Genomic DNA, 57671 nt, shown 5'->3' on the forward strand with positions numbered 1-57671 from the left:
CAAAGCAATCACCCCGAAGGGATCAAGCAAAGCGCTTCGTTCGACTTGCATGTGTTAAGCACGCCGCCAGCGTTCATCCTGAGCCAGGATCAAACTCTCATGTTTAAAAGTTGATTCTTCCAGAATTTAGCTTGGCTAAATTTCCGTATCCAGTCCCGAAGGACCGTTACTGTTTTTGGGTGCGTTTTCTTTTGAAAACGCTGCGATTCTGCATTCGAATCGCGTTCTTTGAATTATTCTCTTACGAATCTTTCAAGGTTATTTCACTGTTCAGTTTTCAATGTCCTTTGTCTTTTCGACAGCTCATTCATTTTATCAAAATGTTTTCGCCGTGTCAAGAACTTTTTTAACTTTTCTATTTTTTGTTGCTCCGTCATTAGCGGAGCGATATTTATATTATCACGCTGTCCATGGTTTGTCAACGCTTTTTTTCATCTTTTTTAACTTTTTTGTTCTATCGAAATATAATAGCAGATATGGTAGGTTTCATTTTATTTTTCTACCATATCTGCCTTTTTATAAGAACCACATGAGAAGCCCCAGTAACGGATTATTGTTATACAGCCATGTCAGCAGACTGCTCTGATCGATGTACCGGTTCATTTGTATTCCAAAACTGCTGGTACAACAGATCGCGATCAGATAAAAGAACAACCATATGTAGAGCATTCCCTGTATAAAACCGGCGGCAACTCCAAGCATTTTGTTCACTCCATAGATCACCGGAAGCCGTGATACCAGATTTAACAGTCTGGATATGACTTTTAACAGCACTACCGCGATCACATACGCAAGAAAGAACGCGATCCCGGATATGATATAATGTGCAAGGATCTCCGCGATCTGGGTGTAGACTCCGCTGTTTTCCAGGAACTGATCCGCCACTCCGATCCCATGATCGATCAGCTGCTGTTCCCACGCCTTCGGAAGCACGATCCCCGCCATTTCGAGGCTGCTCTTCGGTTCATTTCCTTCTTCTGCGTTCGGATCCGCACCTGTATCTTCGCCCGTATTCTCTACATCCTGCGATGCCTGTTCTTTTTCTTCCGCATTTGCGCCGTTTTCCACAGATTTTTTCAGCTGCTCTTCACATTTTTCCTGTATCGCCGTATAGATTCCGGTATTGTTTTCCAGATAATCGCTGATGTATGGTTCTGCCCACGTTACAAACGCGATGACCAAAAAGAATGACACCAGCGAAAACGCTACGCGGATAAATCCCTTCTGATATCCTTTTATCGTACAAAATGCCAGCGTAAATAATACGCCTACTAATAACCAATTCACTTTAATCTTACCTTTTCTGTCGTTCCATCTAATATAAATGTGTAATTCATCTGTGTTGCGCCCGACATGACACGGTACAGTTTGCGGTCAAACGTATACCGGAACCGCTCAACGCCGTACAGACTGTATATTCTGCACTCCACGTCACTGGTCACGCATATCTCATTGTTATCCAGAAAGCTGATCCTGCTGTAATCCATGTCAAAATCCTTGGAAAGCACCTGTTTTCCCTTCATATCATAGACTTCTACATGTCTTGTATTGCCGCTGTCTTCATTATTATATACAACTCCGATATACTCCGTATTGTAAAACACGCTTTTGATCTGCTTGTCAAGCGCTGTCTTTTTCGTCACCTTTGGCTTCTGCGTTCCCTCAAACAGCAGGATGCTGCTGTCTCCAAACGCCACCATGCGATTGCTGTTTAGAAATTCCATCTGCGGGAACACTTCATCGGAATAGGTATAGGATGCCACGATATTATCGATCTCATTTTGTCCCACCGAACCGAAATTATAAAACGCGATCGTTGTCTGAAGCTTTCCTTCTCCGATATCAAGCATGGACACCGCCAGTTTTTTTGCATCATCCGAAAGTGCGATCGTGAGCGGATATCCGCTGTTTTCCTGATGCAGTTCTCCGGACGCAAGCAGCTCCCCTTCTTTATTATAAAGCTGGAGATAGCTGGTAGTATCCTCCCGCATCAGAACTGCGATCGTCCCCTGGGATGCCACGCATACGCGGGATATCGGCATAGTCGTCTTGATATTGCCCTGCATACCGTCTTTGGTGAGGATATAGACTGCCGTCCCTCCTCCGTCAAAGATCGCGAGGTATCCCTGACAGATATCTACTTTTGGATTTTGCATTTCGTATGTCTGATTCCAGATCATATGATCTGACTTATCTGTATAAAACGCTCCATCATTACTGTATTTTAATATGTTTCCGTCAAATTCCTCAAACTGCGCCGCCGCGGTATCCGACCGTTCCACCGTATTAAGCGCTGTGTAATCCGTAAATGTCCGGGTCGCGAGATATAAATAAAAGCCGAAAAACAACGCCAGGATTACAACGATCACGATCAGCGTTCTTCGCATAATCTTTCTGCGATGTGCCCGCAGTTTCTGCTCAAGCTCACGCTCGTCCGTTTCTACCATGCGAAATTTTTTCTTCTTTTCTTTTATCACAATATTATTCTTATCATCCTGGTCAACGCCCATTTTGCTTTCTGCTCCTCATTACTGCCTTTTCATCTGCATGTACCATATTATAACTTATCCCCGTTTGTCCTGCACTATTTTTTCAAAATTTTCATAAAAGCATAAGATTTTCTTATGGCAGCAACAGTTTTTGCCCGATATAGATCGTATTTTCATCGGCAATCCCGTTTTTGGCACAGATCTGTGGTACCATATCTTTATTCTGATATATTTTCTGGCTGATCACCGCAAGGCTGTCCCCTTTTTCTACAATATAATAGCCCTGAAGTTTATAAGTCTCCGCTTCGCTCAGCATCGGCTGCGCGCCGTCCACCGAAACCGGTGCCGGATCTCCGGTGGTTTCCGGCTGCGGCGCCTGGACTTCCACACTTTCTGATGTGACCTGCGCAGTCTGCGGTGTCTGGGATGTTTGCGCTGCCTGCGCGGAAACTGCCACCGGATCTGCCTGTTCCTCGAGCGGTTTTATGCTGCTTTGCATATCTTCCACCTCGAAATTCGCCACTTCTTTTTCTGTAGTTCCGGCCGCCGATTGGGATAATACCTGGATCGCATCCTGCATCCCCGCCATTTTTTCATAGTTGTTGATCGTTGTGATCCCGATCACACACGCCGCCATCGCCGTAAGCACGCCCGCCGCACAAAGTATGGAATGTTCTGCTTTTGGTCTTATCTGCCTTTGCTTTTCCTGCATACGCGCGCGGTAACCCGCAACCGTCTTTTCCTCTTCCTGTACCCGCTGCTCCGTCCCCGGCTCTTTCTGATGCTGACGCACCATAAAATTCTGCATTGCCTCATTTTTCTCATAATATATGTAGTAACCCGACTGGCCCGAAAGATTTCCTCCCGCAAGCCGGTAAAAGTGTTCCTCCTGCTCTTCCGGATCCATTAAAAACATCACCTTGTCCGCCCCTTCAAAATACCGGCGGTGAAGATTTTCAAATTCCGGCAATAGATGTAACGGCCAGAACGATGTCATAACGCTCCATCCCACGATCTCGAAGTCACTGAAATATTCTTTTGCCTGCTGGTAAACGTATTCCCACGCCTCCTCGGTAAACTCGGGGAGTCCAACCGTTTTTAAAATCGGTTCCACCGCGACCGCACCGCTGATAAAAATATAATTTTTTTCCGCGCGATGCACTTTTCCAAACAGCACACACACTTTCTTTTCCGCGCGTTCCTGTTCTGCCGCCGGATGCAGATAAGTGTATACATAGTCTTCCACATATATTTTCCAGTTGCTTGCCGGATTTCCTATCTGTCGTATGTTTTTGGGAAGCTTGATCGTATCTTCGGTCTGTCGAATCATTTCTATCATGAAATCTTCACCCCTTATGTCATTTTTATGCCTCTACTCTAACACAGCAGCTGCGCTGTTTTTGCCGATTTAGGGAAAAGATTCCAAAAACTTTTTGACAGCATCCACCATTTTTTCTGCCGCCATCACAAAAAGAAAACCGCCCGGTCTCTGCCAGGCGGTCTTGTCTTTCTTCTTTTTTTAGTTTTCTTTTACAAATGTTTTGATCTTGCCATAAACGCCTTCTGCGTCCAGTCCGTATTTATGAACCAGTTCTACTGCAGGACCGGACTCACCAAATACATCCTGAATGCCGACACGAAGCACTTTGGTCGGTGCTTTTTCGCTTAACACTTCGCAAACCGCGCTTCCAAGTCCGCCGATGACGGAATGTTCTTCTACGGTAACGACTTTTCCGGTCTCTTTTGCCGCTTTTACGACCAGTTCTTCATCTAACGGTTTGATGGTATGGATATTGACCACTTTTGCGCTGATGCCGTCTTTTTCAAGCATTTCTGCTGCTTCCAGCGCAGAACTTACGCAAAGTCCGGTTGCGAATACCGTTACGTCGGTTCCTTCTTTTAAGACGATACCTTTTCCAATTTCAAATTTGTAATCCGGGGTATCATTGATCACCGGGAGCGCAAGACGTCCAAAACGCAGATATACCGGTCCAACGTGCTCATACGCTGCCTTTACTGCTGCTCTCGCCTCTACATCATCTGACGGATTGATCACTACCATGCCCGGAATTTCACGCATGAGCGCAAGATCTTCCAGACACTGATGGGTTGCTCCGTCTTCTCCAACCGAGATTCCTGCATGGGTTGCTCCGATCTTTACATTCAGATGTGGGTAACCAATGGAATTTCTCACCTGCTCGTAAGCACGTCCTGCCGCGAACATGGCAAAGGTACTGATGAACGGTACTTTTCCACAGGTGGAAAGTCCTGCCGCGATGCCCGCCATATTTGCCTCTGCGATACCGCAGTCCAGATGTCTTTCCGGAAATGCTTTTTTGAAGATTCCGGTTTTGGTAGCGCCTGCAAGGTCAGCATCCAGAACGATCAGATCGTCATGCTCTTTTCCAAGGTCTACCAGTGCGTTTCCGTAACTCTCTCTTGTTGCGATCTTCTTTACTTCTGACATAATGCTTCACCTGCTTTCTCTAAATCTGCCATGGCAACGGCATACTGCTCATCGTTTGGTGCGGAGCCATGCCAGCTTGCCTCATTTTCCATGAAGGATACACCTTTGCCCTTGATCGTCTTTGCAATAATGGCAGTCGGCATTCCCTTTGTCTCTTTTGCTTCTTTAAATGCCGCACGGATCTCATCGAAGTTGTGTCCGTCAATGTTGATCACATGGAAATTGAATGCTTCAAATTTCTTGTCGATCGGATACGGGGAACACACATCCGCGATGTTTCCATCGATCTGAAGTCCGTTGTTGTCCACTACAAGCACCAGGTTGTCCAGTTTCCGGAAGCCTGCCCACATAGCCGCCTCCCAGATCTGTCCCTCCTGGATCTCGCCGTCTCCGGCAAGCGCGTATACACGATAATCTTTGTTATCCAGTTTAGCTGCCATTGCCATTCCTGCTGCCGCTGAAAAGCCCTGTCCCAGGGAACCGCTCGACATGTCGATACCCGGTGTATGTTTCATATCCGGATGTCCCTGCAGGTAAGAACCTGTATGACGTAACGTCTTTAAATCCTCCGCCGGAATAAATCCTTTCTGCGCGAGTACCGAATATAATGCCGGTGCGACATGTCCTTTCGATAATACAAAACGGTCGCGGTCTGCCATCTTTGGATTTTTCGGATCTACATTCATCTCCTCAAAATACAGATAGGTCAGGATGTCTGCCGCAGACAATGATCCGCCCGGATGACCGGACTTTGCGCTGTGTACCGCAGTCACAATACCTTTACGAACTTCGTTTGCGATTTTTTCAAGTTCTAAATTTTCCATTTTCTTACCCTTTCTGTGTCGCCTCCCGGCGGCTTTATATTCAGCCGGGCATCTGACTCGCATCAGATCCCGCATCTGTTGCATGATTATAATTCGACTCTGCCCTCAAGCGCCCGAAGAAGCGTCACTTCATCGATGTATTCAAGATCTCCGCCCACCGGCACTCCGCTTGCGATCCGCGTAACCCTGATTCCGGTCGGCTTGATCAGTTTGCTGATATACATCGCGGTCGTTTCGCCTTCCAGACTGGAATTTGTGGCGATGATCACCTCATCTACGTCTCCCTGCAAGCGCTGCATCAGTTCTTTTAATTTGATATCGTTCGGCCCGATACCAAGCATCGGCGATATCGCCCCGTGCAGCACATGATACACGCCCTCGTATTTTCCGGTTTTTTCGTACGCGGTCAGATCACGCGTGTTTTCCACGACCATGATCTCACGGTGGTTGCGCTTTGGATCTTTACAGATCGGACAAATTTCATCATCCGTCAGCGTAAAACACTGCTTACAGTAACGGACATTTTTTCTGGCATTTATGATGGCATCTGAAAGGCTCTGCACATGATCCACCGGCATATTTAAAATATGAAATGCCAGACGCTGTGCTGTTTTGTGCCCGATTCCCGGAAGCGCCGCCAGTTCTTCTATCAGTTTTGAAATCTGTTTACTGTAGTATTCCATAATTTTCGTCCTTTTCCCTACCTATATTACTTGATAAAACGTAATTTTACAAGATGGTTTTCAAAATGCTATAATTATTTTACACGAAATTTTATGACCTATATTTTCAGGAAGGATTTTTAATATGAAAGAAAACATTTCTACCATACCGTTAATGGACGCATTCCACGCAGATGACGAGTGTCCGTTCTGCTATCTGGAGCGGGAAGCGGAACAGCACGCAGTGTCATTCATTTTGGGTTCTGCCTATATGGAGGATGATATCCGCGCGAAAACCGACGCGACCGGATTTTGCCGCCACCACTATAAAATGATGTATGATTACGGAAACCGGCTTGGAAGCGCATGGATCCTAAGCACACATTTAAAGAAAATCAACGAAGAACTCCACAAAGAGATCTCAAATTTTACCCCCGGAAAATCTTCTTTTGCCAACCGCTTTAAAAAGACAGACTCATCCGCAAAAGCAAATACTTCGCTTGGCGCATGGCTGGAAAAACGTGAGTCCTCCTGCTATGTATGCGACCATTTCCGATCTATTTATGACCGGTATCTGGACACTTTTTTTGATCTGTATAAAAAGAATGATGAATTTAGAGAACTTTTCCGGAAAAGCAAAGGCTTTTGCCTGCCGCATTTCCGTGATCTGATCGAAGCTGCCGAGATCCGGCTTGGTGATGAACAGAAAAAAGATTTCTACCCGGTGGTATTTTCCATGATGGAAGAAAATATGAAACGCCTTCAGGAAGAAGTCACCTGGTTTGTCGATAAGAATGACTACCGCAACAAGGATAAAGACTGGGGCAATTCCCAGGATTCCATTCAGCGGTGTATGCAAAAATGTGCCGGCGGTTATCCCGCCGATCCGGTATTCAAGATGAAACCATAAAAAACAGCGTGCTATTTTTTCTGACACACGCGGATGTATTCTTCCGCCTGATCTTTTTCCAACCCAAAGCGTATCTGCAGTTTTTCGCAGATACGCTCTTTGGATATTCCTTCTTCAAGATTATCCAAAATCAAAGCTTCAATACCTACATCAATCCCATGCTGGTAAGCCGACGCCATGTCGTGCTCTATCTGTTCTCTGGCTTCGCACCGCATCTGAATCCGCTCATCTGCATTCAATTTGCGCATCACGGTTTCTGCCTCTTTGATCGTTTCGTTTTTTTCTGCTAACATGGCTATCTCCTCCCAACTTGCAGCCTGAAAAAGTTTTGCCCAATAATACAGATCCGTTTCTTTTTCTTTCTCCGGCACATTTTCCAGTTGAGTTAAGTCTAACACACGCAAAATAAATTTACTATTAAAAATTTTATGGTTTTGGGTATTCATCAGAAGATTTTCAGAATAGAATTCCGGCGCATCCGGAAATAATGTGAAATCAAGAATTCCAATGTGAATCGTTGTTTTTAATTCAGAATATTTCTCGCCCTTCGCCAGATCATCAAAGGCTCTGCACAAATATAACAGTCCACGATCCTGCCAGTCCCCGTAATTGGTTGTCTGCAATTCTATATTTAAACGCTTACTGTTGTTAAGCAGTATCTTCACGTCCAAAATACAGGTTTTTTCATCAATGTCTTCTCCCAGTATAATCGGATTTTCAATCAGACATTCTTTTATCTCTACAGGCTTTAAATCCAGTAACGCACTCACCAGCCCTCGCAGCATTCTCTCACTGCTTTGCATTGCGGCACGAAACATATAATCATTTTTTAATCCATACTTTAATTTTTCTTCGTTCAAATTGATCCTCCTGTTATATTATATTTACCTGAATTTTATGCTGAAAATCTGGCGAAACGCCTGAATGACCCAGAGTGGCAGGATAGATACTCCCGCCTGATAAATATAATATAACACAGAGAATACAAAAGAACTAATTAACATTTTATAAAATGCCGCGTCCTAAAACGGCAGTCCGCCGCCCATTCCGCCAAGTCCTCCGGTGATCCTGGACATGGATGCCTGCGAAAACTCTTCAATCTGGCGCAGTGCCTCGTTGGTTGCTGCCATAATAAGATCTTCTAACATCTCTACATCATCCGGATCTACGGCTTCCGGATCGATCTTTACTTTTGTCACTTCTTTTTTACCGGAAACAGTTACTTCTACGGCTCCGCCGCCTGCTGCTGCCGTCACTTCTTTTTCCTCTAATTCTTTACTGGCCTCTTCCATCTGGCGCTGCATCTTCTGCGCCTGCTTCATGAGATTTCCCATGTTTCCCGGCATACCGCCCGGAAATCCGCCTCGTTTTGCCATTCCTAATTCCTCCTAAAACGCTTTTATTGTTTATAGTAACACAGATAAAGATTTCTTTTCAACTGTTTATTCGTCTTCCTCAATCTCGATATCCATGTTGATCACCTGCGACAGATCCACATAACTCTCCGCGATCGGCCGGTTTGTCTGATTCTGCTCGATCTTGATCTCCACGCTCTTTCCGATCCGCTCCGCGATCGTATCTGATATCTCGGTGCGGTGTTCCGGCGTATTTAAAATATCCGCCGCCACCGGATCATCCGTAACCATTAACAGGATGTTGTCTCCGCCAAGGGAAAGTGTCACCTGGCGCAGATAACCGCGGATCAGCCCGGACATATCCTGAACCAGCGATTTCCAGTTCCGGACAACCTGTTCTACATCCTCCGGGATCGCCTTTGGCACTTCAAGTTTTTTCTTTGGTGCTTCCGGCTCCTGCGTCACCACCGCTCCTGTCTGCGTCACTGCTGCCACCGGGATCCCCTCTGCCATTTTCTGCTCAAGCCTTGCGATCCGGTCCACCAGCGCATCTCCGGTCGATTCCATTTCCGGTTTACATAACTTTATCAATGCGATCTCGATCAGGATCCGTTTCTGCGAGGAATACTTCACCTGATTGGCAAGATCTGAAAAAATACGGATATAACGCATCAGCACTTCCGGCTCGATCATCTGCGCCTCTTCTTTTAAGAGTGCAAGATTTTCACTTGACATATCGAGCACATCCTCCATGTCATCCGAACTTTTTACCAGAAGCAGATTGCGCAGATACCAGGTAAATTCGTTGACAAACTGACTTAATTCCTTGCCCTCAATCACGAGCCGTTCCAAAAGCGAAAGTGTATTTAAGATATTGCCGGCAATGATCTCCCGCAGCATATGCGAAAAGACCTCGGTATCTACCGCGCCGAGCACCTCGAGCACTTTATCGTACGTCAGCTCCTGCCCCAGATAAAACGCGATACACTGATCCAGGAGACTTAAGGAGTCACGCATCGAACCATCGCCTGCTTTTGCCACATAGCGGACTGCTTTTTCTTCCGCCTGCACGCCTTCCGCTTTTAAGATATCCGAGAGCCGTGCCGTGATCGTATCGATGGAAATCCGATGAAAATCATAGCGCTGACAGCGGGATAAGATCGTGATCGGAATCTTGTATACTTCCGTCGTTGCCAGAATAAATATGACATAGGAAGGCGGTTCCTCTAACGTCTTTAAGAGCGCATTGAACGCGCCTGCCGAAAGCATATGCACCTCGTCAATGATGTAGACCTTGTATTTTCCCTCGGTCGGACGATACGCGACTTCCTCCCGGATCTCACGGATATTGTCAACACCATTATTGGATGCCGCATCAATCTCTATCACGTTCATGGAAGTTCCTGCCGCGATCGCCCTGCAGGTCGGACACTCGCCACAGGGGCTTCCGTCTACCGGATGTTCACAGTTGACCGCTTTCGCAAATATTTTCGCAATGGTCGTCTTACCGGTTCCTCTGGTTCCGCAAAACAGATAGGCATGTCCGATCCTGTCGTACTTGATCTGATTTTTTAATGTGGTAACAATATGATCCTGCCCTTTTACATCCTCAAACTCCTGCGGGCGGAACTTTCGATATAATGCCGTATACGACATGAATAACTTCCTCGTTTCTATTTAAAAATGTTTTCGATCAGTCTCCGAAACTGATACCGATATATTTTGCTTCTTTTATCATCTGGCAATTCGGATCTACCGTCTTTAACTTGCCTGCAACTTCTCCAAGCGGGACACGTTTTGTCTCGTTGTTGATCATTGCGATCATGCAGCCGTAATCTTCCTCTACGATCGCCCTTGCCGCTGCGGATCCAAGCCGCGTACAAAGCGCACGGTCATACGGACATGGACTTCCACCGCGCTGTGTATGTCCCGGAACGGTCACGCGGACTTCTGTGCCGCTGATCTCACGGATCCGGTCCGCAAGTTCATAGGAAACGGACGGATATTTGGACTGTTCCATTTTCTTTTTGTATTCTTTTTTGGAAAGTGCGGCATCTTCTTTGGAAATTGCCCCTTCGGCAACCGCAAGGATCGTAAATCCTTTTCCCTCGCGCGTACGCTTGTTGATCGCTTCGATCACTTTATTGATATCATATGGGATTTCCGGAAGCAGAATGATATCCGCACCACTTGCAACGCCCGCATACAGGGTCAGCCAGCCGACTTTGTGTCCCATGACCTCCACGATAAACACGCGGTTATGGGATGCCGCCGTTGTATGAATGCAGTCGATCGCCTGTGATGCCACATTGATCGCACTCTGGAAACCAAATGTCACATCTGTGCCATAAATATCGTTATCGATCGTCTTTGGCAGATGGATGACGTTTAAGCCTTCTTCGCGAAGCAGGTTCGCGGTCTTCTGCGTGCCATTTCCGCCAAGTATCACAAGGCAGTCCAGGTTCAGCTTGTGGTAGGTGTGCTTCATCGCCTCCACCTTGTCCAGCCCGTTTTCATCCGGTGTACGCATCAGTTTGAACGGCTGACGGGAGGAGCCGAGTATCGTTCCGCCTCTGGTCAGTATTCCCGCGAAATCCGCATGTGAAAGCAGACGGTAATTTCCGTAGATCAGTCCCTTATAACCATCAAAAAAGCCATAAATCTCAAGTTCATCAATATTTTCCCTCAAACCTTTTTCCACGCCGCGCATTGCCGCGTTCAACGCCTGGCAGTCCCCGCCGCTGGTCAGTATTCCAACTCTTTTCATAATGACACGCCCTTTCCTCTCGCATTCTATCTCATTCACATGTGACTAGACACATTTACATTTATTATATTATATTTTCGGAACAAGATAAAGATTTTTTCTGTACAAAAGCAATCCGCAATCTTGCAATTCTCTGTTTTTATGATATAATGACAGAGTTAGTTTATTTTTTAACGATCTGCAGACGTATCGAAGTGGTCATAACGGGGCTGACTCGAAATCAGTTTGCCGGGCAACCGGCACGCGGGTTCGAATCCCGCCGTCTGCGCTCTGAAAAGAAATGCCGGAAAGCATCCATCCTCGATGTTTCCCGGCATTTTCCATATCTACCTTTTCACCACCAGCCATTTTCCCTTCCATGTATACAATATCATGAGCACCGTGCCAAACGCCCACGAAACCGGATACAGCACAAAAACGCCATCGATCGTGGAAAACAGCGGAAGTACAAACTGGATCCAGATGATCCGAAACAGGCAGAGGGAGGTCAGAAGGATCACCATCGGCGGCACACTTTTTCCTGTTCCGCGAACCGTTCCCGCCAGTCCGTGCATAATGCTGAGCAGGAAGTAGAACGGACAGAAATAGCGCATTGCCTGTTTTCCGAACGCGATCACCGCCGCGTCTTTCGTAAACATCCGCATGAGCGGATCCGCAAAAGTAAGCAGCAGCACTCCCGTCAGTATCGTGTATACAAAACCCATCGCAAGCGTGACCCACATGCCCTTCTTCACGCGGTCGATCTTTCCTGCGCCGTAATTCTGCCCGGTAAATGTTGTCACTGCCATGCTGAAGCTCATGACCGGCAGGATGTTGAATCCGTCAATCTTCATATATGCCCCGAATCCCGCCATCGCCGCAGCACCAAAGCCATTTACACTGGACTGCACGAGCACATTGGAAAACGAGATGACCATATTCTGGATCCCGGTCGGCAGTCCGACTGTGATGATCCGGGCCGCCATCTTTTTCTGTACCCGGATCTTTCCGAGGCTGACCTGATAATCCGCCGGCACGCGCATCAGAAAAAGCAGGGACAGCACGCAGGAAACAAGCTGGCTGATGTCCGTTGCGACCGCCGCTCCCGCGACACCCATATGAAGCCCTGCGATCAGCACCAGATCCAATACGATATTCGTAACCGACGCAACCGCCAGATAGAGCAGGGAACGCCTGGAATTTCCTGCCGCATTTAAGATTCCTGCCGCCATATTATAAAGTACGCTAAAGATCACACCGCCAAAATAGAGTTTCAGATACAGTGCGGATTCGTCAAACACCTCTGCCGGTGTATGCATCCACCGCAGCAGCTGACTGCTAAAGCAGATTCCGCCCACTGTGATGATCACGCCAAGGATCGCCGAGAGCGCGATCGCCGTGTGAACCGCATCCTGTACTCCCTGTTTTTCTTTCGCGCCAAGATACTGCGACACGATCACGCCGGCTCCGACCGCCAGCCCCTGGCTGAACGCGATCAGAAGGCAGATGATCGAAGTACTCGACCCGACTGCCGCAAGCGCGTTGCTTCCCACAAAATTTCCCACGATAATGGAGTCCACGGTATTGTACAACTGCTGCAGCAGATTACCCAAAATCAGCGGCACCGAAAAGAAAAATATTTTCTTCGCGATGCCGCCTTCTGTCATAAGTTCCGTCTTATTGTTATTTTCCACTTTCTATCACCTTAATTTCTATCCTCAGACTGTCTGTTATTATAGCACAGTGGAAAATATTTTTTAATATCAATTTTTAAATGTCTGCCATTTTAGTCCTGCGGTTTGAAATCCCGGATCAGATTCCAGGTTGGCAGTGCGTTTCCTTCGTAGTCGAACAATGCCTGGTTTGCCCATTCATTTCCGCACGGTCCTTTATCGTTCATGTATTTTAAAGATGCAGGAGTCGCCCATCCGGAACCGGCAACCGGGATCCACGCCGGCTCCCAGTAGAAAAAGCCTTTTCCCTTGTTTCCTTTGATGTGGCTGATGCGGTTTAAGAAATCTTCCATAAAATCGTACTGTCCCTGCACCGTCATCGGATACTCGATCTTCTCCACCAGCTCCGGTTTAGTCGCGTAGCCTTTTCTCTCATCATCCGAAAGCTTTTCGTAGGTCTTATAATCCTCCATCGTATAGCCCATTGAAACTTCCGCGATCACAAGATCCTTTCCGTAACGCTCCGCAATATCATTCATATTGTCTGTCAGCATATCCAGCGTTCCATGCCAGAACGGATAATAGGACAGACCGATGATCTGGAAATCTTCGCCGCGTTTTGTGAATTCATCAAACCACTCGCGGTAAAGCGTGTTGTTTCCACCATTGTCGAGATGGATCATGACCGGCACATCCTTCTCCACCGCGCGCACGCCACGGATACCGGCATTGACGAATTTCGCAATGTTATCATAATTCGGCACCTTTCCTTCCGGCCAGAGCAGCCCGTTGGAAAGCTCGTTTCCGACCTGCACCATCGTTGTGTTGATGCCGTTTTCTTTGAATACTTTCATCGTGTCTGCAGTAAAATCATAAACTGCCTGTTCCAGCTCTTCTACGCTGTAACCTTCCCACGCCTTTGGCTTGATCTGTTTTCCGGGATCTGCCCAGAAATCACTGTAATGGAAATTTAACAGCACACCAAGTCCCGCATCTGTCACTTTTTTTGCGATCGCAAGCGTGTTCTTTAAGTCATTTTCTCCTGCGCCGTAAGATTCTCCGTTTTCCGACCACGGATCATTCCACAGACGGATACGGATCGTGTCCACATCATATTTTTTCATGATGTCCAAAATATCCGTTTCCGTTCCATCGACATAATACTTCGCGCCACATTTTTCCAGTTCCAGCAAAGTTGATAAATCCATTCCCTTGACAAATTTCATATCGTTCTCCTTCTTCGTTTTTCTATGTGAAAATCTCCATTTTTCCTTTCCTATTCGAAAACAGCTGCCGCACATTTGTACGGCAGCTTCTGTTTTCAGTCAAAATCAAACTTTGTAATTCTCTCGTGCATCGCTTTGTAGCGGAAACGGATCATTTCGTTTTTCTCTAATACGTCCTCTTCCGTTCCTCTGTACTGGCAGCGGATGCAGCTGTAAATACCGGTATCCTTGTTATAAAACATATCAATGTCCAGATCTCTTAAAAAACAGGATGGGCATCTATAATTTAATTTGCCTTTGCCAAGTTGAGCCATGTCGCAAATACCTCCTTATCTGAGATTGTTTTTCTGTAACCCAATGTGAACATCGGGGAGAATGCATATCCTTCTTTTACATAACCTTCCGCTTCCGCGTCAGATGCTGTCATGGATACCTGTGTCTCAATTTCAGGAATGACTGCGGAAACCTCTGTGGCACCCTTTACGCCTTCTTCACGGCATTTGTATTCGTAATTGATGGTCTTTTCTTCCGGTCCGTCAATCTTTAATGTGATATGGGACATATCTTCGGAATATTCCGTTGTGCCGTAGCATGCAACCATGTATTCGTTTAAGGTTACTTCTGCGTTCGGATCGCTCATCTCAAGGATCGTTCTCTCGATCTTGATATTGGAAGATCCTTCCTCGAAGTATTCTTTGGTCTGTAATTTCACAGTCAGATCACGGAACTCGATCGTAACCGGATCCAGTGTAAGGATTCTGGTCTTGCCTTCCTGTGAGAAGTGTGCGTGTGTCGGGCAGAGGCAAAGATCTACTTCCTCTCCTTTGTAAGAAAGCTTCGCGCTTCTTACGGTTCCTTCTCCTGCGTAGTGTGTGAAATAACCTGCGCGGTATTTTTCCTGGATCAGGAATGGGTAGGACGCATCCTGCACATGCTTGGTTCCGATACCAACCGGCCACTCCAGTTTTGCTGCGTAAGGACGAAGATCCACGATCGCGCCGCCCTGATCCATATTGACACATGCTCTCATGTACGGATCGCAGTACCAGAATAACTGTTTGTCAGATCCATATAAGATATCTCTCCACAGTGCGCATTCCGGCTCATTGTAATTGTTCTGGTTCACGCCCTTCTTCTCACGATAGTAGTCTGCGAACTCAGACATGGTCATATCGATCAGCTGACCTTCTTTTTTCAGCTTGCCATAGTAAGCGCATCCATCGCTGTAGGATTTGTAGAGAAGTTCATACGGCTGCTCCCAGCGTCCCATCTTGTTCATCCAGCCCGGTCCGACGAACATCATGTTGTAGGAATATCCGTTGTTGTATTTCTCCAGAGAACGATACTGGTCGATCAGGTTGTACAGATATGGATATTCCCATGTCTTGGTATCATAGATCATACCACGGAGTACGTTCTGCGGATGTGTTCCGAAGTTGGAGCCGTTTCCGTCGTAGCATGCGATCAGGTCGCGGGAAAGATGCGGGATCGCTACGATACCACTGTCTTCCTCTTTGTTTGCTGCCGGTGCGTGTGTGTTCTGTTTGGACGGGATCCACGGTGCCCATGGGCCGCCATCAAACAAGGTGTACCAGGAGTTGTTGCAGGTATGGTATGCTTTCGGGCCTTCCTCCCAGCAGGTTGCAACCGCACATTTTACGGTCGGATAAGTTGCCTTGATGTAATTGGTCAGATCCGCATCCATATAGTAGGAACCTGTGGATTCCGGATAGAAGCCAAATCTGTCATGGAATTTTTCAAATACGTCATTTACGATCGCTTTCTTGTCTTCCATGGAAAACATCCAGATACAGAAATCTTTTGTTTTGTATTTTTCACGGAATTCCTCGCACGGCAGACCAAGTAAGGATAATGCGATCTCGTCGCCGTATACTTCATGATCGTGTTTTGCGATCTCTACCGCTTCATCATTGAAAAGAGAAGCGTAGGTCATCTGAATCGTTACCTTTAAGCCATTCTCATGCGCAAGTCTCTGCTGTGTCTTGAAAATATCAAGAGATTCTGTAAGCAGTGCCTTATCTCCGATATCTTCTTCTTTTCCCTGTCCTGTCACAGTCGCAGAATATTCTGGAACCATTTCCGGACGATGAATAAGATTTAATACGAATTTATCCATTTTTCTTTTCTCCTTATTATAAATGTGATTAACCTTTTACTGCTCCACCTGTAACGCCCTCTACATAGAACTTCTGCATTACTACAAAGAGGATCGAGATCGGTATTGCGATCATTACACCGCCGGCACAGAAAATCGAGAAGTAGTCGCCGATCAGGGTCTTCTGAAGCAGGTTGTAAAGTCCGATCGCTACAGTCCAGTCCGCGGAATCTTTGGATTTGATCATGATACGTGCCATAACGAAATCCATCCACGGGTTTAAGAACGCATTGATGATGGTATACACGATCATCGGTTTGGAAAGCGGAATGATGATCTTTGTAAAAATCGTTGCCTCGGATGCTCCTTCTAAGCGCGCCGCCTCACGCAGGGAAACCGGGATCGTATCGAAGAATCCCTTCAATACCAGAAATCCGAGTCCGGAACCTGCCGAATAGACAATGACCAGTCCTGCAAGTGAATCGGTAAGTCCGAGCATTTTTAATACGAAGTAAACCGCGATCATGGAAAGTACGCCAGGGAACATTCCAAGGATGATCGAAAAGCTCATGAGCGGTTTTCTCGCTTTAAATCTCATACAGCTGAATGCGTAGGAAACCATCAGTACAAATGCGGATGAAACAATACAGGTAAAAAATGCTATGATAAACGTATTTTTAAACCATGCCGGGAAGTTCGCCGCGGTATCTGTTTCAAAGAACAGCTGGTTATAATTTCCAAGTGTCCAGTGTGACGGGAAAAAGTGCTGGTAGCTTACGCCCTTTGTTGTGGAGAGTGAAGTAACAACCAGCCACACGATCGGGATCAGCCAGATAAATGCGAGGAAAGCAAGTACCAGGTGTCTTACAATTATTTTCCAAGTTTTTTTTCTCATTATTGATATACCTCCTCTTTGTCGCCACTGATCATTCTGGTGTAACTAAGCAGTGTAAGAAGGGCACAGATAGCGAAGGAAATAATACCGATTACGGACGCCATCTTGTAGTTTGAGTTATCGTTTGTCAATGTGAACAGCCAGGTAATAAGAAGGTCTGTCTCCTTGGCGTTGGAATTCGCAAACGCCATATTTGCCGTGGCAGTTGTACTGGTGAGCAGGTAAATAACGTTAAAGTTGTTGATGTTTGCGATCACGCCCTGTACCAGTGACGGTCCACAGATAAACAGGATATACGGCATTGTGATCTTCCAGAAGATCTGCCATTTGTTTGCGCCGTCGATGCGGGCGCTTTCCAGCTGGTCCGTCGGAATATTCATAAGGATTCCGGTTGCCGATAACATCTGATACGGAACGCCGACCCAGATGTTGATCAAAATGATCATCACATGTGCCCAGCCCGGCTTTGACAGAAACGGAATATAACTTCCGGAAACAAGTCCGATGTCGTTGAGCCAGCCGGTCAGTCCGATGTTGGAGCAGAGGGTGTTCACGATACCGTGATCGCTGAACATTTTACTTACCAGAAGTAAGGTTACGAACTGCGGAATCGCGATCGTTACTACAAAGAGTGATCTCCACATCTTCTTGAAGTAGGTATGCTCATGGTTGATGAGCTTTGCGAGTAAAATACCGCCGATGAATGTCGTAAATGTCGCGAGCACCGCCCAGATCAGTGTCCATGCCAGGATCCGGATGAACGCGTATGAAAATGTGATGGTCGTGCCGCCGCTTAACATATCCTTAAAGTTCTGAAGTCCTACCCAGGTAAACAGGTAGTTTGGAGGCATATGATTGATATCATAGTTTGTAAATGCCACACATGACATGAACAGGATCGGTATGATATTCATCATGATAACGCCGATACTCGGCAGTGTAAGTAAGGTAATGTAAAATTTTCCGTTGAACAGGGATTTCACATCTTCCCCAAAAGTATTGATGTGTTCTCCTTCTTCCTTCATAAGCTGGAGGCGATATACCGCTTTCATGTTGCTTATGTATAAAAATATGAACGCCACGATTACCAGAAGACCCACGATGCCATACAAAAGGATGAGCAGTGAGTTGTCGTAATCATTAACTGTGTTTTTCATGGTCAGCGGATCAAATGTGGCTTCATACTGTACCGTACCAAGCGTATTCAGATCTTTAATATAATTGATAGAAAAAAGTCCGGTAAACAGGATCACGATCACCTCGATGGCGGTCATTAGAATTCCCTTTACGATCTGTTTCCGTCCCCAGTATCCGGCACCCAGCACCAACAGGGAAAGCTTGCACCAGATATCGCCCTTTGCCACGGCTTTTCCGAAATCAGCAAAGTATTTTTTGACTGAATTTAAAAAGGTCTTCATAGATTCACTCCCTATGCGCGTGAATTGAGAATCCACATGCCCGCCCGCACAGGGCAGGCATATGGAAGCAATGTTCGTCTTACTATATTTTTATGATGTCATTATTCAGCTACCGGCTGTGTGATACCTGCTACTGCGTCATCTAATACACCCTGAAGGTCTGTTGCGCCGTCAACCAGGTTCTGTCCAAGCGCTTTTGCCGGATCCCAGTAGTTCTGTCCTACTACCTGCTGATCTGCGAATTCAGACTGTGCGGAAAGTGCCGCAAGTGCCGGAGAAGAGATCTGCTCAGCTGCCTTTGTGTTAGCCGGACCTTCTGCTGTTGCATTTCCGATCGTAAGCTGGCTTTCTTCATTGGTAAGGTACTCAGCAAGAAGCATCGACCATCCAGCATTCTTTGCGTGTGAGTTTACACCAACAAATTTGTAACCTGCGTAAGATCTCATCTGAGTAGCGGTTCCGTTTACATCGAAGGTAGGCAGTTTGCATGCCGCATAACCATCGCCGTATTTTTCTTCAAAGGAACCTGTATTCCATGTACCGGAAACATATGCGCCAAGTGTACCATCATTTAACATGGTGATCGCATCCTGATCTGATACGCTCACAAATGCCGGTGAAGATGTAATGTTTTCAATGCTCTGTGCTACCGCAAGACCCGTCGCGGAGTTCCAGTCACAGTTATTGGAGTTGTCATCGTTCATGGAAAGTTTGCATCCTGCTCCAGTGAAGAATCCGTACAGATACCAGCCATCTGCTACATTCATACCTACTTTCGTGCCTGCTTGTTCTGCTTTTGCAGTAAGTGCTTCCCAGGAAGCTACATCTTCATCTGAGAAGATGTTTGAATCATAATAAAGGAAATATCCATTGGAAGCGGTAAGCGGGTAAGCGTAAAGCTTTCCATCTTTGGTAGCTGCCGCAACTGTTGCCGCTGAGTTCGTCTCTTTCGGATCATAGGTATAGGTAGCTGCAACTTCCTGAAGCGCGCCTGCGTTTACCAGATCATTGACCTGATCGTCCGCGAATACGAATACGTCTGCTGCCGCATCGATATCTTCCAGGATCTTATCCTTTGCGTCTGCCTCGGATACTGCTCCGATCGTGATATTAAAATCTACATCTGAGTACTGCTCCTGGAATTTGTCTGTCAGTTCTTTCATAACTGTCTGATAAGCTTCCAGTTCTGAGCACCAGAGCTGGATGTCTACGGTTCCGTCTGTTGCAGCGATCAGGTTTGCGATCGCATCATCAGATGCCTTGGTATCGCTTGCTGCTGTCTCTGTTGCTGCCGCAGTATCGTTGCTGCTGTTGTCTGTTGTTGTTTCTGTCGCATTGCTGCTTCCGCATGCAGTTAAAGAAATTACCATGCTTGCTGTAAGTAATGCACTTAATACTTTTTTCTTCATAGAAAAATCCTCCCTGTATTTCTTTTTCGTTCAACCCGTTCCGCTCTTGCGCAATCGGTTGTTCTATGGTCAAAGTATAATACCTCATCTTTTTTGTGTCAATGTACATGATTTATAATATGTTTTTGTTGTTTTTGTGCAATTTGCCATTGTTTATCGTTATTTTTTTAGTGATCTGCTTTTTATCCGGTTGCTTGTGCAACCGATAAACCCTTGTAATACCGGCTTTTTCACGCTTTTAATCCGATATCCGGTTTAATGTAAAATCATCGATCGTTCCCCAGCTGTTCGCATTGCATTTCATGCGCACCCCGATCGTAAGGGTATCTCCGTCCCCGATCCGGATATTATCCACCTTCGGCTGTTTCCAGTCCGTCCAGGTGGTCAGCATGAAAGCATCCGACCCGATCTCTTCCCCGTTTATCACCGCGTACAGTTCCAGATCCGAGGTACTCTCCATATCTCCGTCATGCGCGTCATCCGCTTTTTCCTGATAGTCGGTCGGATCGTTTTCCCCTGCGTAGAAAATTTCCCACATGGAGCGGTCCACCTCTTCAAATCCCGGATTCTTCACATAATTTACCATCTCTACATCAACATCTGCAGTAACCGCCGTACCAACCGAAAGCATTCCGTCCACCGTATAGGTGCCTGCCTTTTTGGTATCGATCGCCGCGACCTGTGACGCGTCCCACGAAACCGGCACCTGCGTATTGGCCGAGCGGTCATTGTATACCACTTCCACCGTTTCCGGAAGCGTCAGCGCCTCGCCCACATCACGGGAAACTGTCGTCTGCGGGATGAAATCCACTGCGAGCGGCACGGTATGCCCGTCCTTTAAATACCGAAATACGTTTAAAGACGGGAGCGGATGTCCGGTAAAGTCAAACATTGCCTGATTATCCCAGGAGCAGCCGCCATAATATAACCCGGCGTCGTCCGGATCATATTCTGCCGAATAACTGCTTGCCCAGCCGCTTCCGTATTTTTCCCAGAGTGCGGAATTATCCTGATCTGCGCTTCCGACCGGGATCCAGGTTCCCTCCCAGTAAAATACGCCGAGCACGCCAACTTCATTTGCCGCCGCGCAGATATCACGGATCATGGTTGCCTGGCTCTGCACGGTCGGTGCGTATCCGTCTACCGCGTCTTCGATCCCGTCAAAGCTGTTTCCAAATCCGTCCCCGTCCTTTTCGGTATAGCAGTAGGATGTTTCCGCGATCACAACCTTCTTTCCGTAACGGTCCATGATGTTTTTCGCTACATTCTGCATATTTTCATTTGTGCCGTCCCAGAACGGATAATAGGAAAGTCCGAAAATATCGTAGTCCACTCCGTATTCTTTTAAGTTCGCCGCCATCGTATCCACTTCCTCATTGTCCTCGATGTTGGTGTAATGCAATACGATCTGGATATCTTTTCCGTAGGAATCGGCGATCTCGCGCACCGCCCTGCTGCCTGCGCTCAGCAGTTCCATCACTGCCGGGACATCCGTCTCGCCGGACATTCCGTTGTTGATCTCATTTCCCACCTGTACCATTCCGACATCGACTCCCGCGTCCAGGATCTGTGTCAGGCTCTCCTTGGTAAAATCATAAAGCGCATCCGCTTTCTCATCCGCAGACATGCCTTCCCAGGCTTTCGGCGCGTGCTGCCGTTTGGGATCTGCCCAGAAATCCGAATAATGGAAATCAATGTTGACTTTCATCCCATACTGTGTGGCGCGTTTTCCGAGTTCGATCGCAGTTGCGACATCATTGTCTCCGCCGCCGTATCCATTTCCGTTCTCATCATACGGATCGTTCCAGACACGCAGACGGATGTAATTCACGCCGGATTCCGCCAGTGTCTCAAACACATCCTGCTCTTTTCCGTCGTAACCGTAGTACTTTGCACCGCTTTTTTCGACTGAAAGCACTGCCGACGCGTCCATTCCACGGATAAAATCATCGGATATGCCCGCAACCGGTTCCACAAAAACGTCACTCCATTCTTCTTCCGCTTCTGCCTCCGCCGGTTCTTCCGTGGTCTGGGTCACTTCGTGCTCTGTTTCCGGCTGTGCCTCCGTACCCGCCTCCGCTGTCGCGGCGCTTTCTGCCCCGCATCCGGACAGGGCACCGGCACATAAACCGGCACTCAACAGTACTGCCACAAGTCTTTTGCTGTTTCTTTTCATGTTTTCTGTAATCTCCTTCCCTTATGCTCCGCCCTCGCGCATCTATTGCCGCTACACCCGTTTTCTGCTTCTTTCTGTTTTTTGCGCAAGCGGTTGTTCGCTTTTCCAGTGTAAGAGATTCCACTTTTGCTGTCAATGTGCATGATTCATGACAATACTTTATAATTTTTGTGTATTTTTACAACAGCAAAGCCGGCTGCCTGAAAAATCATTCCAGACAGCCGGCTTTTTGTTTCTTATATGGTATGCATTTTATAACGTTATCTGTATCTCGCGTCCGGTTCGTTTGTACCGGTAATAGCGCACGCCCGCAGCGTCAAGCATACGCTTGGATGCCATCACTGACGGCGTCATCTCATATTTGTCGTCATCATAAACGATCGTCCGTATTCCCGCCTGAATGATCGCTTTGGCACACTCATTGCACGGGAACAGGGTGACATAGAGCTTCGCACCCTCCAAACTTCCTCCGCGGTAATTTAAAATAGCGTTCAACTCGCTGTGCGTCGTATAAAAATATTTGTTATCGTAGGGTTCTCCCTCCCGCGCCCACGGGAATTCGTCATCGGAGCAGCCCTTTGGAAACCCGTTGTAGCCCATGGACAGGATCTTGTTGTCCTCACTTACGATACAGGCGCCCACCTGTGTGTGCGGATCCTTGGAACGCATTCCGGAAAGAACGGCAACCCCCATAAAGTATTCGTCCCAGCTGATATAACCACTTCTCTTATCACTCATGGCAGTCCCTCCGATCCTTTATTTTGTACCGAAAATACGATCTCCGGCATCTCCGAGTCCCGGAACGATATATCCGTGCTCATTTAACTTTTCATCAAGCGCTCCGACATAGATGTCCACGTCCGGATGTGCCTCCTGCATTGCCTTTAATCCTTCCGGCGCTGCGATGATGCACATAAAGCGGATATTTTTTACGCCCTTGTCTTTTAACATCTGGATCGCCGCGATCGAAGATCCTCCGGTCGCAAGCATCGGATCTACGACAAATACCTCACGGCTCGCGCAGTCCTCCGGCAGTTTGCAGTAATATTCCACCGGTTTTAATGTTTCAGGATCACGGTAAAGTCCGATATGACCTACTTTTGCAGCCGGGATCATGGTGAGCATTCCGTCTACCATGCCAAGACCTGCGCGTAAGATCGGTACTACCGCGAGTTTCTTTCCTTTTAACTCTTTTACTTTTGCCTTGCAGATCGGTGTGTCGATCTCGATTTCGGAGAGTTCTAAATCTCTGGTCGCCTCATAGCACATCAGCATTGCGATCTCACTTACCAGGATTCTGAAATCCTTTGTTCCGGTTTCTTTTCTGCGGATCACTCCGATTTTATGCTGGATCATCGGATGATCCATGATCATTGTCTTTGCCATTTTTATTCTCCTTCGTTCTCATTTAATAATTTTACCAGCTTTTTGATTGTCTGGCGCAATGTTTCAAAACAAAGTCCGTAAGACTGCAATGTCCCGCCATACGGATTCATGATCTCAAGTTCCTCCCCGACAAGTTCTGTCAGTACACAGACATTTTCCTCTTTTGCGTTCGCACAGATATCAAGTACTTTCTGGCACTGCGAACGCTCCATCGTAAGCACCAGCGTATCTTCATCCACGTCCTCATCACAAAGCTGCGTGGATACATAACCCTCCGTGGAGACTCCGTTGCTTATCATAACCGCTTCCGCTTTCTGGTTGAGCGGCTCCTGGAATAAAACGACCAGTCCGCGCGCCAAGACCTCCACCGGATGCTTTAAGGTATATTCTTTTAAGAGCGCTGCCGCCATTGGTGCCCGACAGGTTCCCGCTTCCGCCACAAATATAATGCGTCGGTATATCTTCATAAAAACCTCCTTTTACACATGGATGACCTGATGTCCCGCCGCCTTTAGCAGCCGGTTCATGATCGCCTGCCCGATCCTCGGTGTCTCAAAACTCTCCGAATAGATCTGTTCGACATCCATGTCATCAAACTCCCGAAGGATCCGGTACAGATGTCTCGCGATCGCATCTTCGTCATCCCGCGCTCCAATACTTAAAATTTCCCCTGTTTTATAATATTTTTCCGTCTCATCTGTTGCGATGATGCCGACCTTTTTTCCCTGCGCTTCCATTTCCTGCGCAAGCGTGTTGATCTTTTCAACCACCGCGCCGGATTCCCCATCTACCAGTACAAGGTCGGCCTTTGGTGCATAATGTTTGTATTTCATTCCCGGTGCTTTCGGTTTCTTTGCAGAATCCGACGCAATGATGCCCGGGTCTACTTTCACCTCGCCGATCACCTTTTCGATCATCTCCGGCGTAATATAACCGGGACGCAGGATCATCGGCACATCCTCCGTGAGATCCACGATCGTAGACTCGATCCCGATCCCTACTTCGCCGCCGTCTAGGATCATTGGTATCTTTCCATCGAGATCCAGTGCCACATGCTCCGCGAGGGTCGGACTTGGCTTTCCGGATGTATTCGCGCTTGGTCCCGCGATATAGCCGCCGCCCGCCCGGATAAACGCAAGCGCTACCGGATGTGAAGGCATACGGATCGCAACCGTGTCCATGCCTCCCGTCGTCTCATACGGAACTTTTTCGTTTTTATTTAAGATCATCGTAAGCGGCCCCGGCCAGAACGCATCCGCAAGCTGCACCGCTTCCTTCGGCACTTCCGTGACAATCTTCTCCAGCTCCGCGAAATCGGCGATATGCACGATCAGTGGATTGTCCGACGGACGCCCCTTTGCCGCATAGATCTTGCGCGAAGAGTCCGCGTCCAGTGCATCTCCCCCGAGTCCATATACCGTCTCCGTCGGAAATGCGACAAGCCCGCCTTCTTTTATAATGTCGCCCGCCCGTCTGATCCGATCCTCCTCGATATGCTCACTATCGATTTTCACAATTTCTGTCTTCATGTATCTGCCTCGTTCTTCCGATCATTTTGCCTTAAATAAAGACAAACAAATTATTTTCTATTATAACACTTTCTAAAAATAAGACAACCTACTTGCTATGTTTTTGTAATTGTGTCATAATAGGCACGTTAGTGGTGTTATGTCTTTTTGACATATCCAGTTTGGAGGATAAAACATGAAAACAACAAAAACTGCATTTGGTACTACTCCGGAAAACCAGACCGTATCTCTTTTCCGTCTGGAAAATGCTTCCGGCGCATATGTAGAGATCATGGATTACGGCTGCCGTATCATGAGCATTTGTGTACCAGATAAAAAAGGAAATCTGACAGACGTTGCACTTGGTCTTGAAGATCTTGATACTTATCTGAAAGACGACGCAAGCCTTGGCGCTATCGTTGGTCGTTTTGCCAACCGCATTGCGAACGGTCGTTTTTCCTTAAACGGAAAGGACTACCAGCTCGCCATCAACAATGGTCCGAATCATTTACATGGCGGTCCGACCGGTTATGGTCAGCGTGTCTGGGACGGCAGATTTTCCGATAACAAACTGATTTTTACCAGAACTTCACCAGCCGGCGAAGAAGGCTATCCCGGAACTTTGAATCTTACGATCACCTATGGCTGGTCGGAAGACAACGAGCTGTCTATTTCCTACGAAGCAACCACGGATGCCGATACGATCTTAAACCTGACCAACCATGCATATTTCAATTTAAACGGTCATGGCAGCGGAACGGTACTCAATCACGAACTGCGCATTGACGCGGACAGCATTACCGAGCTCAATAAGGATCAGGTTCCTACCGGAAACTATATCCCGGTCGATGGAACACCTTTTGATTTCCGCGAATTAAAAGAGATTGGAAAAGATATCGAAGCCGAAAACGAACAGTTAAAGATCGGTGGAACTTACGACCACAACTTTGTACTGAACGGAACCGGTCTGCGCGAAGCAGCTGTTTTGCAGTCCAAAGAAAGCGGGATCCGCATGACCTGTTTTACCGATCAGCCGGGACTTCAGCTTTACAGCGCCTGCTATACCCTGCATCAGAAGGGCAAGGGTGGCATTGACTACGCGCCTTTCTCCAGCGTATGTTTAGAGACGCAGCATTTCCCGAACGGCATCAACATCGACCATTTCCCTTCGGTTGTTTTAAAAGCCGGAGAGACATTTAAGTCACAGACAATGTATCACTTTTCCGTGATGTAATCAAATAGAAAACACTGGAAAAAAGAAGCCTGGGATTACTTTTTCGTAATCCCGGGCTTTTTAAAAAAGACTTACTGCTGCAGGTTTTCAACTGCCTCCTGCACCTCCTGCGGTATTTTAAAATCAAAGCTCTGTTTTCCCATCGAAAATTCCGCATACTGGTTCTCATAAAGCTTCAACTCTGCTTTTTTATCCTGCGCTTTGTCATAATACATCCGGATCTGATACAAAAGAACCGCATCCTCGCCGACCTCACTGATCTTCCATTCATCGATATTCAATTTATCTGTAAAATCATCAATCTGCCTGGCATCCGTAATGTCTGCAAGCTGGTTTCCCTCTGCATCGCAGATCACTACCTCCTGACTTTTTTGCATATCGAAAATACTTCCTGTCTCACGCTCTGCTTTTGCCATTTTCTGGCTGCATCCCATACACACTGCACATATCATAAATATTATAAATCCTGTTATTTTCTTTTTCATACTAGGCTCCTCCTTCTTTTTCAACAAACTGCTGCTTTATCATTTCCTCATACAACGGATGTGATTCCAACAGTTCTTTATGTGTCCCACTCCCACTTATCTTTCCCTTCTCCAGCCCTCTATTTTTCCAAGGCAACCCGTTACTCCCATGGCTACAGCAATGACTTCCCAACGATACAGCTTCGGCAACAGAAATACTGTCGCTGACAGCATCACCATATATATCCCGATACAACCAGCATGACTTTTTGCATGATAACCGTCCGATGTTTTTCTGATGGTTCCATAGACTACCATATAACACAAAAACGAAAACAGCTTATGAGTAAGCACACCTATGAGCAGCACCACAAAAAAGTTAAAAAAATTACTCAAAAGAAGTTCCATGTGTTCCCCTCCTTTATTTCTAATTTTAGGACTAACCTCTTTTCTTGCCTATGAATCTGTGAAATTCTACCAATTATTCGATAAATATGCATAAAGAACTTAGCTTGTATCAAAAAAGCAGATGCCCTTTCGGTACATCTGCTCTTATTTCCGTCATTATCTAGTCCTGTGTTTTCGTCATATCAAAATATTTTCCTTTCACTTCTTTCAGATATCTCCTCCCAATGGTGTAATCCAATCCATTTTTCAACCAGACTTTCCCCTTCTCTATCTTTATGATATAGCTGCAATTTACGATTAGTCCCTGATTAATCTGCCACAAGAACTCGTCCACCTTCTCCGCCAGACTTTTCATCGACTCATAAACGCAATAAATATGTTCTGTAGTATAAATCAAACTCTGATTTCGATTTTTTTCAATGTAAAGAATCTTATTCTGCTGAATTTTCTTCTTGATATTCTCGTCTGTGACCGTAAGCGAGGATAGCTTCATACGGCTCTGCTCTGCCGCTGCCTCTTTTAAAGACTTCACCAGCAGCCTTTTCAATTTTCTTTCATTTACCGGTTTTACAAGATATCCTGCCGCTTCCACCTCAAAGGCTTCTAATGCATACTCGGCATGCCCGGTCAAAAATGCAATGATAAGCTGCCTGTTACGCTTCTTTAACTCATACGCTGTCTGTATTCCATTTTTTCCAGCCATATCAATATCCAAAAATGCAATATCCAAACGTTTCTCTTCATCCAAATATCTGATTATTTCTTCTCCGTTTGTAAAAAGTGTAATCCGGACTTCTTTTTCAAACTCATTCATAAATTTTTGAAGATATGTACTAATAATTTTAAGTGATGCTTTATCATCATCACAAAGCCCAATATGAATCACATACTTCCCCCTTCCCTTTTCGGCAGATAAATCTCCACATGAAACTCCTCATTTTCCGTTCCATAATTTAATATGCCTCCCGCATTCCTCACAATATCGGAAACACTGCAAATCCCTATACCATGGCTCTCTGCATCCCCTTTTGTTGTCACCAGTCTGCCATTTTTTTCTACCGGATCAGTTTTATAGTTATTGATACAAGTAATCTTATGTCCCTGTTCTACTTTCTGGATTGTCAGCTCCACATATCCTTCCTCGCATTCTTCCGCTGCCCGAACTGCATTATCCAGAATATTTCCAAACAGGGAACATATTTCCATATCCCCCAGCCCAATTTTACTGTCCCAAACATTTGCCGTAAAATCCACCTTTTTTTCATGGGCAATTGCATTTTTATTGTTGAGAACCATGGAAAGAACATCATTTTCCGTAATAATGTATTCATTGATATATTCCATAGAACCGGAAAGCTCCGCTACATACTCCTTTAATCTTTCGTACCGCTTTGCATTAACCAATCCCTGTATGACATTCAAATGATTGTTCATGTCATGCCGAAGGCTGCGCACACTCTTTACAATCATTCCCATATCCGCATTCTGTTCCAGACGCATTTCCATGTTCTGCATCTTCAAACGATCCTCCAGCAACAGTTTGGAAGATATTTTCATCTGTCTCAGCACACAGGCACTAAAACCTGTAATCAGGACAAGATTCAGCACACAAAAACTAATCCCCATTTTCTCTGTAAATTCGATCTTTTTACTCATAAAGGTAACGTAAAGCAATGCAATCATAATAACGTCAAACGCTACCATACTAATCAGAATGCTCCCATATTGTCTGGTCAGTTCCAAATTCGGATGCAATTTATTTTTGATTAAAAAAAGCAAAAACAATACCGTAACTTTTCCTATAAAACTGTACACTACACCGTGATACGTAACATTTGTAAAATCCCCTATAGAAATTCCGGGAAATAAAGCCATGAGACCTAAAATAATGAGTAAATCAGAAATTCCAGTTCCAATTAAATAAACTGCAATACTCAATATCTTATGCAGAATTGTTCCTTCAAACAGCTGAACCGTCAAAAACGCCATGACCATTCCTCCAGCCACCCAAAGTAATAATTTGAAAGTTTCGTTTTTCATATTTTTTGCAGCAATACTTTTTAAAAATAAGAAAAACGCAAACAATAACCACCCGCCCAAATAGACTTTGAAATGATACTTTTCTCTTAAAAATATCTTTGAAACTAAAAGCCAAATATATGCATCTATCGCACTGGTCAACAGTAAGAGAATATAATTTTCCATTTTTCTCCCCCAAATCTTCAAATTAAAAATCTTCAACCCAATACTCTCTATTTTGATTATAGCGAAATCAAGGTTATTTGCAAGACAACCCCTGTCTTTCACTATTTCTCCCAGTCCTTTTCGACATATTTCGCACTGCAGCATAACAGGAATTTTCTATAAACAGAGCGGGATGCGCTTCGTGCATCCCGCTCTGTTTCCTTTTTCCGTCTTTTCTATCTTTTCACAGTCTCTGTGCTTCCTGTCTCCTCCGTACCGCTCACCGCTTCCGTGCCTTCTTCCCCTCCATTTAAGTAGGTAAGGATCCCGTCTTTTATCGCTTCTGCCACTTTATCCTGATACTCCTCGGTAATTAAAAGATTTGCCTCCTCTGTATTACTTAGGAAGCCGCACTCCACGATCACCGTCGGCGTTGGTGTCTTTTTGAGCAGATAATAGCTCTCGTTCGCCTTTGCCATCCGGTCATTATCCGGATCGAGATTTACACGCAGGCTCTCCTGCAGCGTTTCTGCCAGTTCTTTTCCCTCCGCAGACTGTCCGAAATAAAAGACCTGCGCTCCTTTTACATACTCCTCCGTATAACTGTTCTGATGGACACTCACCGTAAACACCGGCATCGCATCTGTAATGATATCGCAGCGTTTTCGCATGTCCTCCACTTTTTTATTGGATGTCCCTGCGGAATACAGACCATTTTTGTCTTTTCTGGTCAATACGATCTTTATGTCCTCTTTTTCCAGCAGTTTCTTTAACTTCAACGCGATCGAAAGATTGATATCTTTTTCTTTTGCGTCATTGATCCCGATCTTTCCCGGATCATCTCCGCCATGTCCGGCATCGATCGCGATGCAGATCTCTTTTTCCTCCGCCTTGCCGTTATTGACCAGAACGCTTCCTTTTCTTGCGAGAAAAAAAGCGGATGTAAGCAGGATAACTGCCATAACAAGTTCAATCTTCTTTTTCATAAAAAATCCAGAATGTTTACTTAATCTAAACTATTCATATGATGGATATTTTATGAGATTTACTTTTCCGGTGTAAGATCATACATCTCATGCAGGATCTCTTTTCCTGACGCTGTACGAAATACGCGCTCTCCTGCGCTTTTTGCCGCCTCCTTCCCGGCTCCATCCTCATAGAGATTGACTAAAAAATCCGCTTCCACGAGGATCTGGTAATCCGCGCCGTCTATTCCGGTATAGGTATGGTGATGTCCGACCAGATAGCAGATACGCGCAATATCCTCCGGGTCGACACCCAGGCGTTCCAGCAGCTTTTTCGCCTCTGCCGGTCCTTCCTGCTCCTGCAATTTTCCGTTGTTGTATCCATACTTCTCTTCAGAGATCTTGATCCCGATATCATGCACCAGCGCCGCAAGCTCAAGCACATACTGCTCCCGCCCGCCAAGGCCTTCCATCTTTCCGATCAGAGACGCATAGCTGTATACCTTTGTAAAATGCTGTATCCTCTTTGCATCGCCTCTGTAATACCGGATCATCTCCATCATCAGCTTTTCCTGCATATTCATTTATCTATTCATCCTTCCCTTAAAATAAAGTGTGCGCTTACCGCACACTTTCGCGCGCGAGCGGTATGTTCAACATAAACTTCATCTCCGCGAGCTGCGCATCCCCGCGGAGCGTTTTTGAATCATAGGAAGGAATTTCCTATGATTTAAAAAACGACAGAGACACCCCTCAGGCGTCCCTGCCATTTCTTTAGTTTACATATTTAATAATCGTATCCCATACGCCCGGATTTTCCAGACCAAGCTTCCAGAAGGATGCTCCGGCAAGTCCGTTCTCCTTCATGACCTGAAGTTTTAATTCCAGTGAGGACGCATCCTCGATCCATACTTTATAGGTAACACCTGCATTTACATACTCCGCGTAATTCTGACCATCCGCATCCGACCAGCTTGCAACCGCTCCGTTCGTCGTGAGAAGTTTTTGCACATCATCCATACCGAGCGCCTGGCTGGTGGTATCGTAGGAAACATAATCATCCGAAGCAGCCTCCACGCTGTCTCCCGCCGTATCCTTCGGTGTGAGCGCCCACACTCTGGTATAAAACGGCATGCCGAGCACGATCTGCTCCGCCGGAACTCCCTCGGCGATCGTATCGGAAACACCGTTTTTCACGAAACCGATCGACGCAACCGATCCTGCATCAGAGCCCGCGTAATGTTCATCATATCCCATGATCACGACATAATCCGCAAATCTTGCCTGTTCCGCGCGGTTATAAAAACTGCTGCTCGCGGTCGGTACATAGTTGTCCACCGAAAGAACCAGTCCGTTATTCGCGCATTTCAAAGAAAGTTCGCGGATAAACTGAATATATCCGTCTCCTACCGCGCCTTCCAACGCCTCGAAATCCACATTCACGCCGTCAAGGTCATACTGGATCGCCAGCGCAATGATCTGGTTGACCAGATTCTGACGCTTGGAAGTATGTGTCAGCACCTCTGTGGAGCTGGCATCCGGATTTTCCAGATTACTGATCAGTCCCCATACTTCCACTCCATTCTGGTGGCAGTAGTTTACATAATCAAGGCTTGCCAGCGATGCCACATCTCCGTTGCTGTCATTCAGATAAAACCAGGTCGGGGAGATAACGTTCATTCCCTTGGTCGCGGAAAGCACACTTGCAATTTTTCCGTTCGCATCCATATTGGTCACCTGATGCCAGCCCATGTTGATCGCCGCATCCTTTTTGATATGTGTAAATTCCTCGGTATATCCATTGGTTACGGAAGCCGCTGTTACCGTCTCGGTATCTCCGACAAATTTTGTCTTTACATATCCGACAACGCCATCCTCCGAAGCGACCTTGCTCCAGGTATCTCCCGTTTCGATCACCGCAAGGTTCTCACCTTTTTTGACCTGTTTTAAGATCGGGCTTTTGATCCCACCCTTTTCCCGAATCTCCGTGTCCTTTTTTGCCGCTGTCACTTCTTTGTCACCGGCAGCTGTTGTGATGACCACCCGGTTCGGGGATTCAAAATAAGTATATGCCATGTTGGTATACTGCTGCACAAAGTCGATCGCCACATAGAGCGTATCTCCATCCATGCGTGTGATCGTATAGTCCGTCGCGTTCTCCGCCTTTGTCACAAAATACCGGTTTTCTCCTGCATTCACGGTCACCAGATCTGTCGGTGTCGTATAAAGCAGTACATTTTCATTCGCGTCCCAGTAAAAGCGCTCATTTAACGCGTCATGAACCGTGTTGTAATCCAGATACGCCTTTCCGTCCACACAGATGCCCTTCGCTTCAAGCACTGTGTTATCCTTTATCACCGCCATCTGTTCCTCGCTGGTAAGCGCGTAATAGTCATTCAGATCTTCGACCTCTTTGGTCGGCATATATTTTTTTAAGATGCTGCTGCACACCATAAACAGTACGATCACTGCGATCAGCAGAACCACAGCAAGCACCGGAGCAATTTTCTTATTCTTCAAATATCCTTCCTCCTTGCGTATTCCTTCTAAACGTTCCTATTATAGCATACCCCAAATAAGAAGCAAAGATTTTCCTGTTTCCAATTTCGTACAAATGGAAAATTTAAGAATTCCTTTATATTTGGTAATAAAACGAAACACCTGCGCCGGCTCTTTTGGCAGACGCAGGTATTCCTGTCGGCTTTATCCGAATCAGACATTGAGGATACTCCTTCGGATCTACTTGCTCTTTACTTTATCAAACCGTAATTCTTTTAACACCCCCTTCTCAAACACATAGTCACGCATATAGACCTCATCTTCATTGACGGTCATGCGCTCCGCCGCCGTGGCGGAATCACAGGGATCTCCTTCAAAAAATATCATGATCCCCCTGTTTTCTATGGACTGCAGCTCCATAAACAGGTTTTCCCTTTCATTATAATCTGCCATTTCTTTTCTCCATTCCCGACCAAAAGTTTTCGTGATACCGGGCTATATGCCCCTTGTAAATTCCTTCAGGAATAAAAAATCTTCTCGTCCAAGCTCATAGGGATCCTGTAAAAACGGGATTGCCCGGAGCGGCACTCCGTATCTTTTCTTAAACTCTTTTTTATCTTCTTTTTTCCCAAATAGCGCACAGAATTCCCAATCCGTGTAACCTGCTTCGTTTTTTACAAACTGCATCAAATCATCATACGTCTGCCGCTTCCAGAGGCAGAACGAGCCGACCACAATCTTTTTGGTACAGCGCAGAAATTCCGCGTAATTGCAGGACCTGTCGCTTCCGAGGTCCAGGATCATATAATCATAATCCCTGCTCATAAGCGCCGGTATCTGCTTTTTGTCCACGTCCGCGAAATACGTCACGCCAAACAGCCTTTTGTCTACCGTCGTTGGTACACGGGCCAACTGCCCGGTTCCGCTCACATCCAACAGCTGCACATTACTTCCCGACTCCAGTGAAATGAAATTGGCAAGCGCGACACAAAACTGTGTCACACCCACACCTCTCTCACTTCCGAGTACTCCGACCGTTCTTTTCGCCGGTTCTCTCCCCGCAAAGGATCCCACCGGTTCACCACCTTTCTTTCTGCAATAATGTACGGAAAAAGGAAATCTTTGCCGCGTCCACACAAAACGCGTCCGCATCCAGCGGAAAACAGTACACACGCCTGCCTGCTCTTTTCGCATATTCTCTGGCTGTCTTCTCATCTCCGTAATTGCACACGAGCACAAGCCCCTCGCAATAACGGTAGCGCTCGATCGCGCTCCATGCTTCTTCTTTTTCCCAGTCTCTTGCGCCAAGCAGCAGAATGATAACATCCGCATACGCGATCTGCGCGGTATCTTCCACCTGACATCCATAGTCCGCGATCTCAAAATCAAATGCAGACTCTATATGCCTTTCATCTGTCAGTCCGGTGGCTCCGCAGAAATGACCGCTGTACAAAAAGCCGTCTTTTTCCACAATCCTGCGTCTCATTCTTCTGATTTTCCACAATGCCCCGCTGTCATTTGCCTCCCGGTAAAAGCTGCGCAGCCCTTCCTCATTGAAAAAGCTGTTTAGAGCAATGGAAAAGTGCGTGGTTCCGCTTCGGATCCCACTTCCGCATACTGCTATTTTTTTTAAGAGATGTTCTTCCGTCCGTAATTTTCTTTTGAAGATCTTTTGCTGCTCGAGCAAAACCAGCTCCTGCTTCATTGCTTCCGCAGTCACATAGCGTTTTTTCATATCCGTCTGTGTTGCCCGTTGAATAATCCTGCCCAGTCCTCTCGATATCGGAAGACTGGCGTATTCTGACAGAAACGAGAGGATCCGTCCTGCTCCGAAAATATCGGTCCAGACACCGGGCTGGTCAGACGTCCACTGCTCCGGCGCGGAAAACTCTTTGGTTCCATACGATGGATACGCGCTCCTTTTCCCATCCAGATAGGCAGCGATCCCGAAATCCACCAGTCTCACCTGTCCCGCGCACAGAAAAATATGCTCCGGTTTCATGTCCAGATAAAGCAGTGGCGACGGTTTCTGCCCATGCAGATAGATCAGGATATCGCACAACTGAATGCCGATCTGTATGATCTTTTTCTCGGAAATTTTGGATTGATGAAGCGCGAAGGCTTCCAGTGATTCACCCGCGATGTATTCCTCAATGACATAAATGTTTTTCTCATCTTCTTCGAGATCAAATACAATGGGAATCCCTGGGTGTTTCAGATTTTTCAGAAGCAAAGCTTCTGACAGAACCGGGGTTGCATCCGCTTTCTTCCGCGGAATCTGCTTGATCGCACGCAAAGCCCCGAGCTTTTGATGTTCTGCAAGATACACGCTGCCAAACCCACCGATGCCGATGCATTCCAGGATGCGGTACTTGCCGAACCAGATAGTATTTTGAATGATTTTCCCTCCCTTTCGGGAACCGGAAAAACATCTCTGATCCTTTTATACCATATTGTCACTGCTATTTCAAGAATTTTCAGATTTCTTTATAATTTTTATAATTTTTTTATAAATTTTAAAATAGGAACCTTGACTTCGCATACTATATTATATATACTTGTCATTACAAAAATCAGGTGATTTGGAAGTGATATTATGAAGATTGAAAAAGTAAGTGAAAACCAGATTCGATGCACTCTGACCAAAGAAGACCTCGCAGACCGCAAGCTCCAGATCAGCGAACTCGCCTACGGCACGGAAAGTGCCCGCGCGCTGTTCCGCGAAATGATGCAGCAGGCTGCTTATCAATATGGATTTGAGGCGGATGATATTCCGTTAATGATCGAGGCGGTACCAATGTCCGCCGACTCCATTGTACTTATCATTACAAAGGTAGAATACCCGGAAGAGCTCGACACCCGCTTTTCCAAGTTTTCCAATCCGGGATCCGAGGACGGGTTTGACGCGTTTTCCGATGATGCCGCATCCACCTCGGCTTCTGCCAGCGCGGATGACATCTTAGACCTTTTCCGCCAGATGCAGGACCGTGAAGATTCCGTGAAAGAAAAGGCGTCGAAAAAGACGGATGATTTTGTTCCTCTCCCGGAAGCATTAAACCAGAAACGGGAAAATCCCGATCCCCCTGCGGTATCCGTGTTACCGAATCTCACAAAACTGTTTGTGTTCGGAAGTCTCGACGAGGTGATCCGGCTTGCGCATATCTTAGACAGCTTTTATGACGAGCAGAACACGCTCTATAAAAGCCCGGATTCCAGCCGTTTTTACCTGGTGCTGACCAAGGGTTCCCACACCCCGGAGGAATTCAACAAGGTATGCAATATCTTAACGGAGTATTCCCGCCAGGCACGCTACACCGCAGCTGCGGAAGCTTACTTCACCGAGCATTTTCCGGTTCTTGTCAAAGATACGGCGCTTCAGACACTTGCCGCTTTATAACAGACAGAAAAAAAGGATGTCTCACTTGCCTAAAGTGTGGACATCCTTTTTTGCTCAACTGATCTTATTTATCAGATTTTGCAAGGAAATCGTTGATCTCCTTTACCAGTGAATCCGGCTCAATGCCGTGAACCATTGCGGCTTCCTCTATGGTCTCCATCTGGGAAGACGGGCATCCCAAGCAATGCATTCCGATGTTAAGCAGGATCGGTGCAATATTCTCATCGATCTGAAGCAGTTCGCCGATCATAGTCTTTCCTGTAACCTGTGCTGCCATAAATATATCCTCCTTTTGTAATAAAACACAGTGTTCCCACTGTTAATGTGGTTATTATAAGCCCAAACGGCAAAATATGCAAACCCGTTTTTATTTTTTCTAAAATTGGGCGTTTTATACAGATTTGGTACTTGATTTTGTACTTGTATTCACTGGTTTTTTGTATTAGAATATTCTCAAAGCTACATAGCTTACTATTTTGAATTTCATTATAAAAGGAGGAAAATAAAATGGCATACGTTATTACAGATGCATGTGTATCATGCGGTACTTGCGAAGGAGAATGTCCAGTTGGAGCAATCTCTGCAGGCGATGGAAAATACGACATCGACGCTACTGCTTGTGTAGAATGTGGAACATGCGCAGGTGCATGTCCTACCGGAGCTATCGAACAGCAGTAATCCAAAAAGAAAAGGCGCAGCCTGTCTTACGACAGCCTGTGCCTTTCTTTTTTTAATGGCAGCCACGGATCATAAGCGGGATGCACGAAGCGCATCCAGTCTCTGTCTTATGCCTGCTTCGGTTTTAAACTTCTGCTTCGCTTTCTTGCCAGCTGCTTTGCCTGCTTTTCCATCTGCTTCGCTTCCCGCTTTGCCGCGCGCTTCACGCTTCTTTTTCCCTTCTGGTAAATACGGATCGTCTCGTCGAGCTTCCGGTAGCGTTCTTCCTCCTGTTCGTCCTGTTCGCGCATGAGGTAATTCATTTCCTTTAACACCCGGTCTCCTACCTGGTCTCCCACTTCTTTTCCGAGTGCATGGTTGTTTTCCTCGATCGCGCTTTTTACAATGCTCGTCATTAACATCTGGAACTGCTCCATACGGCTTAACGCCGCCTCGCTCCGTCTGTCCTCGACTGCATGTCCCACCTTGCCGGAATGCACATCCACCACTTCCGTATGTAACGGTTCCGCCGCCGAAAGAAGCTCCCTCGTCTCCGTCTCCACTTCCGGCTCAGTGCTTTTTTCATGTACCAGCATCTTGATCGCCTTCAGCTGATATCCTTTTTCTTTCCATTCCTTTATCTTTAAAAACTGTTCAATATTTTCTTTTGTATAATAACGGTGTCCCAGCTCATTCCGCGGAATGTCAAGTTCCAGTTCCTCTTCCCAGTATCGCAGAACATGGGCTTCCACATTGACCAGACCTGCCGCATCTGAAATCATATAACGTACTTTTTCCACCAGATCGACCTCCTCACCTTTTCTTTTACCCGTTTATTATATACCATGTCCAATTTTGGTTACAACGTTTTTCGGTCGGGCGCATTCGGCACAAAAAAGCAGATACAGCCAGCATTCTGACCGCATCTGCTTTTTTCTTTCTATTTTTTGGATGTCGCTGTTTTACACATCTAATTTCTTTCGAGATTCGCGAATTTCGTGTACTGTGGCAGCCATACCAGATTGACCGTACCGATTGGGCCATTTCTCTGTTTTGCCAGAATGATCTCCGCGATATTTTTGTTTTCCGAATCCTTATTGTAATAGTCGTCACGGTAAATGAACATGACGACATCGGCATCCTGCTCGATCGCTCCGGACTCTCGCAAATCGGAAAGCATCGGACGGTGATCCGGACGCTGCTCTACCGCTCGCGAAAGCTGTGACAGCGCAATAACCGGAACATTCAGTTCCCTCGCCAGTGCCTTTAGGGAACGTGAAATATCTGAGATCTCCTGCTGTCTGGAATCCGTGCTTCTGCCGGAGCCTGACATCAGCTGCAGGTAATCGATGATCACAAGCTTCAGATCGTGCTCCAGTTTATATTTTCTGCATTTACTGCGAAGCTCTGAGATCGAGATACCCGGCGTATCATCAATGATGAGGTTTGACGCTCCGATGACGCCCGCCGCCTCGATCAGCTTTTCCCAGTCGGAATCCGCCAGATTTCCGGAACGGAGCACCTGCGCGTCCACGCGCGACTCTAAGGAAAACATACGGTTTACCAGCTGTTCCTTTGACATCTCGAGCGAGAAGATCGCCGCTGTAAGGTTGCTGTGGAACGCAACGTACTGCGCGATATTTAAAACAAACGCCGTTTTTCCCATAGACGGTCTCGCCGCTACCAGGATCAGGTCGGACGGCTGAAGTCCCGCCATCTTATAATCGAGATCCACAAATCCGGTCGCAATACCGGTGACATTTCCCTTGGTCTTGGACGCAAGTTCGATCTTTTCCAGTGTATTGATGACCACCTGTTTGATCGGCACATAATCTCCGCCGCCGCGGTTCTGCAAAAGCTCAAACACCTTTTTTTCCGTGTCCTCAAGGATCACTTCGAGCGATTCTTTTCCGAGATAACATTCATTTTCGATGTTCTCGGTAACTTTGATCAGCTTTCGTAATACCGCCTTTTCTTTTACGATCTGCGCGTAATATTTTACATTCGCCGAGGTCGGAACCGCCGCCACAAGATCCCTGACGTACTCGAGGCTGCTGACCTCCGGCGGAACATCTTTTTCTTTTAATCTGTTTTGCAGTGTTACCAGATCAGCCGGCTGTCCCTCATTGAACAGTTCCACCATCGCTTCAAACAGCACGCCGTACTGCTGATGATAGAAATCTTCTTTCAGCAGTATTTCAGATGCCGCAATGATCGCTTCCCTGTCCATGATCATGGAACCGATGACAGACTGCTCTGCCTCGAGGCTGTTTGGCATGACTCTTTTCATAAGAGCTTCTTCCATTGAAGAATCCTCCCGTATTTTCCTACTGTTCTGTTACTTTTACTCTGAGTGTTCCCATTACCTTCGGGTGCAGCTTGATCGGTACTTCGTACGTTCCAAGTGCTTTGATGCCGTCATTTACGACCATTTTCTTCTTGTCAAGTTCCAGGCCGAGCTGTTCTTTTACCGCAGCCGCGATCTCTTTTGTGGAAACGGATCCGAAAGTCTTGCCGTCTTTGCCGGATTTGATCTTTACTTCAACGATCTTGTCCTCAAGATCTTTTGCGAGTTCTTTCGCCGCCTCTAAATTTTCTTCCGCCACTTTTTCCGCATGCTGGTTCTGAAGCTTCAGATCATTCAAATTCTTTCCGGTTGCCTCCACACCAAGCTTCTTTGGCAGGATCATATTTCTTGCGTATCCGTCACTGACGTTTACGATCTCTCCTTTTTTTCCAAGGGATTTTACATCCTGTAATAAAATTATCTTCATAATTCGATTTCTCCTTCCTCAATCATTTCATCAATCGTTCGCTGGATCATTCGTTTTGCTTCTTCGATATTGCAGTTGGTAAACTGCGCGCCCGCCTCGCTCAGATGGCCGCCGCCGCCGAGACGCTCCATGATAAGCTGGACATTGATCTCATCGATGGATCTTGAGCTTACAAAGATCTTGCCCTGATACTGGGTAAGCACAAACGATGCCTTGATCCCCACGATGTTCAAAAGTTCATTCGCCGCCTGCGCCGCCACAATGGTCGGACTTTCGATCTGCGCCGGATCACATACCGAGATTGCGAACGCTCCACGATAAACTTCCGCATGGCGCACGACTTCCGCTCTCGCCTTGTAATCTGTCATATCATTCCGAAGCAGTTTGCGCACTCTGGTCACTTCCGCGCCGCAGCGTCTTAAGTAAGCCGCCGCCTCAAAGGTACGCACACCGGTCTTTGTCATAAAGTTGCTGGTATCGATCAGGATACCGGCGTAGATACAGTCGGCTTCCGCCGGCTCTAATTTGATGTCATCCGAAAAATACTGCAATACCTCTGCGATCATCTCACAGGTCGAAGACGCATACGGTTCAATATAGGATAACACCGGATTTTCGATTACTTCACTGCCCTGTCTGTGATGATCGAATACCACGATGCTGCGGCATTCTTTCAAAAGCTCCGGACACTCGGTGTAACTCGGGCGGTTGGTATCCACCACCATGACCAGTGTCTTGTTGTCCACTTCTTCCAGCGCCCGCTCACTTGTCAAAAACATATTTTCCGGATAGCCTTTTTCCGGTGTGAAGCACTCTTTGAGCGGACGAAGTGAGGAGGTCACCTCATTCAAAACGATCTGGCAGCGCTTTCCGAGCTCTCTCGCCGCACAGTAGACACCGATCGCCGCGCCAAAGGAATCCACGTCGCTGATATTATGTCCCATGACGATCACATGCTCTCTGCTTTCGATCATCTCACGCAGCGCATGTGCCTTTACACGCGCCTTTACACGCGTCATCTTCTCTACCTGTTTGGATTTTCCGCCGTAGTAGGAGATCTTTTCCCCTTCCTTTACTACGACCTGATCTCCGCCACGGCCGAGGGCAAGGTCGATCGCCATACGCGCGTAATCATAATTCTGGTTATAGCTGCTTCCCTCGTCTCCGATACCGATACTGAGCGTCACTGCCATCTCATTTCCGACCCTGACATTTTTTACGTCCTCAAGCAGGCTGAACTTGTCCTCCTGTAAGCGGCTTAAAAACTTGTGGCGGAACACTACAAAATACTTGTCCTTTTCGATCTTGCGCACCAGCGCGTCCACGCCGGAAAAGTATTTGTTGATCTTTCGGTCAACCAGCGCAACCAGAAGCGAACGCTTGACCTCTTCAATACTGTCGAGCGCCTCCTCGTAGTTGTCGATATAGATGAGCGAAGCGATCATCCGCTCATCTTTGTTTTCCTGGATATAATGGTTTAATTCTGTCTCATCGAACAGATACATCGCAGTCAGAAACTGCTCACTCTGCTCAAACGCGATCATATCATTGGCTTCCGCGAGCGTGTCAAAATAGAGCTTGCTCAAAGACGTACGGTAGATCCGGTCGCCAAGCGTGATATGGATATCCTCAAACTCATCCTGCTTCTGGAGCAGTTCTTTGGTCACCGACGGAAATATCGATGTGATCGACTTGTGATAGTTTTTCCCTTTTCCGGTGATCGCGGTAAACTGTTCATTCACCCAGAGGATCTTTCCGTTATCATCGATCAGAATGTAGGGCACCTCAAACTCATTGAGCAGTTTTTTCTGCACCGTACCGTACTGCGTCGCGAAATTGATCAGTTCCCTCACAAGAACCGGCTTATTCCGCTGATAGGACAAACATACAATCAAAAAATAGATCCCCGTAAATATGCTGAACATGCCGCCCGCCAGCGCGTCAACCACATAAAGCGGGATGTTCATCGCCACCAGGAGCACTGTGAGCAGAAGCGGCCAGCACATATAGTTGCGGAGCCTTCCTTTTAATTTTATATTTCGTTTCATTATAGTTCTCCCATTTTCATCTCAAAACAGATTTCATGCTATCTGCCATTATAACATTATCTATATTTGAAAGAAAGTCTTTTGCCGTAAATTCCTGCCCGTGGATTTTCTGTTGCGAAATTTTCCCGGTTAGCGTTTTTCCCCGAAGGTAAAGAACTCTTCCGCCAGATCATCCGGGGAAAACATGACAAGCACATAATCAAACTTTTCGCTGTTGATGAAATCCTCGATATTTTCCTCATAGTAACGCGGATCGATCAGTGTGACATTGTGGCACCGCAGTGACGCGAACGCGGCAAACGGGACTGCATAGGAATCCTTGATGATGCAGATATCAAGTCCGTCTGGATTTTCTGTATTTTCAATGTGCGCGTACGCCTGGTTTCCATACATATATGCCATGTAAAGATCCGTGTCATAAGGAGTTGCCGTGTTGTGTAAAACCGGAGCCGCAACCAGTGCCTCCTCAAACCGCCCCGTCAGGCTCATATCGGACATGATCGAGGAATCGAGCACATAATCCGTCTCAAATTTCGGATAGATCAGCGTAAAATCATCCGCCTTTGTGTAATAACGCCCTGCCTTTCTGCCCTGCGAACCGAGGAAACAGTTTTTATAGGTTAAAACATTGTAGTTGTCGATATCCTCATAGAAATCCTCATTCGTGATCTCTTCGCCGTAACGCTCCTTTAGCTGCTCAAAAAATACATTGGTCGCCCAGAACGCCGTCTCGATCTTCCAGTGATGATCCGTATTGAAAAACACATTCGACATATCCAGTCCGCTGTCCGCAAGATAGTCCCTGAAATCCACGGAGTCTATGCCCGCATCCGTGAGCTGGTCGAGGAACTGGTCTGCCGTCTCATTTGACATGTTGTACGGAATGCCCTTTGCGTACTCTGTGTGCCCCTTGATATATTTATCCGGCGGCATCACATAAAGCAGCCTGCAGTCTTTATCCCGGATCGCGCCCTGCAGATTTTTCATGCGCGCGGACAGATCTTTCGTATCGTTCGGCTTTTCGGTAAAGTAGGTATAATGTAATTTTCCTTCCGTATCTTTGACCACTTCAAAATCGTTTTCTTCATTTTTGTCCAGGAATTTCTGGATCAGCCCGTAGGCATCAATGAAGTTGTAGCGGTATTTTACATTTTCGTTGATGGAGGTATCCACGGAAGCGATGAGCTCTGCCGGGTCATCCCCCTCCTCTATCGAGGTCTCCAGTGTTTCCTTTAAGATCGGAAGTTCTTTTTTCGCGTTAATTCCGGCATACAAAAAGATGAACAGCAGAAACAGCACCGCGGTAACTCTCTTTTTTGAAATCAGTTCGGTCATTTTTCTGTCTCCCTAAAAGTTAAAGTAGATAAACGGATTGTAGCTGCCCTTGACAAGATAGGTGACTCCGACTAAGAACACTCCCATCATAAGGATCGGATAGAACGCATTGATGGCAACCGTCGCCCCGCGCATCTTTCCTTCCACGATCAGCTTGTTGTAACGCTTTCCGACCGGCATGGAAAATAAGATCCCCGCCGCGAAAAACACTCCGTATTCTTTTAAAAACATCCACACCGTATCCGTCCAGATCAGGTTCGTTCCCACGCCGAACATGGACTTTATGTATTTTCCGGCGGCGATCAGATCCGGTGAACGGAAGATCGTCCAGCCCAGGTTCACGATGAACATGGTATAGAGCCATTTTATGACGCCCGGGATCCTCCGCTCCTCAAAGTTTGTGAACCGCTCAAAGACCAGACACACAAAGTTTAAAAGCCCCCAGAGCAAAAACGTCCACTCCGCGCCGTGCCAGATACCGGTACACAGCCAGACCACCAGCATATTGCGGATCACCTTATCCATATTGCCCACTTTGGAACCGCCAAGCGGGAAATAGACATATTCCTTAAACCAGTTGCCGAGGGAAATGTGCCATCTGCGCCAGAATTCCCCGATCGACTGGGAAATATACGGATAATTGAAGTTTTCCTCAAATTTAAAGCCAAACATCAGCCCCAGACCGATCGCCATATCGGAATAGCCCGAGAAATCGAAAAGAATCTGGAACGTATACGCAAAGGATCCGAGCCACGCAAGCGCGACCGGACAGCCGCCGTTTGTATAGGTATTAAAAATATGATCGGCGACGATCGCGAAATTGTTGGCGAGCAGCACTTTTTTCCCGAATCCGGCAAGAAAACGGCAAACACCGACGGAAAATTTATCCCAGGTCTCCTCCCGGTGTGAGATCTGCTCATCGATCGTTGAATATTTAACGATCGGTCCCGCGACCAGCTGCGGGAAGAAGGAAATGTATAACGCCACATAAAACGGATTTTTCTGCACCCTTCCGTCCTTTCGGTAGACATCAATGACATACGACATCGCCTGAAAGGTAAAGAACGAAATTCCGATCGGCAGTTTCAGATTTAAGAGCGGAATATCCGTGTCCATAGCCATATTCAGATTCCGGATCACAAAATCCGTGTATTTAAAGACAAATAAAAGTCCGATATTGAGAAGCACCGTCAAAAGCAGGATCACTTTTACTTTCCGCTTCTGCTCCCGGTATTTATCCACAAAAAGCGCCAGGATATAGTTTCCCAGAATGGATGCGAGCATGATCAGCACAAACCACGGTTCGCCCCACGCGTAAAAGAAAAGGCTCGCGATCAGAAGTACGCCGTTTTTGATGGGATAAGAGCGACGGAACAGATAGTACCAAAACAAAACCGCCGGGAAAAAATAGAATAAAAATGTAATACTCGAAAACAGCATTTATTTCTCCCCCTTATAATATGCATCCACAAATTCTTTTTTGTATTTTCTGTGTTTGTACACATAATGTCCCAGAAAAACCACGATGATTGCAACTGCTGCCACGCGCACTGCCCGGATCAGCGAATCGTCCATAAACGGACTGTCCTTGGCCACAACCTCCGTCACCCGGTCGGTCGGAAGCATCGATGCGTCATAGCCATTCTCTGTCTTCTGCGTCTCTGTCCAGGAGCCTTTTAACGTGATCGTCCTGCGAAATGCCTGACCGGACGCGTCTCTTGCAAATAACAGGTATGCTCCGTCCACGGCATCATTTTTTACCGTGAGTCTTCCGTTTTCATCGATGGACATGCCTTCCGGCGCGCTGCCGTCTTCCGTTTGGATCTCATACGTCACAGCCTCATTCTTTTTTAATTCCGTTCCCGCCATGTTGTAAAAGGCAGTGATATAGTCGGCGATACTCTCTCCCACTGTCGGGCGCAGCACCGTATCCGCTCCGTTTACCTCAAACCAGTTAAGCGCCTGCATATCTGCATCCGGCAGGATCTGTATTGCTTCTAAAGTGACCTGCGCCGTGTCATCCTCCGGCAGCACAAAGGTAAATCCAAGCCCGTAAATGCCGTCAATCTCTTCTGCCTGCTCAAATATGTCAAACGGAAGATAGATCTGGCCGTCAAAATCCGCAGGAATCGTAAAACAGCCGAGATCTGCCGTTGTTTCCTGCCAGATCTCATCCTCTTTTAAGACCACTTTTTCTCCGTCGGCTACGACCGACGCTCCGCCTTCCTGCGGGGCAAGCAGCATATTCATCTTCAATTCCTCTGCCTGCTCATTGACAAGCGATAATACGACACCGCCATACCCTTTGAGATCTTTTTTCGTGTCCTGAAAGAAGGACAGCGGATACTGCCCTTCTTTCTGTCCTTCTGTGGAAACCGACAGATGCAGCTGCTCCGTCTCCTTATCGTAATCGATCTGCGGTAAAAACTCTTCCTTCGCGTCTTCCCCCGCCTCAAATCCGTCCAGTTTCATGGAAATTTCTTTTGGCGGCTCCGCTTTTTTTGCTGCCATGACGGCAGACGGCATAAAAACGATGCATCCCGCCAGGAACAGACAGCCCATTCCTTTTTTGATCCTATTTTTCAATCTTACTTTTTCCTTATCCGACATTTTTTCTTCTATACTATAACTCATTCATCTCTGAAAATTCATCCAGCGCAAGTACCCGCTCTTTTTTCAGGCTTCGCTTCTGCTCATAACGCATCGCGCCGCCAAAGCTGTAATCGCGGATCCACTGACTGAGCTTTTCCTGCTTCTTTGCATCCCCATGCAGCGCATCATAATTGGTAATGCGGTACAGATACATCTGATCCCCGAACTCATTCTCCAGATCAAGCTCAAGACGGATCCCTTCACAGAGCGGAACACGAAGCGTATCCTGTCTGCTTCCCGCATAGGAGACCAGCAGATATTTATAGTTATAATTTTCAATGCTCACTTTAAGCCCGGATTCCGCGACACCATCCGCCTGGATCGGGATCCTTGCCATCTTGCGATTCTGGAATATCTTTTTCGGCGTTCTTCCCGTGATGTTCAGCCGCAGGTCATCAAAGCTCGAGGACGATTCGTCGAGATTGACCGGCATCGAGGTAAAATTGTCATAAATGATATAGATATATTCACTTTTACTGGACAGCATATCATCAATAGAAAATACATATTTCCACTGATCTCCCTTATGCATAACAAGAACCACCCTGCCCCGCACACGGGCTTCATATTTCCGGTCATGCACCGTGATAAATACCTCTTCCTCATCATCGAAATCTACCGGCTCTTTTAAGAGAACCGATATTCCGCCCTCAGAAGCATCCTGGCTCATGCCTTCCGCTGTCACGATCCCGTTGGTAAGCTCACATGCTTCTTTTACTTCCATTCGCTCATACTGACGGTAAGATTTTCTTCCCATGACAAAGAAAATGGACATGATGATATTATAGAAGTTACTGATCAGCCAGAACAGAATGACAAAGTAATCGATCCTTCCGGTATCAAACGTCCAGCGCACGCAGTTCCAGATACCGATCACCGACAGCACTGCAAGCAGGATATGCGGGATCGCGTAATACCACGTCCGGTCCTTTTTCTCCGAACTGGTCGACTTTTTTGTGACCTTGAATTTCTTCATGGAAATTCCAAACGTCTCAAGCAGTGTCGGTATCATAAGAAACGGAAACAGCACCGTTTCATACACATTCGTCCACTTGGTCGTGCGGATATTGCGGCTCATCATCTTGAGACAGATGTTACTGCTCAAATACATCGGCAGCCAGAAGATGAGCACCTCGATCAGCGTACAGCGCACAACCATGACGCCGAAGGTTGCAAACAGGATCGGCGACATGATATAGATAAAGCGTTTCCAGGACGCGTACCAGTACCAGACGGATGCCAGATAATTTGCCCGCTGCGCAAATTTCAACTTTGGCGTAAAGAGCAGGTGCAGCTTCCGTCCGGTGCAGATACAGCCGCGCGCCCAGCGGACACGCTGTGAGATCAGTGACTTTAAGTCCGTCGGTGAGAGTCCTGACGCGAGCACCTCATTTAATGCGTAACAGATATAGCCCTTCTTCTGGATCAAAATTCCGGTCGCAAAATCCTCGGTGATACTCTTCTCGTAAAAGCCGCCGACATCTTCAAGCGCTCGTCTCGTAATGACGGTATTCGACCCGCCATAGATCACGCTGTTACTTTTGTTTCGCGATACCTGAACATCTTTATAGAAATAGTCCTGCTCATTCGGGATACGGTTTTCCGAAAACAGATTATACTGAAACAGATCCGGGTTATAAAAGGTCTGCGGTGTCTGGATAAAGCCAAGGTGAACCTGTTCTTCCTCGGGCAGTTCACGGTTTTTCTTCTCCTGATCCGCGAAGTACGCCATGGTCTTCATCAAAAAATTATGTTTCGGGATCATATCCGCGTCAAATGTCGCGATATATGGGGAAGAAGTCACTGACATGGCATGATTCAGGTTTCCTGCCTTCGCGCCCTTATGCTCCTCCCTTTTGATATATCCGACATGCATCTGCGCCGCAAGCTCCTCTACTTCTTTCCGGCTTCCGTCATCACAAAAATAGATATGTACCTTACTCTTATCCGGGTAATCCATATGGACGCAGCCATTGATCGTCCGGTACAAAATCTCGATCGGTTCATTGTAGGTCGCGATCAGCACATCCACCTCCGGATAGTCTTCCGGCTCTACCTTCGGGAATTTCGGATATCTGATATTACTCATATTAAAGTAATGTACGAATGCTTCTAACATTCCCAGAATCTCAACTACCAGCAGCGCAATGCCGGCAACCAGCGAGAGTATTCCGGAATCGGTCGGAACCGTGTAAAAAATTCTCCAATACAGATACAGGAGCGTCCATCCGATATTAAAGATCATCCAGCTCCTGAATTTGATAACTTCCTTCTTCACTCTTTCCCCGCTTTCTATGATTTTTTATGTAGCTATTATAGTTTTTTATGCACTTCACGTCAATATTATGCCATGGTTCCCTGTTTTTTCCTTACCTGGATTTTAGGCAGATTTTACATAAGTCGTCTTGCAGATTTTACATACGATTTATAAAATAACCAACATGTGCTAATACAAAATCAAAATTACGGAGGATTATTATGAAAAAGAAATTTGTAAGTACGTTACTGGTTCTCGGTGTTATGTCAACCTGTCTGCTCAGTGCCTGTGGATCAAAACCGGCATCGGAGTCTGTGGATCTCACCTCAGTTTCCCTGGATACGATCGAGGAAAAGGCAAAGGAAGAAGGAACGATCTCTTCCGTCGGAATGCCGGATGACTGGGCAAACTGGAAAGGCAGCTGGGAAAGCATCTCAAATACCTACGGTCTTGCGCATGACGATACCGACATGACTTCCGCCGAGGAATTATCCATGTTTGACAGCGAAAAGGACTCCCCGACCAAGGATATCGGTGATGTTGGTCAGGCTTTTGGTCCGACTGCCATTGATATGGATGTCGTACAGCCTTACAAAGCCTCCACCTGGGATTCCATTCCGGACTGGGCAAAAGATCCGGACGGCAAATGGACGATCTCGTATCTCGGAACCATGGGAGCCCTGGTCAATAAAAATAATGTTTCGGAAACCATCGACTCCTGGGAAGCTTTAAAGAACAGCAGCGCAAAGATCACACTGGGTGACGTGTTAAGAGGCGCAAGCTCCCAGATGGCTGTTTTATCCTGCGCCTATGCAATGGGCGGCGATGCCGAAAATCTCGATCCTGCCTTTGATTATTTCAAGGAACTGGCAAGCGAGGGACGTATCGATGTCGGTGACGGCAGTATCGAGCGTTTAAACCGCGGCGAGATTGATGTCCTCGCAACCTGGGATTACCTGACCTTACAGTACCGCGACATCGTAGCTGAAAACAACCCGGATCTCAACATGGAATGCCACATCATGCAGGATGGCGCTGTCCAGTCGGGATACTGCCTTGTCATCAACAAATACGCGCCGCATCCGTATTCTGCCGCTTTAACTGTTGAATATCTGTTAAGCGATGAGGGACAGATCGAGCGTGCGGAAGGTTACGCAAGACCGATCCGTGAAGATGTCACACTTCCGGATGACTTAAAAGCAAAAATGATCTCTGATGACGAGTATACCAACACCATTCCGCTGGCAGACAATGATACCGTCACCAAAGCATGTACCGAGATCGCAAGCAGATGGGAAGAAGAGATCATCCCTCTGATCGGCGAATAGAAGTTGGTGATCCTATGAAATATTTAAAGAAGAACTGGAGGAAACTGGGCTTTTTTCTGCCCTTTTTCCTTTTAATCATTTTTTTCCTGTTTGTACCGTTTTTTCAGATGTTCGCAAAGAGCTTTTCCACCGGAGAAGGACATCCCGGACTAGACTGGTATATCGAGATCTTCTCCAAAACCAGTTATCTGGTTGCGATCAAAAACAGCGTCTGGATCGCCGTCTGCGCAACACTTCTTGGCACCGTCATTGATTTTTTCCTTGCGCTCGCACTGACCCATTCATCCAAACAAAAAAAGCGGTGGTATCTGTCACTTTTGAATCTCACTTCCACCTTCGCCGGGCTGCCTCTCACGCTGGCATTTATCACGCTCCTCGGAACGGCTGGCGTGTTTGTTCTGATCGGAAAAAATGCCGGCATTTCCTGGCTTGCCAATTACAACCTGTATTCCTTAAAGGGAATGTTCCTTATTTTTGTTTACTTCCAGATCCCGATGGGCACGCTTTTGCTGCTCCCGGCTTTTCAGGAGATCAGAAAAGAATGGAAAGAAGCCGCTTTGCTTATGAACTGCAGCGCCTTCCGTTTCTGGCGAAAGATCGGGCTTCCGATCATGATGCCCTCCATCATGGGTACCGTCAATATGCTTTTCGCAAATGCGCTGATCGCTTATACCACCCCGTATCTGTTAGTAAACAACGGTGTTCCGCTGTTGCCGATCAAGATCACCGATATGTTTGTGGGAGATGTCAGACAGCGCCCGGAACTTGGCAGTGCGTTATCCATTGTCATGCTTCTTATCATGCTGCTTGTGCTGGCTTGCACCAACCTGGTCAAAAAATTTTTTCAGAAAGGAAGGGATTAAATGAAAAAGAACCGTATTGCCGGATCCATCTGGCAGATCATCGTTGCCTTATTTTTACTCCTTCCACTGACAGTTTCCTTTATCTACTCATTTGCCGGGAGATGGACTTCCATTTTTCCGGAAAATCTGACGTTCCGGTTTTATGTGGATAAATTTACCGATTCCGCCTTTTTCTTCGGAATCCTCCGCGGCATTTTTATATCGGCGCTCCCGGTCATCCTCGTGAACATCATCATTCTGCTCACGCTTTTCGCGACGATCGTGTATTTCCCGCGCATGGAAAAATACATTCAGGTCTGCTGTATCATACCGACTACGATCAACGGCATCATTCTTGCCACTTCGATCCTGTCCACTTACGCGGGAACCGGCACCATATTTTCCAACCGGATCATCATGCTGATCTGCGCATACTGCATTTTCTGCCTTCCGCTCACCTATCAGGGCATCCGAAACAGCCTGTACGCGGTAAACACGAAAACGCTTTTAGAAGCCGCTTCTATCCTTGGTGCCAACAAGTTTTACGGCTTTGTAAAGATCATTGTCCCTACGGTCCTGCCGGGTCTTATGAATACGGCGCTCATCAGTTTTTCCGGTCTATTCGGGGATTTCGCCCTGATCAAGATCATTGCGTCTTCACAGTATGAGACCGTACAGACCTACCTGTACAAAAACCGGAATACCGATCTGCAGTCATTCAGCGCCGGCGTTGTGATCCTTTTGGTATTAACTATGATCATCAATCTGACCGTCCATAAATTTGCGGCAAAAAACACCCCTCAGGGGAATAAGGAGGAGCACACCAGATGAGTTACATGGAAATCTCAAATTTAGAAAAATCTTTTGATAAAAATGAAGTATTAAAAAACATTTCGCTCACGATCGAACAGGGCGAATTTGTAAGCCTGCTCGGCCCGTCGGGATGCGGAAAGTCCACGCTTTTACGCTGTCTTTCCGGCCTGGAGACCATTGATGGCGGGACATTTCTTTTAGACGGTAAGGATGTTACGGAAACACCTGCCCAGACCAGAAACATCGGAATGGTCTTTCAGCAGTACTCTCTCTTCCCGAACATGACCGTCTGGGACAATTTATCTTTTCCGCTCACGATCCAGAAAATTTCAAAATCCGAGCAGAAAGAACGGATCGAGGAGGTACTAAAGATTGTTGGTCTGACCGATAAGAAAAAGGCATATCCCGGAAATCTCTCCGGCGGCCAGCAGCAGCGTGTCGCCCTCGCGAGAGCGATCGTATCCCGCCCGAAGGTCCTGCTTTTGGACGAACCGTTAAGCGCGATCGATGCCAGACTCCGCAAAAATCTGCAGATAGAGATAAGACGCATCCAACAGGAATTAAACATCACTACCATCTTTGTCACGCATGATCAGGACGAAGCGATGCTCATGTCGGATCGCATCTGCCTTTTAAACGAGGGAAAGATCGAGCAGGTCAGCACTCCGATCGAACTTTACACCAAACCGAAGACCCGGTTCGCGGCGAGCTTTATCGGACATTATAATGTCCTTTCCCCGGATGAATTTTTACAGGCGTTCCATACCGCGCCGACGGACAACAAAATGACTGCGATCCGCCCGGAAACGATCCAGATCTCAACCGAGAAGCCGGAAGAAAACGACCTCACACATACTCTGCACGGAAGGATCATAAACAACCGCTCCGTCGGAAACACGCTGCATTACCACATTGATGTAAACGGCATCACGTTTAAAGTGGACACGCTGTTCCGCAGTTTTGCTCTATACAAAAATGACCAGGACGTATGGCTTTCCTTGGAAAAGCGCAACTGTCTGGCTCTTGAAGATTAAGGAGGAATATCTACATGAAACCTGCAACAAAAATGTTTTCCGAAACCGGCTCCTGGTACAAGGGAAATCTGCACTCTCACACGACCAATTCCGACGGACGTCTGACACCGGAGCAGTCCGCCGCGTATTACAGAGAACACGGCTATTCCTTTCTCTGCTTTTCCGAGCACGACTACTATACGGATCTCCGCACAAAGTTAGACCGCGATGATTTCATCACGCTTCCGGGACTGGAAGCGAGTACCTACCTGATCTCATCCGAAAATCTTTCCGATCTCTTAGATCCTGAAACCCAAAAGCGGGGCTACTGTGACATGACGTTTAAAGAACTCATGGAACTCCGCACCAAAGGAGTCGGCGTCCGGGTCAAAAAAGCCCACCACATCCATGGCATTTTGGGAACCAGACAGATGCAAAAAGATGCCGGAACCAATGTTTTTACCTCTGACCAGCTTTATCCGATCCGTATCTATTTTGACCACTGGGACGGGGAAACGGCCGCACAGACCTTATCCGACAACTTAAAGAAAAAGGGCTGCTTCACTACCTACAACCATCCGATCTGGTCGCGTGTGGATATTGACGAGGTGAAAGATCTCCAGGGGATCTGGGCGATCGAATGCTACAATTATGACACGGTCAATGAATGCGCGGAAGGCGAAGACACCGTCTTCTTTGACACCATGCTCCGCCATGGAAATGAAATTTCCTGCTTTGCCTCCGACGACAACCACAACGGCGGTACTTTCGGCGACAGCTTTGGCGGCTTTGTAATGGTAAAATCCGAGGAACTGGATCATGAGAGTATTGTAAAAAATCTTTTGAACGGAAATTATTATTCGTCGAGCGGTGCCGTCATCACGCAGTGGGGCATCCAAAACGGAGAAGTGTATGTAGACTGTGAAGACGCCGAGCGCGTCAATTTCATCTGCGGCGGCTGCATCGGAAGCAGCCGGACGGTCATGATGGAAAATCAGATCCCTCTGCGCCATGTATCCATCCCGCTGACCGGTCAGGAAGAATATGTGCGCATTGAAGTAAAAAACACGCTCGGACAGACCGCCTGGACCAATCCGATCGTGTTTTAACCTGTTTTTAAGCCACACGCCTGTGTCTTTTCCTGACGCAAATAAACGCCGCCGCCACGATGACAACCACGCATCCGACCTGATTTTGGGAAATCACGGCATCCTTGTGTACATCCCGCAAAAAATCTGTCAGAAATTTTGCCACACTACAGAGGATGATCATCTGCGCGGCGCCGATCTTATTTTTGCATCGGAAAAACAAAAAAAACAGTAGCAGAAATACGACCGTCTCGATCAGCTGCACCGGAATGGAATCCGCCTGAACGATCTGCCCATTCCGCAGGTATCTGACCGCAAACGGTCCCGTATAGGGGAGACCTCCACAGCATCCGCCAAACAGACAGCCAAGCTTTGCTATGCTGTATATGAGCGGTAATGCCGTAATGCAGGTCTCCGTTATCTCTGTTCTTTTTTCCTTAAAGATCACATTATTTAACCAAACCCCAAGAAGCATTCCTACGGCTCCGCCAAGGCTGGTAAATCCTGCCTCGCGCGGAGTTTTTTGCTGCATCACCGACGCAAGAAAATTCCCGCATATCAGAATGGAAATCAGCTCCAAAAACAGGATATACATGATGTATTCCGTCTTTATCCCGCTGCGCTTTATGCGGACCGCAATGTAAACCAGTCCGATCAGCACCGAACCGAAAAGACAGATCGCGTAGGGCGCAATGACCCAGCGGTCAAAGTACGATAAGTCGATTGTCATTTCCGCCACCTAATGTAAGATGCATCCCAAAAGATATCCGATCTCTCCGCAGCCCCGTATTCCATAAATACAGCTGTTTATCATCACGCCACACGCTATGACTGCCACAATGACCCCTACTACAATCAGGATGATCTGCACAATATAGATCCACATGATCACTTTTCCAAACGTACTGTCCGGATAATTCACGCGCACCACGATCATAAGCGCCATCGCCACCACAAAGCAGATAAAACGTATCCCTTCTAACAGCACCACGACACCGTTGATCCATGCTCCCTGGCTGTTGACCAGATCAACAAACGGTTGAAATATGCGGATATCTGCGATCATTACATATATGATCGAAAACAGCATCGACAGCACCGTTGGTCCGTAACACAAAACGAGGCTTAAAATACACAGCTCGTTTGCCTTCTTTTTATCCTGCGGTGTCATTATTTTTTTACTTTGATTCGGCATTCCATTATATGGTTCCATAACAACTCCTCTCTCCCCTGATTCTTACAAATTTTTCTATTCTTATTATAAAGAAACCTTACTTCCGCGTCTACCCCCATTCTGCACGCGCGCATTTTGTTCTGATTAATTGTCTTCAAATGGCGTTCCTGCCATTTTCCTCGTTGCTAGTACAAAAAAAAGGATATCTGCGTGTCCTTTGCGGATCATGCAGATATCCTAAAAAATTCAAGCTCTGAATTAATCTGTTACATACGGCATTAAAGCGATATGACGTGCTCTCTTGATTGCTACAGTAAGAGCTCTCTGATGCTTTGCACAGTTTCCTGTGATTCTTCTCGGAAGGATCTTTCCTCTCTCAGAGATGTATCTCTTTAACTTATTCACATCTTTGTAATCGATTGTGTTGTCTTTTCCACAGAATACGCAGACTTTCTTTCTTCTGTGCATTCCGCCTCTTCTTCTCATTGGCGCATCGCCTCTGTCTGATTTATTAAAAGCCATGACTATTACCTCCTAATTAGATTTAGTTAAATGGTAACTCTTCATCTATTCCATCCGGAATATTCATGAAGCCATCTCCAGCCGCCGCGCTCGGTGACGGACGGTTATCTGCAGGTGCGTATCCGGCATTTTCATTGCTTGCCGCCTTGCTTTCTGCAAATTCCTGTTCTTCTACGACTACATCTGTCGTATAGACTTTCTGTCCCTCACGGTTCGTATAAGAGCCGGTCTGGATTCTTCCCGTAATAAGGACTTTCGTTCCCTTACGGAAATATTTTTCTGCAAATTCTCCCTGACGTCCAAATGCCACACAGCCGATAAAATCTGCTGTCTGACCGTCTCCGTCACGTCGGAATCTTCTATCTACTGCGATTGTATATCGCGCAATTGCTGTTGCCTGTTCACCCTGGGAATAACGTACCTCAGGATCTCTGGTCAAACGTCCCATCAGTATTACTTTATTCATACCGCGATCTCCTTCTTTTGCTTATGCCTCTTCCTGTCTAACGCATAAGAAACGAAGAACGTTGTCCATGATACGGACATTCTGTTCAATCTCTGCCGGAACACCTGGTTCTGCATCGAAAGCGATGAAGTAGTAGAATGCTTCACTCATTTTCTGAATGTCATAAGCAAGTTTCTTCTTGCCCCATTCATCTACATTTGTGATCGTACCACCACAACGGGTAATGTACTCTTTTGCCTTCTCAACCGTAGCTGTTCTGGCGTCATCTTCGATCTTTGCATTAACAACAAGTGCTAACTCGTATTTGTTCATGCTGTTACCTCCTTTTGGTCTCTGGCCCCTCAACCTGTGGGGAGCAAGGAATTTATTAGTATCACGAGGTTATATGATAACATACCAGCCTGCTGCTTTCAAGCATTTTCTCTGTTTTTTTATACTTTTTATCGTTTTTTCTTATTTTTCTTCTCCGGCATGCCGCAGTTCCCTGGTATTCTTCTCCACAAGCTTGCGCGGCACCATGATCTGATGTCCGCAGCCCATGCATTTCAGCCTGAAATCCGCTCCGACACGCAAAATCTCCCACTCGCTGCTGCCGCAGGGATGCTGCTTCTTCAAACGCACAATATCTCCAACTTCATAAATCCGTCGTTCTTCCATATTTCCTACACCTCTATCTTTGAAAAGATCTCGCCGATACTACCCTGCACCAGAAGATCCGCTCTCGCATCCATCGGTGTCGCAGACTTATTGACCAGCACCAGCTTATTTCCGCGGTAATAATCAATAAGCCCTGCCGCCGGGTATACCGCAAGTGATGTGCCGCCGATGATGAGCACATCCGCTTCACTGATGTAGCGCACCGCGTCCTCAAGCGTCTTCTGGTCAAGCCCCTCTTCGTACAAAACGACATCCGGCTTGATCTGTCCGCCGCAGGCGTCACAGGTCGGGATCCCGGTGGAGTTTAAAATATATCGGGCATCAAAAAGCTTTCCGCAATGTCTGCAATAATTGCGGTGTACACTTCCGTGCAATTCGAGCACCACTTTACTTCCCGCCGCCTGATGCAGTCCGTCGATATTCTGCGTTATGATCGCCTTTAATTTTCCAGCCTGTTCAAGTTCCGCCAGTTTCTTATGCGCCGCGTTCGGTTTTGCGGTAAGGCAGAGCATTTTATCCCGGTAAAAACGGTAAAACTCCTCTGTTTTACTCATGTAAAAACTGTGGCTTAAGATCGTCTCAGGCGGATAGTCATATTTCTGATGATACAGCCCGTCCACACTGCGGAAATCCGGTATCCCGCTCTCGGTTGACACGCCTGCTCCCCCAAAGAAAACAATATTATCACTGTCTGTTATGATCTTTTGTAACTGTTCGATTTCTCCCATAGAATCGCTCCTTTCACTCTTAAAACAATCATAGCATATTTTTCGCCCGGCTGATCTTTTATTTTCATATAACATACATTCTCCTAAAATTTCATTTTAGGGCGGAAACTCAAGAACAATACATAGATAGCACCGCGTTTATTTTTGTGCTAGAATGAAAATACGTGTCAAACGGAATGTGGAGGTAACAATGGCTGGAAAAGTTATTAAAAACGGTCTTCGATGGCTGGTCATATGTATTATAGTCTTTTTAATATCAATCTTTTTACATGAATGTGGTCATGGACTTGCCAATCATCTGCGCGGTATTTCATGCAGTACTGGATTTAACCGGGTAGGAGATATTTATAAATACCCAAAAGATGTGGATTTTCGCGCAACGTACCGCAATGCATCCGAGAGTCTTTTGGACTTTGGAGTGCCGATAACACTTTTACTTGCATCAGCAGGAACATTCTGTGCATGCAGATTGCATGGATGGAGTCAAAAAATCAGTTGGCCGATTGCAGTTACAAACAGCATGCTGCGTCTGATTCCATGCATATATGTGCTTTTTGTTCCATTATTTACAGGGAACGTATGGAAAGAAGACGAATATGAAACCGGGCAGTATCTGGCACAGCTGGTCGGATGCTCTGCATTGGCCTATTTGCCAGCGTTTGTTTCTGTTCTGATTTCCATAGTCTGTCTGTTTTTCCTTTTGCATAAGGGAAAGCAAAAAATGTCCCGTTGGATGATTGCAGGATATGCTCTGGTCACACTGCTTGGCTATGATCTCTCACTCTATATCGCCAACTGGTTGGATGATTTCATCCGGATCAACTGGTAATGAGCATTATTTCGCGCAGGTTGTCTTTTCCTTTTTCCCCGTATAATCAAAGCGTCCGTCATTCTTTTCTTCCAATG

General features: G+C 46.6%; 59 protein-coding genes, 1 tRNA gene and 1 rRNA gene (1 of these 61 running past the window's edge). 11 read left to right on the forward strand and 50 right to left on the reverse strand.

Features of this window, described 5'->3' with window-relative positions:
- From H8Z76_RS11815 to recR, 7 genes are all read right to left on the reverse strand, one after another.
- Nucleotides 1-105: ribosomal RNA gene (locus H8Z76_RS11815) — 16S ribosomal RNA — on the reverse strand; the annotation flags it as partial.
- Between the two features lie 411 nt (nt 106-516).
- Nucleotides 517-1287 carry a CvpA family protein gene (locus H8Z76_RS13915; RefSeq protein ID WP_186982576.1) on the reverse strand — a complete coding sequence of 257 codons (771 nt, stop codon included), beginning with the start codon at nt 1285-1287 and terminating at the stop codon, nt 517-519.
- A complete protein-coding gene (locus H8Z76_RS11825) occupies nt 1284-2510 on the reverse strand; it encodes a DUF5711 family protein (RefSeq protein WP_243240545.1) in 1227 nt (408 codons plus the stop codon). Before H8Z76_RS11825 ends, H8Z76_RS13915 begins: the two co-directional genes overlap by 4 nt.
- A 112-nt stretch (nt 2511-2622) precedes the next feature.
- On the reverse strand, nt 2623-3828 hold the full coding sequence (locus tag H8Z76_RS11830; protein ID WP_186982577.1) for a LysM peptidoglycan-binding domain-containing protein: 1206 nt from the start codon (nt 3826-3828) through the stop codon (nt 2623-2625).
- Between the two features lie 180 nt (nt 3829-4008).
- Nucleotides 4009-4956: a transketolase family protein gene (locus tag H8Z76_RS11835; RefSeq protein ID WP_022514882.1), complete on the reverse strand. Its 948-nt coding sequence runs from the start codon at nt 4954-4956 to the stop codon at nt 4009-4011.
- A complete protein-coding gene (locus H8Z76_RS11840) occupies nt 4944-5780 on the reverse strand; it encodes a transketolase (RefSeq protein WP_022514883.1) in 837 nt (278 codons plus the stop codon). The genes H8Z76_RS11835 and H8Z76_RS11840 overlap by 13 nt, the downstream gene beginning before the upstream one ends.
- Nucleotides 5781-5866: 86 nt before the next feature.
- A complete protein-coding gene (gene recR, locus H8Z76_RS11845) occupies nt 5867-6463 on the reverse strand; it encodes a recombination mediator RecR (RefSeq protein ID WP_186982578.1) in 597 nt (198 codons plus the stop codon).
- Nucleotides 6464-6587: 124 nt separating this feature from the next.
- Here recR and H8Z76_RS11850 point away from each other — a divergent pair, with 124 nt between their 5' ends.
- Nucleotides 6588-7352 (forward strand): DUF6062 family protein, encoded by a 765-nt coding sequence (locus H8Z76_RS11850; RefSeq protein WP_186982579.1) that lies wholly within the window; start codon nt 6588-6590, stop codon nt 7350-7352.
- Nucleotides 7353-7363: 11 nt separating this feature from the next.
- Here H8Z76_RS11850 and H8Z76_RS11855 read toward each other — a convergent pair whose 3' ends face one another.
- From H8Z76_RS11855 to H8Z76_RS11870, 4 genes are all read right to left on the reverse strand, one after another.
- A complete protein-coding gene (locus H8Z76_RS11855; protein ID WP_186982580.1) occupies nt 7364-8212 on the reverse strand; it encodes an Rpn family recombination-promoting nuclease/putative transposase in 849 nt (282 codons plus the stop codon).
- Between the two features lie 162 nt (nt 8213-8374).
- On the reverse strand, nt 8375-8728 hold the full coding sequence (locus tag H8Z76_RS11860; RefSeq protein WP_147619705.1) for a YbaB/EbfC family nucleoid-associated protein: 354 nt from the start codon (nt 8726-8728) through the stop codon (nt 8375-8377).
- 66 nt (nt 8729-8794) lie between these two features.
- Nucleotides 8795-10363: a DNA polymerase III subunit gamma/tau gene (dnaX, locus tag H8Z76_RS11865; protein WP_186982581.1), complete on the reverse strand. Its 1569-nt coding sequence runs from the start codon at nt 10361-10363 to the stop codon at nt 8795-8797.
- Between the two features lie 37 nt (nt 10364-10400).
- Nucleotides 10401-11474 carry a 6-phosphofructokinase gene (locus H8Z76_RS11870; protein WP_022514889.1) on the reverse strand — a complete coding sequence of 358 codons (1074 nt, stop codon included), beginning with the start codon at nt 11472-11474 and terminating at the stop codon, nt 10401-10403.
- Nucleotides 11475-11654: 180 nt separating this feature from the next.
- Here H8Z76_RS11870 and H8Z76_RS11875 point away from each other — a divergent pair.
- Nucleotides 11655-11742, forward strand: a tRNA-Ser gene (locus H8Z76_RS11875).
- A 58-nt stretch (nt 11743-11800) separates the two neighbouring features.
- Here the strand turns inward: H8Z76_RS11875 and H8Z76_RS11880 are convergent.
- The 12 genes from H8Z76_RS11880 to H8Z76_RS11935 form a co-directional block, all read right to left on the reverse strand.
- Nucleotides 11801-13147 carry an MATE family efflux transporter gene (locus H8Z76_RS11880; RefSeq protein ID WP_330595067.1) on the reverse strand — a complete coding sequence of 449 codons (1347 nt, stop codon included), beginning with the start codon at nt 13145-13147 and terminating at the stop codon, nt 11801-11803.
- Between the two features lie 92 nt (nt 13148-13239).
- Nucleotides 13240-14352: a glycoside hydrolase family 53 protein gene (locus tag H8Z76_RS11885; protein ID WP_186982582.1), complete on the reverse strand. Its 1113-nt coding sequence runs from the start codon at nt 14350-14352 to the stop codon at nt 13240-13242.
- Between the two features lie 95 nt (nt 14353-14447).
- Complete coding sequence (locus tag H8Z76_RS11890; protein ID WP_022514892.1) at nt 14448-14666, reverse strand: hypothetical protein; 219 nt, start codon at nt 14664-14666, stop codon at nt 14448-14450.
- Nucleotides 14639-16489, reverse strand: coding sequence for a hypothetical protein (locus H8Z76_RS11895; protein ID WP_186982583.1), 1851 nt, complete (start codon nt 16487-16489; stop codon nt 14639-14641). Before H8Z76_RS11895 ends, H8Z76_RS11890 begins: the two co-directional genes overlap by 28 nt.
- Nucleotides 16490-16517: 28 nt before the next feature.
- Entirely contained in the window at nt 16518-17363 is an 846-nt protein-coding gene (locus H8Z76_RS11900; RefSeq protein WP_186982584.1) for a sugar ABC transporter permease, read from the reverse strand.
- Entirely contained in the window at nt 17363-18781 is a 1419-nt protein-coding gene (locus tag H8Z76_RS11905) for a carbohydrate ABC transporter permease (RefSeq protein WP_022514895.1), read from the reverse strand. Before H8Z76_RS11905 ends, H8Z76_RS11900 begins: the two co-directional genes overlap by 1 nt.
- A 101-nt stretch (nt 18782-18882) precedes the next feature.
- Nucleotides 18883-20190: an extracellular solute-binding protein gene (locus H8Z76_RS11910; protein ID WP_022514896.1), complete on the reverse strand. Its 1308-nt coding sequence runs from the start codon at nt 20188-20190 to the stop codon at nt 18883-18885.
- Nucleotides 20191-20428: 238 nt separating this feature from the next.
- The gene (locus H8Z76_RS11915) at nt 20429-22366 is read right to left on the reverse strand and encodes a glycosyl hydrolase 53 family protein (RefSeq protein ID WP_186982585.1); all 1938 of its coding nucleotides are present in this window, start codon (nt 22364-22366) and stop codon (nt 20429-20431) included.
- Nucleotides 22367-22618: 252 nt separating this feature from the next.
- Nucleotides 22619-23104, reverse strand: a complete 486-nt coding sequence (locus H8Z76_RS11920; protein WP_186982586.1) for a deoxycytidylate deaminase — start codon at nt 23102-23104, stop codon at nt 22619-22621.
- Between the two features lie 18 nt (nt 23105-23122).
- On the reverse strand, nt 23123-23752 hold the full coding sequence (upp, locus tag H8Z76_RS11925) for a uracil phosphoribosyltransferase (RefSeq protein WP_022514340.1): 630 nt from the start codon (nt 23750-23752) through the stop codon (nt 23123-23125).
- Between the two features lie 2 nt (nt 23753-23754).
- The gene (locus H8Z76_RS11930) at nt 23755-24219 is read right to left on the reverse strand and encodes an arsenate reductase/protein-tyrosine-phosphatase family protein (protein ID WP_186982587.1); all 465 of its coding nucleotides are present in this window, start codon (nt 24217-24219) and stop codon (nt 23755-23757) included.
- A gap of 12 nt (nt 24220-24231) precedes the next feature.
- Nucleotides 24232-25281 carry an L-threonylcarbamoyladenylate synthase gene (locus H8Z76_RS11935; RefSeq protein WP_186982588.1) on the reverse strand — a complete coding sequence of 350 codons (1050 nt, stop codon included), beginning with the start codon at nt 25279-25281 and terminating at the stop codon, nt 24232-24234.
- A 175-nt stretch (nt 25282-25456) separates the two neighbouring features.
- Between H8Z76_RS11935 and H8Z76_RS11940 the strand changes: the two genes are divergently transcribed.
- A complete protein-coding gene (locus H8Z76_RS11940) occupies nt 25457-26494 on the forward strand; it encodes an aldose epimerase family protein (protein ID WP_147619150.1) in 1038 nt (345 codons plus the stop codon).
- Between the two features lie 71 nt (nt 26495-26565).
- Here the strand turns inward: H8Z76_RS11940 and H8Z76_RS11945 are convergent, their stop codons facing one another.
- From H8Z76_RS11945 to H8Z76_RS11990, 10 genes are all read right to left on the reverse strand, one after another.
- Nucleotides 26566-26979, reverse strand: a complete 414-nt coding sequence (locus H8Z76_RS11945) for a hypothetical protein (protein WP_186982589.1) — start codon at nt 26977-26979, stop codon at nt 26566-26568.
- Between the two features lie 96 nt (nt 26980-27075).
- A complete protein-coding gene (locus H8Z76_RS11950) occupies nt 27076-27366 on the reverse strand; it encodes an accessory gene regulator B family protein (RefSeq protein ID WP_186982590.1) in 291 nt (96 codons plus the stop codon).
- A gap of 160 nt (nt 27367-27526) precedes the next feature.
- Entirely contained in the window at nt 27527-28252 is a 726-nt protein-coding gene (locus tag H8Z76_RS13920) for a LytR/AlgR family response regulator transcription factor (RefSeq protein ID WP_186982591.1), read from the reverse strand.
- Complete coding sequence (locus H8Z76_RS11960; protein WP_186982592.1) at nt 28249-29571, reverse strand: sensor histidine kinase; 1323 nt, start codon at nt 29569-29571, stop codon at nt 28249-28251. Before H8Z76_RS11960 ends, H8Z76_RS13920 begins: the two co-directional genes overlap by 4 nt.
- A 215-nt stretch (nt 29572-29786) precedes the next feature.
- Complete coding sequence (locus H8Z76_RS11965; RefSeq protein WP_186982593.1) at nt 29787-30536, reverse strand: N-acetylmuramoyl-L-alanine amidase; 750 nt, start codon at nt 30534-30536, stop codon at nt 29787-29789.
- A gap of 59 nt (nt 30537-30595) precedes the next feature.
- Entirely contained in the window at nt 30596-31099 is a 504-nt protein-coding gene (locus tag H8Z76_RS11970) for an HD domain-containing protein (protein ID WP_186982594.1), read from the reverse strand.
- A 190-nt stretch (nt 31100-31289) separates the two neighbouring features.
- Nucleotides 31290-33035, reverse strand: coding sequence for a glycosyl hydrolase family 18 protein (locus H8Z76_RS11975; protein WP_243240546.1), 1746 nt, complete (start codon nt 33033-33035; stop codon nt 31290-31292).
- Between the two features lie 219 nt (nt 33036-33254).
- Entirely contained in the window at nt 33255-33467 is a 213-nt protein-coding gene (locus tag H8Z76_RS11980; RefSeq protein WP_022516692.1) for a hypothetical protein, read from the reverse strand.
- 42 nt (nt 33468-33509) lie between these two features.
- Complete coding sequence (locus H8Z76_RS11985) at nt 33510-34088, reverse strand: hypothetical protein (RefSeq protein ID WP_186982596.1); 579 nt, start codon at nt 34086-34088, stop codon at nt 33510-33512.
- A gap of 4 nt (nt 34089-34092) precedes the next feature.
- A complete protein-coding gene (locus H8Z76_RS11990; RefSeq protein ID WP_330595069.1) occupies nt 34093-35415 on the reverse strand; it encodes a serine/threonine protein kinase in 1323 nt (440 codons plus the stop codon).
- 195 nt (nt 35416-35610) lie between these two features.
- Between H8Z76_RS11990 and H8Z76_RS11995 the strand changes: the two genes are divergently transcribed.
- Nucleotides 35611-36411 (forward strand): adaptor protein MecA, encoded by an 801-nt coding sequence (locus H8Z76_RS11995; RefSeq protein WP_147619155.1) that lies wholly within the window; start codon nt 35611-35613, stop codon nt 36409-36411.
- Nucleotides 36412-36475: 64 nt separating this feature from the next.
- Here the strand turns inward: H8Z76_RS11995 and H8Z76_RS12000 are convergent, their stop codons facing one another.
- Nucleotides 36476-36688, reverse strand: a complete 213-nt coding sequence (locus H8Z76_RS12000) for a DUF1858 domain-containing protein (RefSeq protein ID WP_022516688.1) — start codon at nt 36686-36688, stop codon at nt 36476-36478.
- 230 nt (nt 36689-36918) lie between these two features.
- On the opposite strand from H8Z76_RS12000, the gene H8Z76_RS12005 reads away from it, so the two are divergent.
- The gene (locus H8Z76_RS12005; protein ID WP_022516687.1) at nt 36919-37089 is read left to right on the forward strand and encodes a DUF362 domain-containing protein; all 171 of its coding nucleotides are present in this window, start codon (nt 36919-36921) and stop codon (nt 37087-37089) included.
- Nucleotides 37090-37196: 107 nt separating this feature from the next.
- On the opposite strand, the gene H8Z76_RS12010 is transcribed toward H8Z76_RS12005, so the two are convergent.
- From H8Z76_RS12010 to H8Z76_RS12045, 8 genes are all read right to left on the reverse strand, one after another.
- A complete protein-coding gene (locus tag H8Z76_RS12010) occupies nt 37197-37868 on the reverse strand; it encodes a MerR family transcriptional regulator (protein WP_022516686.1) in 672 nt (223 codons plus the stop codon).
- Between the two features lie 170 nt (nt 37869-38038).
- Complete coding sequence (dnaB, locus tag H8Z76_RS12015; protein ID WP_022516685.1) at nt 38039-39373, reverse strand: replicative DNA helicase; 1335 nt, start codon at nt 39371-39373, stop codon at nt 38039-38041.
- 22 nt (nt 39374-39395) lie between these two features.
- Entirely contained in the window at nt 39396-39842 is a 447-nt protein-coding gene (gene rplI / locus H8Z76_RS12020; RefSeq protein ID WP_022516684.1) for a 50S ribosomal protein L9, read from the reverse strand.
- A complete protein-coding gene (locus tag H8Z76_RS12025; RefSeq protein ID WP_022516683.1) occupies nt 39839-41890 on the reverse strand; it encodes a DHH family phosphoesterase in 2052 nt (683 codons plus the stop codon). The genes rplI and H8Z76_RS12025 overlap by 4 nt, the downstream gene beginning before the upstream one ends.
- Nucleotides 41891-42019: 129 nt before the next feature.
- Nucleotides 42020-43225 carry an alginate O-acetyltransferase AlgX-related protein gene (locus tag H8Z76_RS12030; protein WP_186982599.1) on the reverse strand — a complete coding sequence of 402 codons (1206 nt, stop codon included), beginning with the start codon at nt 43223-43225 and terminating at the stop codon, nt 42020-42022.
- A 12-nt stretch (nt 43226-43237) separates the two neighbouring features.
- Entirely contained in the window at nt 43238-44665 is a 1428-nt protein-coding gene (locus H8Z76_RS12035) for an MBOAT family O-acyltransferase (RefSeq protein ID WP_186982601.1), read from the reverse strand.
- On the reverse strand, nt 44666-45811 hold the full coding sequence (locus tag H8Z76_RS12040; protein ID WP_186982603.1) for a hypothetical protein: 1146 nt from the start codon (nt 45809-45811) through the stop codon (nt 44666-44668).
- Nucleotides 45812-45848: 37 nt separating this feature from the next.
- Nucleotides 45849-48155: a glycosyltransferase family 2 protein gene (locus tag H8Z76_RS12045; protein ID WP_330595068.1), complete on the reverse strand. Its 2307-nt coding sequence runs from the start codon at nt 48153-48155 to the stop codon at nt 45849-45851.
- Nucleotides 48156-48355: 200 nt separating this feature from the next.
- Between H8Z76_RS12045 and H8Z76_RS12050 the strand changes: the two genes are divergently transcribed.
- From H8Z76_RS12050 to H8Z76_RS12070, 5 genes are read left to right on the forward strand one after another with little or no spacing between them, the layout of a single operon-like run.
- Nucleotides 48356-49462 carry an ABC transporter substrate-binding protein gene (locus tag H8Z76_RS12050; protein ID WP_022516678.1) on the forward strand — a complete coding sequence of 369 codons (1107 nt, stop codon included), beginning with the start codon at nt 48356-48358 and terminating at the stop codon, nt 49460-49462.
- 14 nt (nt 49463-49476) lie between these two features.
- Nucleotides 49477-50325, forward strand: a complete 849-nt coding sequence (locus H8Z76_RS12055) for an ABC transporter permease (protein ID WP_022516677.1) — start codon at nt 49477-49479, stop codon at nt 50323-50325.
- Nucleotides 50326-51135: an ABC transporter permease gene (locus H8Z76_RS12060; protein WP_022516676.1), complete on the forward strand. Its 810-nt coding sequence runs from the start codon at nt 50326-50328 to the stop codon at nt 51133-51135.
- Nucleotides 51132-52151, forward strand: coding sequence for an ABC transporter ATP-binding protein (locus H8Z76_RS12065; protein ID WP_186982605.1), 1020 nt, complete (start codon nt 51132-51134; stop codon nt 52149-52151). Before H8Z76_RS12060 ends, H8Z76_RS12065 begins: the two co-directional genes overlap by 4 nt.
- A gap of 14 nt (nt 52152-52165) precedes the next feature.
- Complete coding sequence (locus H8Z76_RS12070; protein ID WP_022516674.1) at nt 52166-53239, forward strand: PHP domain-containing protein; 1074 nt, start codon at nt 52166-52168, stop codon at nt 53237-53239.
- A 7-nt stretch (nt 53240-53246) separates the two neighbouring features.
- Here the strand turns inward: H8Z76_RS12070 and H8Z76_RS12075 are convergent, their stop codons facing one another.
- From H8Z76_RS12075 to H8Z76_RS12105, 7 genes are all read right to left on the reverse strand, one after another.
- Complete coding sequence (locus tag H8Z76_RS12075) at nt 53247-53948, reverse strand: prolipoprotein diacylglyceryl transferase family protein (RefSeq protein ID WP_022516673.1); 702 nt, start codon at nt 53946-53948, stop codon at nt 53247-53249.
- Between the two features lie 9 nt (nt 53949-53957).
- A complete protein-coding gene (locus tag H8Z76_RS12080; RefSeq protein WP_022516672.1) occupies nt 53958-54431 on the reverse strand; it encodes a hypothetical protein in 474 nt (157 codons plus the stop codon).
- 219 nt (nt 54432-54650) lie between these two features.
- Nucleotides 54651-54914: a 30S ribosomal protein S18 gene (rpsR, locus tag H8Z76_RS12085; RefSeq protein WP_022516671.1), complete on the reverse strand. Its 264-nt coding sequence runs from the start codon at nt 54912-54914 to the stop codon at nt 54651-54653.
- A 22-nt stretch (nt 54915-54936) separates the two neighbouring features.
- A complete protein-coding gene (locus H8Z76_RS12090) occupies nt 54937-55380 on the reverse strand; it encodes a single-stranded DNA-binding protein (RefSeq protein ID WP_022516670.1) in 444 nt (147 codons plus the stop codon).
- Between the two features lie 21 nt (nt 55381-55401).
- Complete coding sequence (gene rpsF / locus H8Z76_RS12095; RefSeq protein ID WP_022516669.1) at nt 55402-55692, reverse strand: 30S ribosomal protein S6; 291 nt, start codon at nt 55690-55692, stop codon at nt 55402-55404.
- 141 nt (nt 55693-55833) lie between these two features.
- The gene (locus tag H8Z76_RS12100) at nt 55834-56037 is read right to left on the reverse strand and encodes a DUF951 domain-containing protein (protein ID WP_022516668.1); all 204 of its coding nucleotides are present in this window, start codon (nt 56035-56037) and stop codon (nt 55834-55836) included.
- A gap of 5 nt (nt 56038-56042) precedes the next feature.
- Nucleotides 56043-56765 (reverse strand): NAD-dependent protein deacylase, encoded by a 723-nt coding sequence (locus H8Z76_RS12105; protein WP_186982607.1) that lies wholly within the window; start codon nt 56763-56765, stop codon nt 56043-56045.
- 190 nt (nt 56766-56955) lie between these two features.
- Between H8Z76_RS12105 and H8Z76_RS12110 the strand changes: the two genes are divergently transcribed.
- Nucleotides 56956-57594, forward strand: coding sequence for a hypothetical protein (locus H8Z76_RS12110; RefSeq protein ID WP_186982608.1), 639 nt, complete (start codon nt 56956-56958; stop codon nt 57592-57594).
- A 6-nt stretch (nt 57595-57600) separates the two neighbouring features.
- On the opposite strand, the gene H8Z76_RS12115 is transcribed toward H8Z76_RS12110, so the two are convergent.
- Nucleotides 57601-57671 carry the end of a ketopantoate reductase family protein gene (locus H8Z76_RS12115; RefSeq protein WP_186982609.1) on the reverse strand. Its footprint extends 889 nt past the window's final position, so 71 of the gene's 960 nt are visible here — the last part of the coding sequence; its start codon lies beyond the right edge, outside the window — the gene reads right to left on this strand; it ends in the stop codon at nt 57601-57603.

Source organism: Roseburia yibonii (genome assembly GCF_014297335.1).
Classification (GTDB): Bacteria; Bacillota; Clostridia; order Lachnospirales; family Lachnospiraceae; genus Roseburia_D; species Roseburia_D yibonii.

What these genes read in the sequence shown, in the direction of transcription:
- H8Z76_RS11825 (WP_243240545.1), bottom strand. Translation starts at nt 2,510, where the DNA reads ATGGGCGTTGACCAGGATGATAAGAATAATATTGTGATAAAAGAAAAG.
- H8Z76_RS11830 (WP_186982577.1), bottom strand. Translation starts at nt 3,828, where the DNA reads ATGATAGAAATGATTCGACAGACCGAAGATACGATCAAGCTTCCCAAA.
- H8Z76_RS11835 (WP_022514882.1), bottom strand. Translation starts at nt 4,956, where the DNA reads ATGTCAGAAGTAAAGAAGATCGCAACAAGAGAGAGTTACGGAAACGCA.
- H8Z76_RS11840 (WP_022514883.1), bottom strand. Translation starts at nt 5,780, where the DNA reads ATGGAAAATTTAGAACTTGAAAAAATCGCAAACGAAGTTCGTAAAGGT.
- recR (WP_186982578.1), bottom strand. Translation starts at nt 6,463, where the DNA reads ATGGAATACTACAGTAAACAGATTTCAAAACTGATAGAAGAACTGGCG.
- H8Z76_RS11850 (WP_186982579.1), top strand. Translation starts at nt 6,588, where the DNA reads ATGAAAGAAAACATTTCTACCATACCGTTAATGGACGCATTCCACGCA.
- H8Z76_RS11860 (WP_147619705.1), bottom strand. Translation starts at nt 8,728, where the DNA reads ATGGCAAAACGAGGCGGATTTCCGGGCGGTATGCCGGGAAACATGGGA.
- dnaX (WP_186982581.1), bottom strand. Translation starts at nt 10,363, where the DNA reads ATGTCGTATACGGCATTATATCGAAAGTTCCGCCCGCAGGAGTTTGAG.
- H8Z76_RS11870 (WP_022514889.1), bottom strand. Translation starts at nt 11,474, where the DNA reads ATGAAAAGAGTTGGAATACTGACCAGCGGCGGGGACTGCCAGGCGTTG.
- H8Z76_RS11885 (WP_186982582.1), bottom strand. Translation starts at nt 14,352, where the DNA reads ATGAAATTTGTCAAGGGAATGGATTTATCAACTTTGCTGGAACTGGAA.
- H8Z76_RS11890 (WP_022514892.1), bottom strand. Translation starts at nt 14,666, where the DNA reads ATGGCTCAACTTGGCAAAGGCAAATTAAATTATAGATGCCCATCCTGT.
- H8Z76_RS11895 (WP_186982583.1), bottom strand. Translation starts at nt 16,489, where the DNA reads ATGGATAAATTCGTATTAAATCTTATTCATCGTCCGGAAATGGTTCCA.
- H8Z76_RS11900 (WP_186982584.1), bottom strand. Translation starts at nt 17,363, where the DNA reads ATGAGAAAAAAAACTTGGAAAATAATTGTAAGACACCTGGTACTTGCT.
- H8Z76_RS11905 (WP_022514895.1), bottom strand. Translation starts at nt 18,781, where the DNA reads ATGAAGACCTTTTTAAATTCAGTCAAAAAATACTTTGCTGATTTCGGA.
- H8Z76_RS11910 (WP_022514896.1), bottom strand. Translation starts at nt 20,190, where the DNA reads ATGAAGAAAAAAGTATTAAGTGCATTACTTACAGCAAGCATGGTAATT.
- H8Z76_RS11915 (WP_186982585.1), bottom strand. Translation starts at nt 22,366, where the DNA reads ATGAAAAGAAACAGCAAAAGACTTGTGGCAGTACTGTTGAGTGCCGGT.
- H8Z76_RS11920 (WP_186982586.1), bottom strand. Translation starts at nt 23,104, where the DNA reads ATGAGTGATAAGAGAAGTGGTTATATCAGCTGGGACGAATACTTTATG.
- upp (WP_022514340.1), bottom strand. Translation starts at nt 23,752, where the DNA reads ATGGCAAAGACAATGATCATGGATCATCCGATGATCCAGCATAAAATC.
- H8Z76_RS11930 (WP_186982587.1), bottom strand. Translation starts at nt 24,219, where the DNA reads ATGAAGATATACCGACGCATTATATTTGTGGCGGAAGCGGGAACCTGT.
- H8Z76_RS11935 (WP_186982588.1), bottom strand. Translation starts at nt 25,281, where the DNA reads ATGAAGACAGAAATTGTGAAAATCGATAGTGAGCATATCGAGGAGGAT.
- H8Z76_RS11940 (WP_147619150.1), top strand. Translation starts at nt 25,457, where the DNA reads ATGAAAACAACAAAAACTGCATTTGGTACTACTCCGGAAAACCAGACC.
- H8Z76_RS11945 (WP_186982589.1), bottom strand. Translation starts at nt 26,979, where the DNA reads ATGAAAAAGAAAATAACAGGATTTATAATATTTATGATATGTGCAGTG.
- H8Z76_RS11950 (WP_186982590.1), bottom strand. Translation starts at nt 27,366, where the DNA reads ATGGAACTTCTTTTGAGTAATTTTTTTAACTTTTTTGTGGTGCTGCTC.
- H8Z76_RS11960 (WP_186982592.1), bottom strand. Translation starts at nt 29,571, where the DNA reads ATGGAAAATTATATTCTCTTACTGTTGACCAGTGCGATAGATGCATAT.
- H8Z76_RS11965 (WP_186982593.1), bottom strand. Translation starts at nt 30,536, where the DNA reads ATGAAAAAGAAGATTGAACTTGTTATGGCAGTTATCCTGCTTACATCC.
- H8Z76_RS11970 (WP_186982594.1), bottom strand. Translation starts at nt 31,099, where the DNA reads ATGAATATGCAGGAAAAGCTGATGATGGAGATGATCCGGTATTACAGA.
- H8Z76_RS11980 (WP_022516692.1), bottom strand. Translation starts at nt 33,467, where the DNA reads ATGGCAGATTATAATGAAAGGGAAAACCTGTTTATGGAGCTGCAGTCC.
- H8Z76_RS11995 (WP_147619155.1), top strand. Translation starts at nt 35,611, where the DNA reads ATGAAGATTGAAAAAGTAAGTGAAAACCAGATTCGATGCACTCTGACC.
- H8Z76_RS12000 (WP_022516688.1), bottom strand. Translation starts at nt 36,688, where the DNA reads ATGGCAGCACAGGTTACAGGAAAGACTATGATCGGCGAACTGCTTCAG.
- H8Z76_RS12005 (WP_022516687.1), top strand. Translation starts at nt 36,919, where the DNA reads ATGGCATACGTTATTACAGATGCATGTGTATCATGCGGTACTTGCGAA.
- dnaB (WP_022516685.1), bottom strand. Translation starts at nt 39,373, where the DNA reads ATGGAAGAAGCTCTTATGAAAAGAGTCATGCCAAACAGCCTCGAGGCA.
- rplI (WP_022516684.1), bottom strand. Translation starts at nt 39,842, where the DNA reads ATGAAGATAATTTTATTACAGGATGTAAAATCCCTTGGAAAAAAAGGA.
- H8Z76_RS12025 (WP_022516683.1), bottom strand. Translation starts at nt 41,890, where the DNA reads ATGAAACGAAATATAAAATTAAAAGGAAGGCTCCGCAACTATATGTGC.
- H8Z76_RS12030 (WP_186982599.1), bottom strand. Translation starts at nt 43,225, where the DNA reads ATGACCGAACTGATTTCAAAAAAGAGAGTTACCGCGGTGCTGTTTCTG.
- H8Z76_RS12035 (WP_186982601.1), bottom strand. Translation starts at nt 44,665, where the DNA reads ATGCTGTTTTCGAGTATTACATTTTTATTCTATTTTTTCCCGGCGGTT.
- H8Z76_RS12050 (WP_022516678.1), top strand. Translation starts at nt 48,356, where the DNA reads ATGAAAAAGAAATTTGTAAGTACGTTACTGGTTCTCGGTGTTATGTCA.
- H8Z76_RS12055 (WP_022516677.1), top strand. Translation starts at nt 49,477, where the DNA reads ATGAAATATTTAAAGAAGAACTGGAGGAAACTGGGCTTTTTTCTGCCC.
- H8Z76_RS12060 (WP_022516676.1), top strand. Translation starts at nt 50,326, where the DNA reads ATGAAAAAGAACCGTATTGCCGGATCCATCTGGCAGATCATCGTTGCC.
- H8Z76_RS12065 (WP_186982605.1), top strand. Translation starts at nt 51,132, where the DNA reads ATGAGTTACATGGAAATCTCAAATTTAGAAAAATCTTTTGATAAAAAT.
- H8Z76_RS12070 (WP_022516674.1), top strand. Translation starts at nt 52,166, where the DNA reads ATGAAACCTGCAACAAAAATGTTTTCCGAAACCGGCTCCTGGTACAAG.
- H8Z76_RS12075 (WP_022516673.1), bottom strand. Translation starts at nt 53,948, where the DNA reads ATGACAATCGACTTATCGTACTTTGACCGCTGGGTCATTGCGCCCTAC.
- H8Z76_RS12080 (WP_022516672.1), bottom strand. Translation starts at nt 54,431, where the DNA reads ATGGAACCATATAATGGAATGCCGAATCAAAGTAAAAAAATAATGACA.
- rpsR (WP_022516671.1), bottom strand. Translation starts at nt 54,914, where the DNA reads ATGGCTTTTAATAAATCAGACAGAGGCGATGCGCCAATGAGAAGAAGA.
- H8Z76_RS12090 (WP_022516670.1), bottom strand. Translation starts at nt 55,380, where the DNA reads ATGAATAAAGTAATACTGATGGGACGTTTGACCAGAGATCCTGAGGTA.
- rpsF (WP_022516669.1), bottom strand. Translation starts at nt 55,692, where the DNA reads ATGAACAAATACGAGTTAGCACTTGTTGTTAATGCAAAGATCGAAGAT.
- H8Z76_RS12100 (WP_022516668.1), bottom strand. Translation starts at nt 56,037, where the DNA reads ATGGAAGAACGACGGATTTATGAAGTTGGAGATATTGTGCGTTTGAAG.
- H8Z76_RS12105 (WP_186982607.1), bottom strand. Translation starts at nt 56,765, where the DNA reads ATGGGAGAAATCGAACAGTTACAAAAGATCATAACAGACAGTGATAAT.
- H8Z76_RS12110 (WP_186982608.1), top strand. Translation starts at nt 56,956, where the DNA reads ATGGCTGGAAAAGTTATTAAAAACGGTCTTCGATGGCTGGTCATATGT.